Raw genomic sequence first — 57,671 nt, 5'->3', positions numbered from 1 at the left:
GCGCAATGAGGCGATGGTTTCAGCCTTGCTGGCAACACGGCCAAACTCATCGATCATCACCGCATCGTCGGTGACCGCCTTCTCCCAGATGGCCTTGTCGCCCGTGGGGAGCGCATCCATCAACAGCTGCGTGGTACGCACGAGTTCGTCGCGCAAGGCGGACGGCGCCTCGGCCGCATGACCCGGCAGTACCGCCACCAACGCCGCACCGGCAAGCATTCCAACGACGAGCGATCGCTTGAACATGGTGATCCTCCAGTAACCGCACCAAGCATGCGCCGGGCCAGCCACGGCACACCCGTGCTTGAAGTCACTGGGACACCACACCCTGCGTGAAACTCAGGAACCCGCCCCGGGCGAGTTTCGGCAGACGCGATGCAGCGCTTCGGCATCGAGCAGGCGCACGTTGCGCCCCGTCACATCGAGCCAGCCTCGGGCGCGGAATCGGCTGAACACGCGACTGACCGTTTCGGCGGCGAGGCGCAGGTAGTTGGCCATGTCGGTGCGCGACATGGTCAGGCGCAGCGGGCGGTCGTTGTTCCGATGATGTGAGCCGCGTCGTTGCAGGTCGAGCAGAAAGGAGGCCACACGCTCCTCGGCATTGAGGTCGCCGGCCAGCTGGCTCGCCCTGCCCAGCTCGCCACTCATCAGGCGCAGCAGTTGCTGCTGTACCCGCGGCTCGTGCGATGACACGTTCAGCACATCCTCGAAGGACAGCCCGCAGAACTGCGTCGACTCCAACGCCACCACGTCGCCGGGATGGCTGCCCAGATGGATCGCGGCAAGCCCCACCAGTTCGCCTGGCAGATGAAAGCCCAGCACCTGTTCGCGCCCATCGCTGGCCACCACGAACACCTTGACGCCGCCCGTGCGGACCACATGGACCTCGCGCAAGGCATCGCCGCGCCGGATCACCACATCGCCTGCCGCACAGGACCACGTCCGCCGCACCACCTCATGATGCGATCCGGCTTCAGCATCGTGGTGTCCAAGCGCAAGCAGGCACTGGCCGGCAAAGTCACAGCCCACGCAGGGCGGCAACTGATCAGGCGCCGCGGACCGCCGCTGGCTTCGAGGTCGTTCGCGCCTGGCCCGCCTTGATGCTGGCGCGTGTCCCGTTTCGCGAGGCATCGTGGCCGAGCCGTCGTCGACTTCAACGGTTTCGCCGGACGCCTTGGGATGTCCGTACTGGGAAAGCCTGCGCATGGTGGCCCCCTCGCCTCTGGGCCGACAGTAGCACAAGCGCCTGCAGCAAACGGACGTCCATAAGCCAAAGGCGTCCGCGCCTGTTCCAGGCGGAGGCCATCACCGGCATCCTTGCTACAAGACTGCAACATGCCGCCTCATTCGCGGTCCCCGCCAGGCGCTGGCAGATCCCACTTGCCCGGCGGCCCGCCACGGAAGCCAATGGATCGACGGAAACCCCATTTCTGACCCAGATCAGAGCGCCCTGAGCCTGCCTGTCGCGACACTGGAGCCCCTGCGCATCGCGCGAATCCCCAGCATGCCCTCCGACACCCGCTCCGCTCCCTCTGATCGCATCACCCTGCCAACCCTGCTGGCCGCGCCCCATCGCGCCATGTTCTTCGTCGGCGCCAGCCTGCTCGCCGCCGGCATGCTGTGGTGGTTATGGGTCTTGCTGGCGGCTTGGCGGGGCTGGCAGCTGCCGGCGCAACCGCTGCCGGTGGGATGGACGCACGGCGTGCTGATGCAATACGCCACCCTGGCGCCCTTCGTGATGGGCTTCCTGCTCACCGTGTTTCCGCGATGGATGAACGTCCAAGTCATCGCGCGCCGGGTCTACGCCATGGTGTTCGGCCTGATGCTGGGAGGGGCCGTGCTCGTACTCGCTGCAGCCCTCGGCGTGCCGCGGGCGCTGCCATGGGGCCTGGGTGCGATGCTGCTGGGCTGGCTCATCGCGTTATGGAACCTGGGCGACCGCTTGCGCCGACATGGCTATCGCGACGTGTGGGCACGCTCGGCCTGCTGTGCTTTGGCGTTTGGCGCGATCGGCCTGGGCCTCGTGCTTTGCGCGAGTCTGGGCGCACCACCGAGCTGGATACCGGCAGCCCATCGCATCGGCACGTTTGGCTTCCTGTTGCCGACTTACTTCACGGTGGCGCACCGCATGGTGCCGTTCTTCACCGGCAACGTGGTGCCGGACTATCGCGTGGTGCGTCCGACCTGGTCGCTGCTCGCCGTCTGGCTATTGGGCCTCACCCATGTGGGCTTCGATCTGTTCGATGCCTCCGGCTGGCGCTGGCTGGCGGATGCGCCGATGACCGCGCTGCTGTTGTGGCAGTGGCTGGCCTGGCAGCCGTGGAAGGCCAAGCGGCCAGGCTTGTTGCTGGTGCTTTATGTCGCACTGGCGTGGCTGCCGTTGTCATTCGGGCTGTACACCGCGGACAGCATCCATGTGTTGGTCACCGGTGTGAATTCCCGTGCACTGGCGCCGCTGCATGCACTGACCATCGGATTCTTCAGCTCCATGCTGGTGGCCATGGTGACGCGCGTCACCCACGGTCACTCCGGGCGTCCGCTGGCGATGGGCCCGATCCCGTGGATCGCCTTCGTCGGCATGCAGCTGGTGGCCTTGATACGCGTGATCGCCGAGGCCACCTTGCAGCCATGGCCCTGGTATATCGCGGCGGCCTCGCTCTGGCTGCTGGCGATGGCGCCCTGGGTGGCGCGGTCGCTATGGATCTATCTCACCCCTCGACGTGACGGCGCACCCGGCTGACACGCCTACCAAAGACAGCACGCTATGGCGCTTTTTCCTGCAGCAAACGAGATCGGCATTGCCACCCTGGTCGATCGCTTCTACGACAAGGTGCGCGCGGACGAGGAACTGGGCCCCGTGTTCAACGCGGCCATCCACGACTGGATCACCCACAAGCAAGTCCTGCGCGATTTCTGGTCGTCCATCGTGTTGCGCTCGGGCCGTTATCACGGCAATCCGATGGGCGTGCACCGCGCCCTGCCCGCCTTTGGGCAACAACTGTTCCATCGCTGGCTGGCCCTTTGGCGTGAAACGGCACGCGAGGTGTTCGACGCATCGGCGGCGGAGCTCTTCATCGGCACCGCCGAGCGCGTGGCGCAGGGCCTGAGCATGGGCATCGGCCACGGCCGCCTGAACATCGATCATCCCTCGCGCGTACTCGGTCCCCTGCATATCGCATCGTGACGATGCATCGAACGCTGCGTCCGCCTGCCCGGACGACGCAAGCCCGATGATGGGAGTACACTTCACAGATGAGAATCAATCGCATTTGTGAAGTGCTGCGCACCCTCCCCGCCCTGATCCTCGCGTTGGCACTGGCCAGCGCGCCGGTGCACGCGCAATCCGCGCCGGACGATCCCGCAGCGAGCGTGCCGCAGACCTGGCAGATGCTTGATTACCTCGCCGCCGACTATGCGGGCGCGGTCAAGCATGGCGAAGTGGTGAGCGCGTCCGAATACGACGAGATGCGCGAGTTTGCCCGCCATGCGCGCAATCGCGTGCAGGCTTTGCCGACATCGCCCGCCACGCCCGCGTTGCGCGAGCAGGCCGACACCCTGGTGGCGCTGATCGATGCGAAAGCATCGGAGGCCGACGTCGCGCGCGCGGCGCACGCGCTGACCGATGGCCTGCTGCAGGCCTATCCGATTCCCACCGCCCCGAGCAAGGCACCGGACCTCGCGCACGGCGCTGCCGTCTACCAGGCGCAATGCGCGCTTTGTCATGGCGCCACCGGACATGGTGATGGCCCCGCCGGCTTGCAGCTTTCGCCGCGCCCGATCGATTTCACCAACGCGGCGCGCGCCGATCAGCGCAGTGCATTGTCGCTCTACGAAGTGATCACCCAGGGCGTCGCCGGCACGCCGATGGCCAGCTATGCGCAGACGCTTTCCAGCGATGAGCGCTGGTCGCTGGCCTACTACGTGGGCACGCTGGCCTATCCCGAGGCGGCCAGCCAGGGCGAGCAGGCCTGGCATGGCGATGCGCGCGCCCGCGGCGCCATCGCATCGCCCAATGAACTGGCCCGTGCACGCGTTTCCAGTCTGGCTGACACCATCGGCGTCACCCAGGCGCGGCTCGTGGTCGGCTATCTGCGTGCGCATCCGCAGGCCGTGCACGAAGCGCTGGCCGGCCTGCCGCTGGCCCGCACGCGCGTGGCGGATAGCGTGGACGCCTACCGCAAGGGCAAGACCGAAGAAGCACGGCAGCTCGCGCTATCGGCCTATCTCGACGGTGTCGAACCGGTGGAGGCGCAGCTCGATGCACGCGATGCCGCCCTGCGCGCACGCATCGAAACGGCGATGGGCGCGTATCGCACCGCGCTCTCGCAGCCTGCGGCCGGCGATGCCGTCGCCACGCAGTCGCACGACGTCGATCAGTTGCTGGCCCAGGCGCAGCTGCTGCTTGCCGCTGGTGCTGCCAGTCCGACGACGACCTTCATCGGTGCACTCACCATTCTTGTGCGTGAAGGTTTGGAAGCTTTGCTCGTGGTGGTCGCCTTGCTCGCCTTCCTGCGCAAGGCGGACCGCCACGACGCGACGCGTTATGTACACGCTGGCTGGATCCTTGCGCTGCTGGCAGGTGCCGCCACGTGGGCGGTAGCGAGCTATGCGATTTCGATCAGTGGAGCCAGCCGCGAACTGACCGAAGGCTTGTCCTCACTGTTTGCCGCCGGCGTGTTGCTGGCGGTGGGACTGTGGATGCACCAGAAGAGCATCGGTGGCCGCTGGCAGTCGTACCTGAAGGCGAAGATGGCGACCGCGCTCGATCGAAAGTCGGCGTGGTTCGTGTTCGGCCTGACCTTCATCTCGGTCTATCGCGAGGTGTTCGAAACCATCCTGTTCTACACGGCGCTGTGGAACGAAGGCCAGGGCCAGTGGCTGTTGGCGGGCATCGTCGTCGGCTCGATCATCCTCGGCCTGATCGCCTGGATCCTGCTGCGCACCAGCCAGCGCCTGCCGCTGGGACTGTTCTTCTCGCTGAGTTCGCTGGTGATCGCACTACTCGCTATCGTGCTGACCGGCAATGGTGTAGCGGCGCTGCAGGAAGCAGGCTGGACCGCCGTCACCGTGGCGCCGGTGCCTTCCATCGACGTCCTCGGGGTCTATCCGACCTGGCAGTCGCTGCTGGCGCAGCTGGCGGTGGCGCTGATGCTTGCCCTCGGCTTTGCCTACAACCGCTGGCGGGCAAGCGCCAGCTGATCCGGGCGCTCAGCGAATAAGCAGGGGCAGCTTGTGCGGGCGGCCGTCCCAGGCTGCCGCTTCGGGCATCGCGGGAATCTTGGCGTCGATCACCGGCCATTGCCTGGCCAGCTCCGCATTCAGGGCCAGGAACAGTTCCTGACCTGCGGGCACGTCGTCCTGCGCATAGATGGCGCCGACCGGGCATTCCTCGACGCATAGCGTGCAGTCGATGCATTCGTCCGGATCGATCACCAGGAAGTTCGGACCCTCGTGGAAACAATCCACCGGGCACACCTCGACGCAGTCGGTGTGCTTGCAGTTGATGCAGTTCTCGGTGACGACGTGGGTCATGGCCGCACTCACAGGGCGAGCGCCAAGCTTGCATCAGCGCCGCCGGCGCCGGCATTGATGGGAGTCAAAATCGCGCGTGGCTCTGGGCACGCTTCCGACCGGACTGAGGCAATACGCCGCCGCACATGGCAGCCATGTCCTACAAATTTTGACTTAGGTCATCGATATGCGACGACCGTGCGGCGCAACATCCTGCCATCGACCAGGGCGGAATTCCCATGCCGAATACCGAGTATTACGACGACAAGGTAGTGCGTCTGTTCCTGCTGGCGGCCGCCGTCTGGGGCATCATCGGCATGTCGGTGGGCGTTTATGCCGCCGCCGAGCTGATGTGGCCCGCGCTGAACTTCGACCTGCCCTGGCTGACCTTCAGCCGCATCCGGCCGGACCACACCTTCGGCGTGATCTTCGCGTTCGGCGGCTCGGCCCTGATGGGTACCTGTTACTACGTGGTCCAGCGCACCGGCCACACCCGACTGGCCATGTCCAGACTGGCCGAACTCACCTTCTGGGGATGGCAGCTGGTCTGCGTGCTGGCCATGACCACCATGCCGCTGGGCATCACCCAGAGCAAGGAATACGCCGAGCCCGAATGGTTCGTGGACATCCTGATCGCGGTGGTCTGGGTGTCGTTCGGCGCGGTGTTCTTCGCCACGCTGGCGCGGCGGCGCATCCGCCACATCTACGTGGCGAACTGGTACTACGGCGCCTTCATCATCGCGGTGGGCCTGCTGCACATCGTCAACAACATCGCGCTGCCGATCAGCCTGACCAAGTCCTACCCGGTGTATTCGGGCGTGGTCGATGCGATGGTGCAGTGGTGGTACGGCCACAACGCGGTGGCGTTTTTCCTCACCGCAGGCTTCCTGGGCATGATGTATTACTTCGTGCCGCGCCAGGCGCAGCAGCCGCTGTGGAGCTACCGCTTCTCCATCGTCAATTTCTGGGCGCTCATCTCGGTGTACATGTGGGCGGGCTCGCACCATCTGATGTATACCGCCCTGCCCGACTGGGTGCAGTCGGTCGGCATGGCGTTTTCGCTGGTGTTGCTGATGCCCAGCTGGGGCTCGGCCGCCAATGGACTGCTCACCTTCAACGGCTCGTGGGCACGCCTCAAGACCGACGCCGCCGCCAAGTTCATGGTGATGTCGCTGGTGTTCTACGCCGCCGCCACCTTCGAAGGTTCGATGATGGCGATCAAGACGGTGAACTCGCTGTCGCACTACACCGACTGGACCATCGCCCACGTGCATTCGGGCTCGATCGGCTGGGTGGCCATGATCACCATCGGCTCGCTCTACGCGATGGCGCCGCGCGCGCTGGGCCGGCCGGCGATGTATTCGCAGAAGGCGATGGAAGTGCATTTCTGGCTGCACATCATGGGCCTGCTGATGTACATCGGCTCGATGTGGACGGCCGGCGTCACCGAGGGCGTGATGTGGCGCGCCACCAATGCGGACGGCTCGCTCACCTACTCCTTCCTCGACAGCCTGATCGCGATCAAGCCGATGTACCTGATCCGCTGGATGGGCGGCCTGCTGGTGCTGTCGGGCATGGTCGTGATGGCCTGGAACCTGTGGCATACGGCGGCCGACGCGCGTGCACGGATCATCAAGCCGATCCCCGTGCCGATTCCCGAACCGGAGCCGGACCAGATTCCGGCGCCGATTCCGGCGGTGGGTTGAGGAGCGCGCCCATGGCCTATCGACACTTCGAAGCCATCGAGAAGAATGCCGCACTGCTTGGCGTTCTGACCGCGATCATGGTTTCCATCGGCGGTCTTGCCGAGATCACGCCGCTCTTCATGCGGGCCCACGAGGTGAGCGCGCCGGCGGGAGTAAAGCCCTATGACCCGCTGCGTCTTGCCGGTCGCGATATCTACGTGCGTGAAGGTTGCTACCTGTGCCACTCGCAGATGATTCGCGCGTTGCGCGCCGAAACGCAGCGCTACGGCCACTATTCGATCGCGGAGGAATCCGTCTACGACCGCCCGTTCCAGTGGGGCTCCAAGCGCACGGGGCCGGATCTGGCACGCGTGGGCGGCAAGTATTCGGACCAGTGGCATGTGCTGCACATGATGAACCCGCGCCAGGTGGTCCCGCAGTCGAACATGCCCGGCTACCCGTGGCTGGCAAAAACGACCCTCGACGCGTCGGACATCCAGGCACGCATGCGCGGCCTGCGCAAGCTCGGCGACCCATATAGCGACGCAGACATCGCCGGTGCAGCCGACGCCGTCAAGGACAAGACCGAACTCGATGCCCTGGTGGCGTACCTGCAAGGGCTGGGCATCCGCAATGAGCCCACCGCCGCCGTGCCTTCGCATCCCGCCACCGATGGAGGCGCGCCATGAACGAACTGTGGGGACACCTGACCGGCGTCATCATCGTCTTCATGATGGTCACCTTCATCGGCATCTGGGCCTGGGCCTGGAGCGGCCATCATCGCCGCGCCTTCTCGCGCATGGCGCAGTTGCCGATGGAAGACGATGCCCCGCCGACAAGCGCCGCCTCGACCGCTGCCAAGGACGCTGACGCATGAGCCTGTTCTGGTCGCTATGGATCATGTTCCTGGTGGTGCTCAATCTGGGCATCACGTTCTTTCTGTTCCTGTGGGCACCGCGCGCCAAGATTCCCGTGCGCGAAGACGGCACCAGTGGACATGTCTGGGCCCACGGCGTACTGCGCGAAGGCGTACGCCGGTTGCCGATGTGGTGGATCATCATGTCCGCCGCCATGTTCGTCATCGGCATCGCCTATCTGGTGTTGTTCCCGGGCTTTGGCCGCTACAAGGGCGTGCTGAACTGGACTTCGCACGGCGAACTGGCCGCCAACACCGCCGCCAACGATGCCAAGCTCGACGATATGATGAAGCGCTTCTCGCTCTATCCCATCGAGCAGCTGGCGGGCGACCCCAATGCACAGCAGCTGGGCAAGCGCCTTTTTCAGGACAACTGCGCGGCCTGCCATGGTCGCGCGGCAACGGGCAACATCTTGCTGGGCGCGCCAGACCTCACCGACAAGGACTGGCTGTATGGCGGCAACGGCAAGGACATCTATACGTCCATCCATGATGGACGCAGCGGCGTGATGCCGCCATGGGCCAGCCTGGGCGAGGACAACGTGAAGAACCTCGCGCAATACGTGCTCGGCCTCTCCGGCCGCCCACATGACGAGAAGGCTGCCGCCGCGGCCAAGCCATTGTTTGTCACCTGCGCGGCCTGCCACGGCCCCGAAGGCAAGGGCAATCCCGCGCTGGGTGCACCCGATCTCACCGACCAGGTCTGGCTGCATGGTGGCACGCAGGCGGATATCGAGCACAGCATACGCGACGGGCGGCAGGGACATATGCCGGCGTGGAGCCCGCGGCTCACGGACGACCAGATCCGCGTGCTTGCCTCCTACGTGTATCACGTCTCCCATACGGATCATGCGGACTCACGATGACATCGCCGTCCATGACGGCGGACGCTGGTATCGGCAACCGGTGCTGTGGCTGGGCGCCGCCATCTTTGCGGCATCCATGGCGGGCTGCGTGTGGATGATCGTGCTGGGCGCACGCCATGCCGATGAACCCGTCGACGCACCGCCGCCCGTGATGGGCGTACCGGCCACCACCCACGACCACCGACCGCCATCGCGATGAACGCCTACGAAGTCTGGGCGCATCCGCAACTTGCCGCGCAGGTGCTGCGTTTGCGGCGCGACGGCAAGCGCGAAGCCAGCTTCCGCCTCGCTGCGTTGCACGACGCCCGCCACGTGATGCAGCTGGACCAGCTGCTGCACGGCTTGCCGGGCGTCCAGCGGGTACGCATCGACCTGGCCTCGCGCCGTGCCCATGTCATCTGGGATGACTCACGCACCAGCCTGCCCGCGCTGCTGCGTGCCTTCGCCAGCCTGCAATGCCCCGCGCAACCGCTCGGGCTCGACAGCGCCGACGACAGCGACCAACGGGAAGCACGCGACCTGCTCAAGCGGCTGCTGGTCGCCGGCATGTTCACCATGCAGGTGATGACGTATGCCCTGGTGATCTACCTCGGTGTGGTGGACTTCGTGGACTTCACCACGCGGGAACTGTTTCGCTGGCTGGGCCTGCTCTCGTCGCTGCCGGTCGTCGTGTACAGCGCACGCCCCTTCACCGACGGCGCGCTGCACGAGTTGCGCGCACGCACGCTGGGCATGAACCTGCCCATTGCCGTGGCCGTGTGGCTGGTGTTCCTGGCCAGTGCCGCCAACACGCTGCGCGGTCATGGCGAGATCTATTTTGACTCCATCACGATGTTTGTTTTTCTGCTGCTGGCCGCGCGCTACGTCGAACGCCGGGCGCAGCACCGCAACACCGCACTGGGCGACGCGGCGGTCGATGGCACACCCCTGCTCGCCCAGCGCTATCGCGCCGATGGCACGCTGGAAACCATGCCGGCGATGGAGCTCCTGCCCGGCGACCGCGTGCACATCGCCGAGGGCGCCACCGTGCCTGCCGATGGCGAACTCGAAAGCGATGCCGTCCAGCTGGACGAGTCGGCCATGACCGGTGAATCGCGGCCGGTCACGCGCTACCGCGGCGCGCCACTGGCGGCGGGCAGCATCGTGCTCGATGGCGTCGCCACCTTGCGCGTGCAACACAGCGGCAAGCACACCGCCGCCGCGCGTATCGGCGCGCTGAGCGCGCGCACACGCATGGCACGCGAAGCCGTCGCAAGCACCGATCACGCCGATCTACGCCCCTTCATCGCACGCGTCCTGCTGCTGACCCTGCTGACCGCGGCGGGATGGCTGCTGGTCGATCCCGCCAAGGCGTTCGAGTCGGCCATTGCCGTGCTGGTGATTGCCTGCCCCTGCGCGTTTGCGCTGACGGCGCCCAGCGCCATGACCCGTGCGCTGGGCGTGCTCGCCCAACGCGGCGTACTGGTGGTCGACAGCGCCGCGCTGGACACCATGGCACGCGTTGACGTGGCGGTGTTCGACAAGACCGGCACGCTCACCACGCCTTGTATCGACGTCTCCGCGTCGCATGCCTTCCGCCAGGACGTGGCGTGGATGAGCCTCGCCGGCGCGCTGGCGTCGCGCAGTTCGCACCCGCTGGCCAAAGCCGTGGCCCAGGTCACCAACACGACTCGCTCGGGCGAGGTCCAGCATATGGCGATACTGCCCGGTCACGGCATCGCCGGCGAGATCGATGGTCACGCCCTGCGCCTGGGTCGCCGCACGGATGGCCAGGACCGCGAGGATCTCTATCTCTGCGACGAACACGGCCCGCTTGCAGCACTGCACGTGGACGAAGCTGTGCGCAGCGATGCACTGGCTACGCTGGCTGAGCTTCGCGCCGAAGGCATCGACACCGTGATGGCCAGCGGCGACGCAGCCTCGCGCGTTGCCGCCGCCGCTGCTGCGCTGGGCGTGAGCGAAAGTCATGCGCGGCAGACGCCATTGGACAAGCTGGCGCTGCTCAAGCTCAAGAAGAAGCAAGGACACGTGACGCTCGCCGTGGGCGATGGCAACAACGACGCGCCCATCCTCGCCGCCGCCGACGTTTCCGCCGCACTCACCTCGGGCACCGAACTCTCCCAGGCCAACGCCGATCTGCTGCTGATGCACGGGCAGCTTCACGGCCTCGTCGAGGCCCGCCGCATCGCCAGGGAGGTGCGCCACCGGGTGACCCAGGGCCGTCGCTGGTCGCTGGCCTACAACCTGTGTGCCGTCCCATTTGCCGCACTCGGCTGGGTGCCGCCGTGGCTGGCCGCCGTGGGCATGTCCGCCAGCTCGCTGGTGGTGGTGCTCAACGCCATGCGCGTGGGCCGCCGCCCGATCCGCCAAGGCACCGACGCATGAACATCATCCTGGTGCTGATACCCGTCACCTTCCTGATCGTCGTCGCGGCGGTCGGCGTGTTCTTCTGGGCCGTCCATCACCAGCAATTCGACGACCTGGACAGTCCTGGCGTGCTGCCGCTGATGGAAGAGAACGACCATGCCACGCCCGCGCCGTCCCGTGACGAGACGAACGTCGACGATCCCAAGCTCACGCGGCTGCCGTGAGCTGGACCAGGGCGTAGCCCAACTCGCCCAGTGCGTCGACGTCGTGCAGCTGTACGCGACGCCCATGGATGCTCACCCAATGCTTGTCGCGGAACCGGCTGATCACCCGACTCACGGTTTCGGGCGCCAGCCGCAGATAGCTGGCGATATCGCTGCGCGACATGGCCAGCCGGAACACCGTCGAGGACTGCCCGCGCCGCGCGTAGCGCTCGCCCAGGTCCAGCAGGAAGGCGGCCACGCGTTCCTCGGCGGAATGCTCGCCCGCCAACAGGCTGGCCATGCCAAGCTCCTTGCTCAGCATGCGGAACAGATGCTGCTGCACCACCGGAAGCTCGGTCGCCAAGGACCTCATGGCAGGGAATGCCAGATGGCAGAACGACGAACGCTCCAATGCCAGCGCATCGCAGGGGTAGCTCTCCGGATAGATGCCGTTGAGACCCACCACCTCGCCCGGTAGATAGAAACCCAGCACCTGTTCGCGCCCATCGCGCGTAAAGATCGACGTCTTCACGCTGCCTGAGCTCACCGCGTACAGGGCACGAAACGGCTCGCCACGACGAAACAGATGCTCCCCGCTCGCCACCGACGGCACCGGCTCGACCACGCACTGCAAGGCCGCCAGCTCGCGCTTGCCGTAGCCCTCGCCCTGGCAGGCATGCGCATACGCACAACTGTGGCAGCACGGCACGGCATCGTCGTCCGGCATGTCGGCCGGCGCGGAGGCCCCGCGGATGCTGAGCAGTTCGGTAGGCATGACGAACTCGTAGTCGGATTCAGGTAGACGCTGCCGCTCCGTCGACCGGGCCTGGCTTTCCTCCCGCAACGGTCCAACATAATATGTATTGTAAATACATCTTATTCCAGACCATGCGACTAAATGTCTTTACCGACTACTGCCTGCGCACCCTCATGTACGTGGGCGTCAACCAGGGAACGCTGGTCACGCGCGGCGATATCGCGACGGCTTATGGCATTTCCGGCAACCACCTGATGAAGGTGGTGAACTGGCTGGCACGCGAGGGCTACGTCGAAACCGTGCGCGGCAAAGGGGGCGGCATGCAGCTGGCGCGCGACCCCTCGGCCATCTCCATTGGCGCGATAGTCCGGGCCTGCGAAGCCGCGGACGCCCTGGTCGAGTGCTTCGACCCCGCCACGTCCCGCTGCCGCATTACGCCGGCCTGCCGCCTCAAGGGCATCCTCGGCCAGGCCATGGGAGCGATGTACCGGGAGCTGGACCAGCACACCCTGGCCGACCTGCTGGTCCGGCCGCGCCCCCTGGCTGCCCTGCTGCATCTGGCCTGAGCCGCCCTGGCACTTGAATTCTGTATCGGTCGATACATATTATTGTATCGAAAGTTACAGAATATGGGTGCGCCATGGCTCGTCCACGCCAATTCGATGAACAAAAGACTCTCGAAGCGGTCGCCGAGGCTTTCTGGGCGCACGGCTACGAGGGTACGTCCACGCGCGACCTGGCGCAGCGCACCGGCCTGACCGTCACCAGCCTGTACAACGCGTTCGGCGACAAACAGTCCCTGTTCCAGCTGGCCTTGCAGCACTATCTGGACACGACCCTGAAGGAGCGCATCCATCGACTGGAGGAATCGCTCGCGCCCACCGAGGCCATCGTGGCGTTCTTCAACGAAGTCATCGAACGATCCCTCTCGGACGTGCAGCAACGCGGCTGCTTCCTGGTGAACTCTGCCCTGGACGCCACGCCTGATGCACCCGAACTGCGCGCCGCCATAGCCAGCGAAATCGACGCCATCCGCGCGTTTTTCCGCCGCTGCCTGCTGGCCGGCCGCCGCACGGGGGACGTGCCTTCGACCGTTTCCGCCGCGGAAGCATCCGCACATCTGCTGGCCGTGTTGCTCGGCCTGCGCGTGATGGCGCGCGTCAACCCTGACCGGGCCACCATGACCGCCGCTGTGTCCGCGGCACTGAAAGCCTCCGGCATCTCGAAACACCGCTGAACAGTTCCCCCATCCCCCTCTGGAGTCCTTCCATGTCACCCCGCACTTTCCTCATCACCGGCGCCACCAAGGGCATCGGCCGCGCCATTTCCGATCGGCTCGCCAAGGCAGGGCATCACGTCGTCGGCCTCGCGCGCAATATCGACGAGCCGGATTTTCCCGGCACCCTGGTGTCCGTCGATCTCGGCAATCGCGAGGCCACCGACAAAGCGCTGAAGGCGCTGGTCGAGCAGTATGATTTCGACGGCGTGGTCAACAACGTCGGTTATGTGCGCGTGGCGCCGATCGACGAGGTGGACCTCAACGATCTGGACGACATCCTGCGCATCAACCTCGTGCCCACCATCCAGACCGTGCAGGCGCTGCTGCCGCAGATGCGCGCCAAGGGCTGGGGCCGCGTAGTGAACATCACCAGCCTGGTCGCGCTGGGCTATGCCAATCGCACGTCGTATGCCGCCGCCAAGGCGGCAGTGAATAGCTTCACGCGCACCTGGGGCCTGGAGCTGGCTGAAAGCGGCATCACCGTGAATGCGGTGGCGCCGGGCCCGACGGAGACCGAACTGTTTCGCGCCAACACGCCCGAAGGCAGCGAGGCCGAGCAACGCTTTCTCGCCGTGGTGCCGATGAAGCGCCTGGGCAAGCCGGACGAATTGGCGGCGACGGTGGAATTCCTGCTGTCCGATGGCGCCAGCTACATCACCGGGCAGACGCTGTATGTCGACGGCGGTGCATCGATCGGTCGCGCCGCTGCCTGATCGTGCGGCGGCTCAGTGGAAATCGCGCGAACGGCTGTCTAGCGTACCCAGCAGCTCGCTCAGGTCGATCAGTCGATCGGCGATGAGATGGCTCACACCGTCCGCGTGCTCCCACCGCCCATCCACGCCCAGCAGGCGCGATTCGAGAAAAATGCGGCGATGGCGCTCGGCCACATGGCTCCACACCACCACGTTGATGGGTCCGAACTCGTCTTCCATGGTGATGAAGGTGACGCCGCTGGCCGTCTGCGGCCGCTGGCGCTGCGTCACCAAGCCTGCCGCGCGCACCTTGCTCGCATGCGGACGCGTGTGCAGACTCCTTGAATCCAGGCAGCGCGCCGCGCGCAGGCGCGCACGGATCTGCTGCAAGGGATGCGGACCCAGGCTCAGCCCCATGCGCGCGTAATCGGCCAGCGTGCTTTCGCCCTGTGATGGCGGCGGCAGCACGACGTCTTCCTCCACCGGACTGGTATTGCCGAACAAGGGCAGCTGCGCCTCGATGCCGGCCATGGCCCAGCGCGCACGGTGACGATGGCCGGCCAGGCCACGCAAGGCATCTGCCTCGGCCAATGCATCCTGCTGTTGCTTATTGAGACCGGCGCGCGCGCACAGGTCGGCCACGTCTTCGAACGGCCTGCGCGCACGCGCCGCCATCAATTGCGTCATCACGTCCTCGCGGCAACCGCGCACCTGCCGCAGGCCTAGCCGCAAGGCATAGCCGCCGCGCGAGGCGTCATCGGCTTCGAGCGTGTTGTCCCAGTCGCTGTGGCGCACATCCACCGGCCGCACCTTGATGCCATGGCGCTGGGTGTCCTGCACGATCTGGCTGGGGCCGTAGAAACCCATCGGCTGCGCATTGAGCAAGGCGCACATGAAGGCCGCGCGGTAATGGCATTTGAGCCAGCAGCTGGCGTACACCAGCAAGGCAAAGCTCGCCGCATGGCTTTCGGGGAAACCATAGGAACCAAAGCCCTTGATCTGCTCGAACAGGCGTGCGGCAAAGTCCGGGGTGAAGCCGTTCTTCAACATGCCGGCCATCAGCTTCTGGCGATGGATCTCCATATCGCCGTTGCGTCGCCATGCCGCCATCGAACGGCGCAACTGGTCCGCTTCGCCGGGCGTGTATTCCGCCGCGACGATCGCCAGCTTCATCACCTGCTCCTGGAACAAGGGCACGCCAAGCGTGCGCTCGAACACGTCCTTCAAGGCCTCCGATGGATAGGTGATCGGTTCCTCGCCACGCTTGCGGCGCAGGTACGGATGCACCATGTCGCCCTGGATCGGGCCTGGCCGCACGATCGCCACTTGGATCACCAGGTCGTAGAAATTCTCCGGCCGATGCCGCGGCAGCATCGCCATCTGCGCTCGCGATTCGATCTGGAAAACGCCGATGGTGTCGGCGCGCTGGATCAGCTCATAAGTGGGCGGATCATCCGGCGGAATCGACGCCAGCGTTTCCACGCGGCCGTGATGGCGCTGCAACAGATCCAGGCATTTGCGGATACAGGTGAGCATGCCCAGCGCCAGGCAATCGACCTTGAGCAGGCGCATGGTGTCCAGATCATCCTTGTCCCACTGGATGATGGTGCGGTCGGGCATTGAGGCATTTTCCACCGGCACCAGATGCGACAGCGGCTGGTCGGAAATGACAAAGCCGCCCACGTGCTGGGACAGATGCCGCGGGAAATCCATCAACTCCTCGGTGAGCGCCATCACCCGCCGCAGCACGGGACTATCCGGATCGAAGCCGCGTTCGCGCAGGCGGCCGTCCAGCGGATCGTCGCCATCCTGCCAGGCGAAGGTGCGCGACAGCAGGTCGATCTGGTCCGACGGCAGGCCCAGCACGCGCGCCACGTCGCGCACCGCGCTGCGGCCGCGGTAGCAGATCACGGTGGCGGCCAGCGCGGCGCGCTCGCGGCCGTATTTCTCGTAGATATGCTGGATGACTTCCTCGCGCCGCTCGTGCTCGAAGTCGATGTCGATATCCGGCGGCTCGTTGCGCTCGGCGGAAATAAAGCGCTCGACCAGCAGCGTGGTCGTGGCCGGATCCACCGCCGTCACGCCGAGCGCATAGCAGACCGCCGAATTGGCCGCCGAACCGCGCCCCTGGCACAGGATGTCCCTGCTGCGCGCGAAGCTCACGATTTCCTGCACGGTCAGGAAGTACGACTCGTACTTGAGCTGGGCGACCAGCTTCAGCTCGTACTCGATCTGCTCCCGCACCTTGGGCGGCTCGCCTTGCGGCCAGCGCCAGCGCACGCCCTCTTCGGTGAGCTGACGCAGCCACGTGGTCGGCGTATGTCCTGCCGGCACCAGTTCGGCAGGATAGCGATAGCTGAGGTCGGTCATCACGAACTGGCAGCGTTCGGCGATACGCACGCTTTCGGCCATCAGTTCATCGGGATAGATCGCCGACAAGGCCACGCGCGTGCGCAGGTGGCGCTCGCCATTGGGAAACAGCAGGTCGCCGGCATCGGCCACGGTGCGGTGATGGCGGATTGCCGTCATCACGTCCTGCAGGGCACGGCGGCGGCGTATATGCATGTGTACGTCGCCCGCGGCCACCATCGGCAGCTGCAATGCATCGGCCAGCATCTGCAGCTGCGCGAAACGGCGCGCATCGTCGGCACCGTGATGCAGCTCGACCGCCAGCCACAGTCGCCCCTCGAACAACGAGCGCAACCACGCACCATGCGCCTGCTGCAGCTCGGCCTGCGGCAACCACAAGGCCAGCGTGCCGGGCAGGCCATCGGCAAAGTCTTCGCGCGTCACGCGGTACGTGCCTTTCTCCGCCACGCGCCGGCCACGCGTGATCAGCGCGCACAGCGAGGTATAACCCTGCAGGTTCTCGCACAACAGCACCAGCTTGGGGCCGTGCTCGATCTGGAATTCCGCGCCGACGATCAATGCAAGCCCGGTATCACGCGAGGCCTCATAGGCGCGCACGATGCCGGCCAGCGAACATTCGTCGGTGATCGCCAGCGCGCGGTAACCGCAGGCCTTGGCCCGCTCGAACAACTCGCGCGCACTCGACGCGCCGCGCTGGAACGAGAAGTTGGACAGGCAATGCAGTTCGGCGTAGTCGTTCATGCGAACCACCCATGCAGCATCCAGTTGCCCTGCTCGCCTGGCGCGCAATACACCCATGCGCACTGCCCCTGCGCGGTGCGCACCACGTAGTAGTCGCGCCGGATGTCGCCGCCATCCCACCAGCCGGTTTCGATGCGCTCGGGGCCGGCCAGCACTTCCGGTGCCGGTCCGCGCAGCGGGCAAGGCGCGGCCAGCAACCAGGTCGGACGCGGCAAGGTCTCAGGCGAGGTGGCCGCTTTCACATGCGCGGCATCGGACTGCGCGCGCTCCGGGCGCGGATCCACCGTGCGATGCAGATGCTGGATGGCCTGCTCGCCCAGGCGCGCACGCAGGCGTTCGCGCAGCTGATCCAGCGGCACGGCATGCGTGGGCCGCGTATCGAACAGGTCGCGGCCGGCGGGAACGAACGGCGGCAAGTCGCTGGCCACCAGCCGCATCGCCAGCACCGGCTGGTGCAACTCCAGGCGCTCGAGCCGCCCGCGCGCGCAGTCGAACAACAGCGTGGCATCGCGCGCGGCGGCCAGCATGCCCACCGTCACGCAGGTGGGCAGGCCGCTGCGATGTTCCAGTTCCAGTTCGAATCGCTGCACGCCGCCATCGCGACCGGCAAGATACGCCGCCAGGTCACTGGTGAGACGACGCAGCGGAAATACCAGCGCCTCGACGTGCTCGATTTCATGCGTCCACTCCATGCGCTGCTCGAATGCATCGGGCGGGCGGTAGCTGTCCATCGGCGTGGGCTCGTCGCCGGTGAGGCGATCGAGTTGCGCCACCAGTTCGGTGCCGAAGCGGCGCTGCAGGCCCGCTCGTGGCAGCTTCAAGACCTGCCCCAAAGTGCGTATGCCCATCGACGGCAAACCCTGCGTGGCATCGGCCGGCAGTCGCGCACGGGTGATCGGCACGGGCGACAGCGTCTCGCGCAGGATCTCCGGCGACATCACGGCCAGCCCGTCGTGCACACCTGCCAGCACATAGGCCGCGTGCGGCGTCGGCGCGAGCGCGATGCGATGACGAAAAGCGAGCTCCTGCAGATCGTCCCGCAGCAGCGATTCAAAACGCGGCCAGGGTCCGAACAGGTTGAGGCTGCGACTGACCTCCAGCACCACGGCATGCGCGTACAACCCCACCTCGGCGCTATAGCGATACGCCCAGGCGGCGAGCAGGCGATGCCAGCGCGCTTCGTCTTCCGGATCGTGCTCGACCATCACGAACTGCTGCAACAAGGCCTGCGCCGCGGTGAGTCGCTGTCCGCGATAAATGCCCGCCGCACGCGCGCTCGCATTGGCCGCGTGCACGATGCGCGCCTGCGCGGGACCACTCACCAGCACCAGCGGTTCGTTCGACGGCGGCCGTCGCCGGAGGACACCGTCCAGCGCCAGTTGCGGCAGCAAGATGCAAGCCCAGAGCATGACGCGTCACGACCAGCCGGAGGCGAGCGGCACCGCACTTACCGGCGGATTGCCGCCACGGCATTTGCGCACGCGTATCTGCCAGCTTGGCGTGCTTTCCAGCTCCAATCGCAACGCCGCCGGCGACGCCTGCACGGCATGGCGGCGATCGCGGAACAGAAAGGCCAGCGCCTTGCCGGTATCGGCCGCCACCTGCAATCGACGCAGGGCGCGGTCATCGGCGTGCAGCGGCCACGCCAGCACGGCGGCGCAACTGGCCGAGCGCAGGCATTGCTCGGCTGCCCACAGCACGTCGCGCTCGTCGGCATGCACGATGTCCACGTTCGACATCACCACGCCGCGCGCTTCCCAGCCCGCCACATAAGGCACATAGGGCGGCGAGATCACCATCACCGGGCGTCCCTCGCGGGTCAGCCGCGCCAGCGTGGGCAACAACAGTTGCAGCTCACCCACGCCATCGGCGGGCAGCAGGATTTCGGTCATCGCATGCTCGGGCCAGCCGCCGCTCGGCAAGGCGGCATCGAGCGTCGCCCAGCCGGTCGGCTGACTGCCCGATGGCTGCGGCGCAGCGCGGCCCTGCCAGACCTGGCGGCTGTGCAAAAGCGTATCAAGCGCAAGGACCTGACCCACGACACCCGCCCCTCAGCGCAGCGTGCGCAGGCAACGGGTGACGACGCCCCATACGCTGAGCGTCTCGCCTTCGCGGAACACGATGGGCTTGAAGTGCGCGTTCTCCGGCAGCAGCGCGATATGCCCATCCACCTTGCCCAGCCGCTTGATGGTCAGCTCGTTGTTGACCATCGCCACCACGATATCGCCCTGGCGCGGCGCAAGCGCGCGATCCACCAGCACTTCGTCGCCATCGAAAATGCCGGCGCCGATCATCGACCAGCCCGACACGCGGATGATGAAGGTGCTCGGCTCGTGGCCCGGCAGCACGAGGTGCTCGTTGAGGTCGACCACTTCGTCGACCTCGTCGTCCGCCATCGACGGCAGGCCGGCCGGCACGCGACTGAGGAAAGCCGTCAGCGCGACCGTCGATGGCTCCAGCGACAACGGCCGCGGCGCCTCCAGCGTGGCCGGGCTGCGGTAGGCCTCCAGATAGGCCAGCACGCCCGGTACCTGGCTTTCAGGTACGCGTATGCGCTGACTGGGTTCACCGGCGGGCCGACCGGCTCCCGGGCGGCGTCCACCGTGGTCGGAAGGAGGCATGGGGCGACTTGATTAGTGGGACGGCAATCAAGATAGCACGATGGCATTCTCATTGACTGAGATTCAGCGCCCCGCCACGAATAAATTTCAAACGACTGATTAAAAAGAAAATTCAGGCGTCCGCCCGGTATACCCGCCCCTTCCACTGGGAGCGCACGCCGCGCCAATAGCGCAGCGCCGAACTCCAGGTCATGCCGAGGTACAGGCCCGCCCCCAGCGGCAGCAGCAGCGCCCACCACAGGGGCATGCGGTAGTACCTGAGCATGGGCAGGTAGCCCAGCATCATGGCGCCCAGCGCGAGCCAGGCCCATGGCCATAGCTGCGGGGCGCCGAGCAAGACCAGCGGTACGCCATAAGCCCACAGGAACAACACCGTCACCAGCAGCAATACAGTCGTCGAGTAGCCGAGCTGGGTGAAAGCCGAACGCGCCACCATGCCGTGGATCGACGCGAAGCTGCCGTACGGCCGCAGGCTCACCACATCGCGACTCAGGCCAATCCAGGTGCGACCGCCGGCGCGCTTCACCTGCCGCGCCAACGCGCAATCGTCGATCAATGCATCGCGCAGCCTGCCGAAGCCGCCGATGCGATCGAGCATCGCGGTATCCACCAGGATGCAACCGCCCGCGCCGGCCGCGACCCAGCGCGAAGGCGAGTTGGACAGCGCAAACGGATAGAGCAACTTGAAGTAGTAGACGAAGGCCGGCAGCAACAGGCGATCCCAAAAACTGGTGCGGCGCAGGTCCGCCATGATCGAGACGAACTGCCGCTGCTCGCGCTGCTTATGCAACAGCAGCGTGGCCAGCATGCCCGGGCGCAGTTCGATATCCGCATCCAGCAGCAAGGTCAGCGGCGTGCGCACCTGCAGCCTGCCCTGCTCCAGCGCCCACAGCTTGCCCGCCCAGCCTTCCGGCAGCGGCGCACCTGAAATCACGCGCACACCGGGATAGGAACTCGCGACGCTGGCCGTGCTGTCGGCCGACTGGTCGTCGATCACGATGACCTGAAGTCCGTTGCCTTGCGCCTGCAAGGCGCGCAACGTCGTGCCGATCACGTCGGCTTCGTTGCGTGCAGGGATCAGCACGGTGACGTCGTCCAGACCCACGCAGGCCGGCGGATCAGCCTCGAGATGCTCGCGTGTGCTCCAGGGGTGCCAGGGCACGAGCAACAGTCCCAGCCACATCACCACTGGGACGATGGCGCCAACGAGCAGCCACATGGGTCAGTGCCCGGCGTCGGCCCCAGGCGATGAACCCCTGCGCTGGATGGCACTGATCGGAATATGGATCGCCGTCGCATCGGCGCGGTCGCCGTACATCACCGGCAGGTCCGGCGCCATCGAGCCGTCGATACGCGGTCCGAACGTCGCCACGCGCGCCGCCTTGAGCGGATGCGCAAAGGTGTCGTCCACGGCAGTGCCTTCGAAGCCGCAATGCGCCATGCAGTTGTCGCACTTGGGGTTGATGCCGACGCCGTATTTTTCCCAGGCGGTGTCTTCCATCAGCTCCTTGTACGAGCTGGCGTAGCCCTCGTCGACCAGCAGATAACACGGACGCTGCCAGCCAAAAATGTTGTAGGTGGGATTGGACCACGGCGTGCACTGGTAGCTCTGGTTGCCCGCGATGAAGTCCAGGAACATCGAGGATTGGTTGAACACCCACTTGCTCTTGCGTTCTTTGCCGATGCGGAAAATATCGCGGAACAGCTGCTTGCTCTCGGTGCGCCCGAGAAACACATCCTGGCGCGGCGCATGCTGGTAGCTATAGCCGGGCGACACCGTGATGCCCTCGATGCCCAGCGACATGGCGAAGTCGAAGAACTCGGCGATTTCTTCCGGCTTCTCGTTGTTGAACAGCGTGCAGTTGATGGTGACGCGAAAACCGCGCGACAACGCCAGCTTGATCGCCGCCACGGCCTTGTCGAACACGCCCTCCATGCACACCGATTGATCGTGCCGCTCCTGCAGGCCGTCCAGATGGACCGACCAGGTGAAATACGGCGACGGCGTGTACTCGTCGATGTGCTTGGTCAACAGCAGCGCGTTGGTGCACAGGTAGATGAATTTCTCGCGCGCGATCAGGCCCTGCACGATCTGCGGCATCTCCTTGTGGATCAGCGGCTCGCCGCCGGGAATGGACACCACCGGTGCGCCGCACTCGTCCACTGCGCGCAGCGCGTCTTCCACGCTCATGCGCTTTTGCAGGATCTCCTTGGGATGATCGATCTTGCCGCAACCGGCGCAGGCGAGATTGCACTGGAACAAGGGCTCCAACATCATCGCCAGCGGATAACGCTTCTGCCCGCTGACCTTCTTGCCGATGATGTAACGCGCGATCTTGGTTTGCTGAATAAGAGGAATGCCCAACGGAATCTCCTCATCATTGACGGATGGATGTCGCTGCGCAGCGCTCAACGCCAGGCGGCTTCATCACGGGTTCGAGTATAGCCACGTCGCGCCATCGCGGCGTTCAGGACGCCAGGCTGGCCGGCGGCGCAAATACGTGCGCATGCTCGCGACGCAAGCGTTCCCATTCGATCTTGAACCATGGCGTGAAATGCTCCGGATGCGCGGCGATCTCGCGATCCAGCGCATCGGGCGCGATATAGCGCAGCGCCGCGATCTCAAGCATGTTGGCGACGGGAGCCGTATCCGTACGACCGGCGTAGACCCAGCAAAGTTCGTGTTCCGCGCCTTCGTCATCAAATTGCGCGTGATACTGGAACTTGAACTGGAACTGGAATTCGCACTGCAGGCCGAGTTCCTCAGTCAGGCGACGATGAATCGCCGTCTCCATCGTCTCGCCGCGCCGGGGATGGCTGCAGCAGGTATTGGACCAGTAACCTGGCCATAGGCGCTTGCCTTCGGCGCGTTGCTGCAGCAGCAGCTCGCCATCCGTGTTGAACACGAACAGCGAAAATGCGCGGTGAAGCATGCCTTGTCCGTGGTGCGCGCTCGCCTTGTCGAGAAAGCCGGTTTCACGGTCGTGTTCGTCGACCAGCACCAGGGGTTCGTCCTGAAAGGACACCACACGCTTCGACCAGCTTGCTTCGTTGTAATCCAGCTCGCGGTTAGCCAAGGCTCAAACCTCTCTCTTCCGGCGGACAGTGGCAGTACACGCCCGGTCATCACATCTTCGTCACATCTGGCGCGACGCACGTTCGACCGTGCATCGAATGCGCACTCAGGCTAGCAAGGATGAGCAGAGGCGAGTAGCCCCTCGCACGCAAAGCTCATACCAAAGGATGATTACGGCGTTGGATGAACGCTGCTTGCAGACGCCGGAAAAGGTTCATGCGTGCGCGTCCAGGTGGTGTTCCCGCCCAGCAGCGTGATGCCGATGAAACCGCGCAGCACCAGCTGATCCGGCGAGCGCAGGTGAATCTCGCAGTGGTATTCCTTGCCGTTGTCAGCGTTGTAGACACGGCCATCCACCCAGGCGTGCGCAGCGGCGTCGTAACGCAATCCCCACAGCAGGCGCAGGCCCGTCAGCGGGCGCGCGCGCAGCGCAGGATCGGGATTGTGGCGATCGGTGACGGTTTTTCCGTTGAGCTCGGCACCATCCTCGGGCCCATAAGTGTCGTGCAGCTGCCATACGATGCTGCCGACCAACGTATCGCCGTCGCGCTCGATGCGGATAATGGCGTCGCGGCTTTCCACCAGCCAATCGCCCTCGATGGCGCTGGCCGGCGAAACATCGGCAGTCGGCGTCTGTGCGAGCGCCACGCCCTGCAACGGGCACAGCAGCAAGACCCATGCAGCGTGCCGAAGCAACCGCAAGAAGTACGCTTTCACGAAGTGCATGCATTAACTTTGGAAGGAATGACGGACCGCGTCCCGACCGAGCTCATGTCCCCTCCCGCCGCCACATCGCTGCTGTCATGGTTTGGCCTGGTGCTGGCCCTGTGCGCCACGGCCTATGCGTGCCTGAGCCTGTGGGCCTGGTACCGCTGCGAGCGCCGCAGGCAGCATCCGCGAGCGGATGTGAACGATCAGGCAAGCCGGCCGGTGAGCGTACTCAAGCCGCTGCACGGCGCCGAGTTCGGCCTTTACGAGAACCTGAAAGGATTCTGCAAGCAAACTCACACGCATTACGAAATCCTGTTCGGCGTGCGCGACCCCGAGGATCCGGCCATTGCCATCGTGCAGCGCTTGCAGCGCGAATTTCCCGGACGCGCCATCACGCTGGTGATCGACCCTGCCGTCCACGGCGCCAATCTGAAGGTCAGCAACCTGATCAACCTGCTGGCACAAGCCCGTTACGACTGGCTGGTGCTGGCCGATGCCGACATCAGCGTCGCGCCGGACCATCTCGCACGCGTCACCTCACCGCTGAACGATCCTGGCGTGGGCATCGTGACCTGCCTGTATCACGGCGTGGTGCGCGATGGCTGGACCGCCCGCCTGGGGCGATTATTCATCGACGACTGGTTTGCACCTTCGGTACGTCTGGCGCACGCGTTTGGTTCTACCCGCTTCGCCTTCGGCTCCACCATTGCCTTGCGACGCGGCACGCTGGACGCGATCGGCGGCCTGGCGGCATTGAAGGACACCCTGGCCGACGATTTCTGGCTGGGCGAACGATCACGCCAGATCGGCTTGCGCACCGTGTTGAGCGACGTGGTGGTCGGCACGCAGGTGAACGAAAACCAACTCTCCCAGCTGTGGTCGCATGAAATGCGCTGGTTGCGCACGATTCGCGCGATTTCACCGGCCGGATTCACTTTCAGCTTCATCTGCTGCAGCTGGCCGCTGCTGGCGCTGGCCATGCTGCTCTCGCCCACGCTGTCCTGCCTGACCGTGGCTGCGCTGGGAGGCGCGGCGCGCCTGTGGCGCTACGCCGTGTCCTGGCCCAGCACCGCACGATCCCGCCGTTGGCAGGACCTGTGGCTCACCCCTATTCGCGACACACTGTTGCTGCTGGAATGGGCCGGCGCGCTGGTGCACTGGCGAGTGGCCTGGCGCGGCCAGATATTGCATGCGCGCGACCATGCGCCATCGCGCTATCCTTGAGCATGACGTGACTAGTGTGTTGAACAACTCATTGCGGACGCTACTGCAGGAGCTTGGCAATCCATGAAGACGCTTTTTCTACAAGCCCCTTCGTTTGACGGTTTCGATGGCGGCGCGGGTTCGCGCTACCAGGCCAAACGCGAAATCAAGAGTTTCTGGTACCCCACCTGGCTGGCACAGCCGGCCGCACTCGTACCCGGCTCGCGCGTACTGGACGCCCCGGTGGAAGAACTGTCGGTGGAAGAAACGCTCGACATCGCCGCCGACTACGAGCTGGTGATCATCCACACCAGCACGCCCTCCTTCCCCACCGATGCGAAATTCGCCGAGCTGATCAAGCAGCGCCGCGGCGACATCCTGATCGGCATGGTCGGCGCGAAAGTGGCGGTGGAACCGGATGCCTCCCTGCTCGCTTCGCCCGCGATCGATTTCGTGGCGCGCGAAGAGTTCGATTACACCTGCAAGGAAGTGGCCGAGGGCCGCGCCTTCAAGGACATCGCCGGCATCAGTTACAAACTGCTCGACGGCAGCGTGCAGCACAACCCCTCGCGCGCCACCATCGAGCAGATGGACGACCTGCCCTTCGTGGCTCCGATCTACAAGCGCGACCTGAAGATCGAGCGCTACTTCATCGGCTACCTGCTGCATCCCTACGTATCGATCTACACCGGACGCGGCTGTCGTTCCAAATGCACGTTCTGCCTGTGGCCGCAGACCGTGGGCGGACATCGCTATCGCGTGCGCTCGGCGGCCAACGTGCTGGCCGAGGCGAAGTGGATCAAGGAGAACATGCCCGAAGTGCGCGAGCTGATGTTCGACGACGACACCTTCACCGACAGCTCCAACATGGAACGCGTGCACGACATCGCGCGCGGCCTGCACGCCATGGGCTGGACCTGGAGCTGCAACGCGAAGGCGAACGTGCCGTACGAGTCGCTGAAGATCATGAAAGAGAACGGCCTGCGCCTGCTGCTGGTGGGCTATGAGTCGGGCGACGACCAGATCCTGCACAACATCAAGAAGGGCTTGCGCACGGATATCGCGCGCACCTTCACCGAGAACTGCCGCAAGCTGGGCATCACCGTGCACGGCACCTTCATCCTGGGCCTGCCGGGCGAAACCAAGGAAACCATTGCGCGCACCATCGCCTACGCCAAGGAAATCAACCCGCACACCATCCAGGTCTCGCTGGCGGCGCCTTACCCGGGCACGACGCTGTACAAGCAGGCCATCGAAAACGGCTGGCTGGAGCACAACACCGCGGCCAATACCGTCAACGACAAGGGCGTGCAGCTGGCCATGATCAGCTACCCGCATTTGTCCAAGGAAGAGATCTTCCACGGCGTGGAAACCTTCTACCGCAGCTTCTATTTCCGCCCCTCGAAGATCTGGGAGATCGTCAAGGAAATGGCCGGCAGCTGGGAGATGACCAAGCGGCGCTTGCGCGAAGGCGTGGAATTCTTCCGCTTCCTGCACGCGCACGAGGCATGACGGCGCAGCCTGTGCGTTACCGATGACCGCAGCACCCGCCTCCGCGCGCCCGCGACTGATCGTGACGGCCGACGATTTCGGCCTGCACCCGGCGGTCAATCACGCCGTGGAACGCGGCTTCCGCGAAGGCGTGCTGCGCGCCGCCAGCCTGATGGTGACCGCGCCCGCCGTCGCCGATGCGGTGGCCCGCGCCAAGCGTCTGCCCGGCCTCGCGGTGGGACTGCACCTGGTCCTTGCCGACGGGCTGTCGGCCCTGCCGCCATCGCAGATTCCGCAACTGGTCGACGCACGCGGCCGCTTCGGCGACGATATGGTCCGCGACGGAATTCGTTTTTTCTTTCTGCCCTATGTGCGACGGCAGCTGGAAGCGGAGATCCGCGCCCAGTTCGAGGCGTTTGCTGCGACGGGATTGCCGCTTGATCACGTCAATGCACACAAACATTTCCATCTTCATCCGACGGTACTCTCCTTGATCCTTTCCATTGGGCGCGATTACGGCCTGCGCGCCGTGCGCTGGCCTGCCGAACCCGGCTCCGGTCCGTGGCTCAAGCCCTGGCTTGCGCTGATGCGCCATCGTTTGCGCCGTGCGGGCATGCGCACGAACGATCACGTCTTTGGCATCCGCGACAGCGGCGCCATGGACGAACAAGCACTGCTGGACGTGTTGCAGCGGCTGCCAGATGGCCTGAGCGAGCTCTATCTTCATCCGGCCACGCACGGCGAACTCACCCCCACCATGGCGCACTATCGCCATACGGACGAACTGGCGGCGCTGCTGTCGCCGCGCGTGCGGCGTGCGGTGGCCGAGCACTGCCAGCTTTGCAATGGCTTCAGCGATCCGGCGGCGGCATGAAATATTTCGTTTATCTCGCCGGCCTGCTCGGTCTGGTGGCAGCCGTCATCCTGGTAACCCACCAGAACTGGTCAGCGATCGAGAACGCCTTCGACCATGCCGGCTGGGCCCTGCTGTGGCTGCTGCCATTCCATGCGCTGCCCTTGCTGCTGGACGTGTTCGGCTGGCGTGCCCTGATAGCACCCAGCGATCCGCACGGACGCGCCCGCGTGCCGTTCCTGTTCTGGGCGGCCACGGTGCGCGAGGCCTGCAATCGACTGCTGCCCGTGGCCAACGTCGGCGGCGAAATCGTGGGCATCCGGCTGGTCAAATGGCGTGGACTGGAAGGCGCACCGGTGGCGGCGAGCGTGATCATCGAGGTGTTGCTGACCCTGGTCAGCCAGTACATCTTCGTGGCGCTGGGCCTGTTGCTGCTGATCGGCATGGCTGGCCATATCGGCACGCTCAATTCGGTGATCTGGGCGGTAATCGCCACGCTGCCGTTGCCGATCGGGCTGGCCTGGTTGTTCCGTCACGGGCAGGTGTTTTCCAGGCTTGAGGCCTTTGCGGAAAAGCTGCTCGGCGGTCCCTCGCGCTTTACCGAACTGCTCGACGGCGCCCGCCTGGACGATGAAGTGCGCAAGCTCTACGGCAAGCCCGCGCGCCTCACGGTGGCTTGCGCGTGGCAGGTTGCGGGCTTCGTGGTGGGCAGCTTCGAAAGCTGGCTGGCGCTGTATCTGCTGGGCTATCCCATTTCCGTATGGGACGCGATTGCCATCGAGGCGACCACGCAGGCGGTGCGCCACATCATTTTCTTCGTGCCCGCCGGACTGGGCGTGCAGGAAGGCGGCCTGGTGCTGTTCGGCACTATCATCGGCCTGCCCGCGGACGCCGCGATCGCCTTGTCGCTGGTCAAACGTGCACGTGAGGTAGGCTTTGGCGTGCCTGCGCTGTTGTCCTGGCAGTGGGCTGAAGCACACCGCCTGCACCGCCGCTGGCTGTCGCGCCGCAAGCCAGCGCTGGCCGATGCTCCGGACCGGAAGTTGTCGTAACGCCACGAGGTGACCTTGTGTCCCATGACGCCGTAGCCGCCGCCGACCACAGCATGCGCCACTGGGCCGGCAACGAACCGGGACGCATCCGCATCGGTTCGGATGCCCACAAGCGGCTGTTCTGCCGGATGCTGCTGGACACCCACAACCCGTACAAGCCGGCCGTGATCGAATGGCCGGCGCTGGATGCGGACACCTTGCATCGCATCACCTCGCTGCCGATCTGGGACATCGCGGTGCAGACCGAGGGCAAGGCCAAACTGCGCGTGGCGACCTATACCAACACCATCGCCGATCCGCTGCTGCATGAAGCGCTGACCATGGACGGCGACGAGGAAGCGCGCCACAAGGTGGTGCTGAGCAAGATGGTGGCGGCCTATGGCATCGCGTTGGCGCCCGAGCCCGAATACGAGGTGCCGAAAGATCCCGAATGGGGCTGGCTGGTGACCGGCTACAGCGAATGCATCGACAGCTTTTTCGCCTTCGGCCTGTTCGAGTCGGCCAAGCGCACAGGTTACTTTCCCGCCGAACTGGTGGATACGTTCGAACCGGTGATGCAGGAAGAGGCGCGCCATATTCTGTTTTTCGCCAACTGGGTGGCGTGGTATCGCAAGCAGCTGCCGTGGTGGCGTCGACCGGCGTTCGAGCTGAAGGTGCTCAAGGTGTGGCTGTTCCTGATCTGGGAACGCATCGGCATCGCCAAAGGCCTGGACAACAACGGCGAAATGCAGGACGCCAACTTCACCATCACCGGCCATCAGCAGATCGGCCTGGACCTGAAGATCGGCGAACTGCTGGACATCTGCCTGGCGCAGGACAGTTTCCGCATGGGCGGCTACGACGAACGCCTGCTGCGTCCCACCTTCGTGCCGCGCATGGCGCGCCTGGCACGCCGCTTCATGCGCTGAGCATCCATCCCTTGTAGGAGCGCACCCTGTGCGCGACCGCATCGCGCTAGCGATGCAAGCTGAACCAGGCAACCGCATCTTCCAGCGCCAGTCGCACGGGACCCGCCGCATAACCCAGCTCCCGCTCCGCCTTCGCGCTGCTGAAGTACATCCGCTTGCGCGACATGCGCACCTCTTCCACGGTGGCGATCGGCGGCTTGCCTGTCACGCGCGCCCATGCCTCGGCCACATACGCCACCGGCATCACCGCGCCATGCGGCAGGCGCCAACGCGGCGGCGTGCCACCCACGATGTCGGCAATTTCAAACAACAATTCACGCAAGCTCAGGTCGGCCCCGCCCAGAATGTAGCGCTCGCCCGCCACGCCGTGCTTAAAGGCCAGCCAGTGCCCGTCGGCGACATCGTCCACATGCACGACATTGAGCCCGGTATCCACATAAGCCGGCATGCGGCCGGCCATGGCGTCGCGCACCACGCGTCCCGTCGGCGTGGGCTTGATGTCGCGCGGTCCGATCGGCGTGGACGGATTGACGATCACCACCGGCAAGCCTTGCGCCGCGAAACCGGCAACGACTTGCTCGGCAAGAAACTTCGAGCGCTTGTAGTGACCGAGCATGTCGGCCAGCGACACCGGCGTAGTTTCGCTGCCGGGCGTACCGTCCTTGGGAATCCCCAGCGTCGCCACGCTGCTGGTATAGACCACGCGCGGCACACCCGCCTGCCGCGCAGCTTCGAGCAAGGCGCGGGTACCTTCGACATTGGTCTGGTACAGCTCCTGCGGATGCGGCGCCCACAGGCGGTAATCGGCGGCCACGTGGAACAAGGCATCGCAGTTGTCGCAAATCCTTGCCAGCGACGTCGCGTCGGTGAGATCGCCTTCGACGATCTCCACCTCCAGGCCCTGCAGGTTGCGTCGGTCGGACCCGGAGCGCGCCAGCACGCGAACGTGGTGATCCTCGCGCAGCAATCGCCGCACGACAGCGGATCCCACAAACCCTGTCGCGCCCGTGACCAGCGACCTCACGGCGGCAATACCAAGGTATACCCGACCATCGCCAGCCTGGACCCTGGACACATAAGGCAGTCGTTCCCTGAACTCGGGGAGGAGTGGGAGGTCATTATGTACGAACGACGCAGACAGCGGCGCGTGCGGCCACGGTAGTCGCTGCGACGCCACCGGCACCAGTGCCTGTCCCGGCGACGTCCGCTTTCCCCAGCCTTTCGAAGCGTGCAAGCGTCTCTACGAATCGATGACATTCGCTTTGATCAGATGGGCGGCGTCTCTCACGGACAGGGTGATACCATGCCGATGTCGCTGGTTTCTCTGTATGTGAATACTAAGAAGGCCGAGGCATGCCCATGTTCGAAGCGAAACACGCCGCTGCGATCGCCCCCAGCAACGCCGGCGCTTACCAGGAAGCCATTCTTCCCAAGGTGTCGCGAACCTTTGCCCTGACGATCCCGCAATTGCCGCCGGCATTGCGCGATGTCGTCGCCAATGCGTACCTGCTCTGCCGCATCGCCGACACCATCGAGGACGAACCCGCGTTCAGCGCGGAAGAAAAAGGTCGCTACGAAAAAGCCTTCGTCGACGCCGTGACCGGCCGCATCGACGCACGCGAATTCGCCGCGCATATCGCACCGCGACTTTCCGACGCCACCTCGGAAAGCGAACGCGACCTGATGTTCCGCCTGCCGCTGGTGCTGGAGATCACCGAGACGTTCAACCCGATCCAGCACGAGGCGATCGTCGAATGCCTGCGCGTGATGTCGCAAGGCATGCATGATTTCCAGCGCGTGGTGGGCCTGCAGGGTCTGGACTCGCAGCGCGACATGGATCGTTACTGCTATCACGTCGCCGGCGTGGTGGGCGAAATGCTGACCAAGCTGCTGATCGATTTCGAACCGGAACTGGTGCCGCAGACGCGCACCCTGATGCGCCTGGCCATTTCGTTTGGCCAGGGCCTGCAGATGACCAATATCCTCAAGGACCAGTGGGAAGACCGCAGCCACGGCGTGTGCTGGTTGCCGCACGATGTCTTTGCACGCCACGGCGTGGAGTTGCAGGACCTCGCCGCCGGCCAGCAGGATGCGCACTATGCCGATGCGATGATCGAGCTGATCGGCATTGCGCACGCGCATCTGTGCCGCGCCGTGGAATACACGCTGATCGTGCCGGCGCGCCACGCCGGCTTCCGTCGCTTCTGCCTGTGGAGCATCGGCCTGGCCGTGCTCACGCTGCGCAATCTGCAGGACCGGCTGGACTTTTCTTCCGGCACCCAGGTGAAGGTCTCGCGTGCCGCCGTCGCGCAAACCATCGGCCTGACGCGACTGAGCGACAAGTACGATCCGGCCGTGCGCTTTCTGTTCGGCGCGGCGGCACGCAAGCTGCCGCTCACGCCCCTGGCAGCCGAATGGGAAGTGCCGCAGGCCAACCACGCCGCGTGGCCGTGGCGGCGCACATCGCACTATAAAAACGCGCGATCGCTATGACGGATTCACCAGCCACCGTCGCCGATCCCGCCCCGCCCACCACGCGCCCAACGCCCCACGCCCCCGCTTTTGTCGACGCCGATCGCCTCGACCTGGCCATCGATCGCGCGCGGCAGGCCCTGATGGCGCGCCAGCGTGCCGACGGCCACTGGTGTTTCGAATTTGAAACGGACTGCACGATTTCGTCCGAGTACATCCTGATGATGCATTTCATCGACGAGATCGATGAGGTGCTGCAGGAGAAACTGGCGCGCTACATCCGCCTCAAGCAACGCCTGGATACGCACGGCGGCTGGCCGCTGTACCACGACGGCGCACTCGACCTGTCGTGTACGGTGAAATCGTATTACGCGTTGAAGGCGGCGGGCGATGCGCCGGACGCGCCGCATATGCGCCGCGCGCGTGAGGCGATCCTCGCCAAGGGCGGTGCGGCGAAGAGCAATGTGTTCACGCGCATCCTGCTCGCCATGTTCGAGCAGGTGCCGTGGCGCGCCGCGCCGTACGTGCCGGTGGAGATCATGCTGTTTCCCCGCTGGGCGCCGTTCCATCTGGACAAGGTGTCGTACTGGGCGCGCAGCACCATGGTGCCGCTGTTCATCCTTTGCACGATGAAGGCGAAGGCCAAGAATCCACGCCAGGTCGGCATCGCGGAACTCTTCGTGACGCCACCGGAGCAGGAGCGTGACTACTTCGCCACCGGCGGAGGCTTCATCAGCAAGCTGTTTCTGGTGCTGGACAAGCTGGGGCGCGCCTGCGATCCGCTGATGCCCAAGCGTCTGCGCCATCGCGCCGTGCAGCGGGCCGAGCAATGGTTTCTGGCCCGGCTCAATGGCGAAGATGGCCTTGGCGCCATCTTTCCGCCGATGGTCAATGCGCTCGAAGCGATGGATCTGCTCGGCTATGCAAAAGACCATCCTGCTCGCGCGACTTGCCTTCGTTCGCTGCAGAAGCTGATCGTGCATCGCGACGACGGCACCGCGTATTGCCAGCCTTGCGTGTCGCCGGTGTGGGACACCGGCTGGTCAGCCATGGCCTTGCTGCGCGCCTCGCCCGATGAGGCCACGCAGGACGCCGTCACCCGCGCGATGGAATGGCTGACGCCGCTGCAGGAGCTGCAACTCAAGGGCGACTGGGCTGTGCAGGCGCCGGATCTGGCGCCCGGCGGCTGGGCGTTCCAATACGCCAATGCGTACTTCCCTGACCTCGACGACACGGCCGTGATCGCCGCGCTGCTGCACGTAGCGGTTCGTGGCACGCCAGATGAAGGCAAGTACCGCGAGCGCATCGAGCGCGCGGCGGACTGGCTGGTCGGCATGCAATCGGACAACGGCGGCTTTGCCTCGTTCGACCGCAACAACACCCACTATCACATCAACGAGATTCCCTTCGCCGATCATGGCGCCATGCTCGATCCGCCCACCGAAGATGTGTCGGGCCGCGTGCTGGCCCTCCTCGGCATCCTCAAGCGCCCGCAGGACAAGGCCGCCATCGAACGCTGCATCACCTATCTGCGTGCTGCGCGTCTGCCCGATGGCTCCTATTGGGGCCGCTGGGGCACCAATTACATCTACGGCACCTGGTCGGTGCTGGCCGGGCTCGCGCTGGCAGGCCAGGACATGCAGCAGCCCTGGATACGGCAATCGGTCGACTGGCTGCTGTCCAGGCAGCATGCCGACGGCGGCTGGGGCGAAACCAACGACAGCTACTTCGACCCCGCACTGCGCGGCAGCAACGGTGGCGTGAGTACGGCACACAGCACGGCCTGGGCTGTGCTCGGGCTGTTGGCCGCTGGCGAACAGGCGTCCGAGGCCGTGCATCGCGGCATACGCTGGCTGCTGGACCATCAACAGGCAACGGGCGAACCCGAGGCCGATCTCTGGTATCACCCGAGTTTCAATGCACCGGGATTTCCACGCGTCTTCTTCCTCAAATACCACGGGTACACCGCGTATTTTCCGCTATGGGCACTCAGCCGTTATCGCCAGCTGCTTGCGAACTCCCCACCGACGCAGTGATGCCGGGTTCGGTGGGTATCGTGACAGCGCTTGCTTCGGAGGCGCGCACGCTGACGCGTCGGCGGCTGCGCGTGCGCACCGCGCTGGCGCTCGAGCATGGCGGCGCCTTGTGGCTCTCCGGCATGGGCCAGGAAGCCGCGCGGCAGGCGGCGCTGGGCTTGATCGAGTCGGGCGCGACCGCCCTGGTGTCGTTCGGCGTGGCTGGTGGACTTGCCCCTGGCCTGCGCAGCGGCACGCTGATCTGTCCGTCCTGCGTGCTCGACGAGCGCAGCCATGACTATCAGCCCGATCCCGTGTGGCGCGCATCGATCATCCGTCGGCTCGCCACCACGCAGTTGCCGCGCGCGGACGAAGGCACGCTGTTGAGTCTGCCCATGCCCTTGCTGAGCGTTGCGGAAAAAGGCGCGATGCGCGAACGCCACCAGGCCCTGGCCGTCGACATGGAAAGCGCCGCGATTGCCGCGGTGGCCGGCGAGTACCGCATACCCTTCGTGGTGTTGCGCGCCATCGTCGATGAGCGTGACGACAACCTGCCGCTCGAACTGCAGGCGGGCATCGACGCCTGGGGACGACCGCGCCTGGCACGCCTGCTCGTCATCCTGCTGCGCCACCCGCACCTGCTTGCCGAACTGCCCGGGCTGGTCGCGCGCATGGGCAAGGCCACCCGCAGCCTGCGCCTGGCAGCCGATGCGGCCGGCCTCGAACTGGGACGTAACGTGCCCCAGCCCTGCTAATCTGGAAACTTGTATTCGGATGTCAGGCCTGGCCTCGACGTGCGGCCGGCGGCATCAAAGCCTGGAGGTCCGACGGCGTGTTCAGAGCGATCCACAAAGGCCTGGTATGGATGGTCGACCGCAGCGGTCGATACCATCTCATCGTGTTGCTGTTGGCAGTGCTGCTGGCGGTGCTGAGCCTGTGGGGCGCATCCCGCTACCTGAGCATCGACACCGATGCAGACCATCTGTTTTCGGAAAAGCTGGCGTGGCGCCAGCAGAGCCGCGCCTTCGCACGCCAGTTTCCGCAATTCAGCGACACCCTCACCGCCGTGGTGCGTGCACCCACGCCGGAAGAAGCACGCATCGTCGCGCAGGCTCTCAACGTCAAGCTGCAGGCCGACAAGCAGCACTTCCACTCGTCCTCGACGCCGGGCATCAGCCCGTTCTTCAATCGCGAAGGACTCCTGCTGCTGCCACAGGACGAACTGGAAAGCACGCTGGACAGCATGCTGCAGGCCCAGCCGCTGCTCGGCCCCTTGGCCAAGGACACCTCGGCGCGCGGCCTGTTCAACGGCATCGACCTGATGGTGGAAGGCGTGCGTCGCGGCCTGGCCAACGATCTGTCCTCGTATGACGCTGCGCTCGGCAACGTGGCGCAAACCATGGAGGACGCGCTGGCCGGCAAGAACGCGCCGCTCTCCTGGCAGGCGCTGCTGACGCCTGACCTAGTGAGCAGCAGCGGCGGACAGGAGTTCATCCTGATCCATCCCGTGCTCGATCACACCGCTCTGGAACCGGGCAGCGCCGCGACGCAGGCGATGCTGCGCCTGGCCGACGAATTGCCCGAAGTGAAATCCGGTCGCGTGCACATCAACTACACCGGCTCGGTGCCGCTGGCCGACGAAGAATTTGCCTCACTGACCGATCGCGCCGGCCCCATCGCCATCGGCAGCAGCCTGTTGCTGGTGTTCTGGCTGGTGCTGGCGCTGGGCACCTGGCGATTGATCGTGCCGGTCATCATCACCTTGATCGTCGGCCTGATCTATACACTGGGATTTGCCGCGTTCGCCGTGGGTCGCCTCAACCTGGTGTCGGTGGCATTCGCGGTGCTGTTTGTCGGCCTGGCCGTGGATTTCGGCATCCAGTTCGGCGTGCGCCTGCACGCGCGCCAGTACAGCGATCGAACCTTCGACGATTCGCTGCATGAAACCGCCCATCGCGTGGTCAGCCAGGTGGGCCTTGCGGCGCTCGCCACGGCCTGCGGTTTTCTGGCGTTTGCGCCCACCGATTTCACCGGCGTCGCCGAGCTCGGCATCATCGCCGGCGTGGGCATGCTGCTGGCCCTGCTGTGCACGCTCACCGTACTACCCGCGCTGCTGAGGCTGTTGTCCAAGGGCTCGCCGCATGCGGAAGTGGCGCTGCCCGGCGGCGTCGCTGCCGATGGCTGGCTGCAGCGCAACCGCAAAGCGGTGCTCGTGACATTCGGCGTGCTCGGCGCGATCGGCGTCTGGTGCGCGATCACCATCCCGTTCGACGCCAACCCGCTGCACACGAAAAATGCCCGCAGCGAGGCCATGCGCACGCTCACTTCCTTGATGGAAGATCCCAACACCAACCCGTTCACCATGGACATCCTGGTCAAGGACCTGGCCACCGCCAAGGCGCTGAGCGAACGGCTGGGCAAGCTGCCGGAAGTGGCGCAAGTGGTGTCCGGCGTGGACTTCGTGCCCACGGGACAGCAGGACAAGCTCGATCAACTGCAGCAGGCCTCCGACCTGATGTACGCCGTGCTCAATCCCGGCGAAAAAACCGCGCCGCCCAGTTATGACGAGATGCGCCAGGCGGCCAAGGACACCAGCGAAGGCATCGCCAGCGTGGCCGACAAATTGGCGGCGAATTCGCCGTTGCGACGCATCGGCCAGGCCCTGGCCGGCCTGGCCCATGGCACCGACCAGCAGATGGCCACGGCCAATCAGGCGCTGACTCAATTCCTGCCGTACACGCTCAACCAGCTGGCCGACTCGCTGTCGGCCACGCCCATCACCATGCAGAGCCTGCCGGATGAACTCAAGCGCGACTGGTTCGCTCCCGATGGACGCGTGCGCGTGCAGGTGACGCCCACGGTGAAGGCGCAGAGCACCATGGGCCTGCGTCGTTTCGTGCAGGCAGTGCAGCAGATCGCGCCGGATGCGGCAGGCTCCGCGGTGGATACGATCAAGGCGGCCGACACCATCCTGATCGCCTTCCGCGAAGCTGCGATCTACGCCACCCTGGCCATCGCCATCGTGCTGATCCTGGTGCTGCATCGCGTGCGTGACGCCGGCATGGTGCTCGCCACCCTGCTGATGTCGGCCCTGCTCACCGCGTTGCTGGCGCGTCTGTGCGGCATCTCCATCAACTTCGCCAACATCATTGCCCTGCCCTTGCTGCTGGGCGTGGGCGTCTCGTTCAACGTGTACTTCGTGATGAACTGGCGCCAGGGCATGCAGCTGTTCCTGGGCTCGCCCACCGCGCGCGCCATCCTGTTCTCTGCGCTCACCACAGGCACAGCCTTCGGCAGCCTCGCCATCGCGCGCCATCCGGGCACGGCCAGCATGGGCACGGTGCTGCTGCTGAGCCTGCTCGCCGTGCTGCTGTCCACCTTCGCCTTCCTGCCCGCGATGCTCTACTCCGTGGGGCAGTGCAAGCAGCCCTTCAGCCAATCATGACCTGAGTCTTCATCGCCGGAGTCGATGCATGTTGCCTAGCCGTCGCATTCTCATTGCTGGACTTGCCCTGCTGTTGAGCATCAACGCACACGCCCATGCCATCCTGGTCGACAGCACGCCCAAGGCGCACGGCCACGTGCCCGTCGGCCACCTGGCGCTGAGCTTGAGCTACAACAGCAAGATCGATCAGACGCGCTCGCGCCTGGTGCTGATCGGCCCGGACAAAAGTGAAACGCCGCTCGCCATCGCGGCCAACGACAGCAAGCCCAATGAACTGGACGCCGTGGCTGAGGTGAAAGCCGGTGCGTATGTCGTGCGCTGGCAGGCACTGGCGCTGGATGGACATATCACGCGCGGCGAACTGCCGTTTTCCGTGACGGCAACACCCTGAGGACATTCCCGTTCAACGCTGACCAACGGCATTTCCGTGGCTCTCCTTGTCGATATCTTCGGCTACCTGAGCATCATCCTGCATGGCCTGGTGATCGTCGCCCAGTCCATGATGCTGGGCGGCCTGCTGTTCCTGGTTTTCCTGCTGCATCCGCTGGCTGCGCAACTCGCGCAAGGCGAGCAGCTCGAACAGCGTGTCGCGCACATGGCGCGCTGGAGCGCGTGGGCGCTGCTGCTATGTGAACTGGCGACGACGACGCTGCAGGTTTCCGTGCTGATGGCCACGGTCGAGCTCCCCTTCGGCAACGTCATGCAGGCGTCGTTCGCGGTGGCCGCCAGCGTCAAGATGCTGTGCGCGCTGGTCATCGCCCTGGGCCTCAGGCCATCCATCCTGGCGCAGCCCTACGGGCGATGGCTGCTCATGCTGGTTGGCCTGATCGAACTGGGCGCCGCCACCATGACCACCCATGCCTATGCGCGCCTGCAGAACAACGCACTGCTGTTGCTGGTGGAAGGCTTGCATCAATTCGGTGCCGCCATCTGGATCGGCGCGATACCCAGCTTCGTGCTGGTGCTGAAGCAGTTGGCCGACGCGGAGGGACTGCGGCGTGTCGGCTCCGGCTTCTCGCGCATGGCCATGCTGGGCGTGGCCTGCATCCTGGTGTCGGGCATCACCATGTGGGTGTACTACGTGGGCGACATGCAGGGCTTTTACGGCACCGCTTACGGTGTGATGGTGGGCGCCAAGATCGCCATGTTCGTCGGCCTGCTCGGTCTGGGGCTTGGCAATCTGCTGGTTACCGAGCGCTTGCGCAAGCGGCAGGATGCATCGGTGATCCGGCTGCGTCGCTTTGCCGAGGTGGAGATCGGCATCGGCTTCACGATCTTCTTTGCCGCGGCGTCGCTCACTTCCGTCCCGCCTGCCGTGGACCTGACCACCGACCGCGTGAGCCTGCATGAAATCGCCGAGCGCAACGCACCGGCGTGGCCACTGCTCGACTCGCCCGATCACGCCACGCTGGCCATTTCGCAATTGCAGGCGACGCTCGATCGCGACGCAAAACGCGACAACCACGAGGCGGAAGCGGCGACCCTGCCCGGCTCGGGCATCCTGCCGCCGCGCAATGCCCAGGACATCGCCTGGTCGGAATACAACCATCACTGGGCAGGCATCTTCGTGTGCCTGATCGGTTTGCTGGCCTTGCTCGCCAGCGCCGGCGTGCGCTGGGCGCGACATTGGCCGCTGCTGTTCCTGGCCATGGCCGGCTTTCTGCTGGTGCGTTCCGATCCGGAAGTGTGGCCACTGGGACAGACCGGCTGGTGGGCCGCATGGCGCGACGTGGAAGTGGCCCAGCACCGCTTCTTCGTGGTGTTGATCCTGCTGTTCGGCGCGTTCGAATGGGCAGTGCGCACGGGGCGTTGGAAGAGCGAGCGCGCCGCCCTGGTCTTTCCGCTGCTGGTCGCGGTGGGCGGCGCGATGCTGCTGACCCACAGCCATCAGATTTCCAACGTGAAGGACCAGCTGCTGATCGAATTGACCCACACGCCGCTCGCGCTCGCCGGCGTCACCGCCGGCTGGGCACGCTGGCTCGAAATACGCCTGCCTGGACGCGGCGGACGCATCGCCGGCTACGTGTGGCCTGCGTGCTTCATCCTGATCGGCGTGATCTTGCTGTGGTATCGCGAGGCCTGATCACCTCGCGCGTCATCAACGGATGCGATGCACCACCGCGTCGGCCAGCCCCAGCAGGTGCGCCGCACGCTCACCCAGCGGCAGCAAGGCGATGCGCGCACGCTCGCCAAGTTCCTCGGCCAGCGCCCGCGAGGCATCGAGGCCCAATAGCGATACATAGGTGGGTTTGTTGTCCTGCGCGTCCTTGCCGGGTGTCTTGCCCAAGGTCGCCGCATCGGTGGTCACATCGAGTATGTCGTCGACCACCTGGAAGGCGAGCCCTACCGCGCGCTGATACTGGTCCAGCGCGGCATGCAGCTCCGGCGACATCGTCGATGGCCCGGCGTGCGCGCCCATGAAGATCGACGCGCGCAGCACGGCGCCGGTCTTGAGTCGATGCATCCGCTCCAGCTGCTCGCGCGCCAGCACCAGGCCCACGCTGGCCAGATCGATCGCCTGCCCGCCGACCATGCCCTGCGAACTGCTCGCGCTCGCCAACTCCTTCAGCAGAGCGACCTTCTGGGCAGCCGTCGCCGGCAGCTCGCCAATCACCGCAAACGCCTGCGCCTGCAGACCATCGCCGACGAGAATCGCCATCGCCTCGCCGTAGCGCACATGCACGGTGGGCAGGCCGCGGCGCAGGAGGTCGTTGTCCATCGCAGGCAGGTCGTCGTGCACCAGCGAATACGCGTGAATCATCTCGATCGCGCTCGCTGCGCCATCGAGCGTGTCCAGCTCGGCGCCCACCAGCTCGCCGGCGGCATGGCACAACAGCGCACGCAAGCGCTTGCCGCCGCCCAGCGTGGCGTAACGCATGGCCTCATGCAGTGTCGCGGGCTCGATATCGGCCGCAGGCAGGTACCGCTCCAGCGCCTGCTCGGTGCGCTGCACGATCCGCGGCATCCACGAATCCAACGGCTCCACATCAGTGGCAGGGCTGGGCGCAACAGTCCTTAGTTGAACGGCTTCACTCACGGATACTTCTCCACATCACATCAATGAATCGCCACGACCGCGGGCGGCGTGGCCGGCAGCTTTGACACGAGCTGTCGCGCCGTGGCGCGGGCAAGCTCGTCACCGGCGAGTATGTCTTCCAACGTCGCGGAGACCCCCAACGCCGGCAGCTGAGCCAGCGTCCGTTCGATCACGCGGGGAATATCGGTAAAGCGAATCTGCCCATGCAGGAACGCATCGACGGCGATCTCGTTGGCGGCGTTCAAGGTGACGCTGGCCGTGCAACCGTCGCGCAGCACCTGCAACCCAAGACGCAGGCACGGGAACCGATCCAGATCAGGTGCATGAAAACTCAAGTTGGCCATGCGCGTGAGGTCGAGCGCGGCCACGCCCGAATCGATGCGCTCGGGATAGGCCATGGCATGGGCAATCGGCGTGCGCATATCCGGATTGCCCAGCTGCGCGAGCACCGACTGGTCCGCATACGCCACCATGGAATGAATCACGCTCTGCGGATGGATCAGCACTTCGATCCGCTCGGGCGGCAGATCGAACAGCCAGCGGGCTTCGATGACTTCCAGGCCCTTGTTCATCATCGTGGCTGAGTCGACCGAAATCTTGCGCCCCATCACCCAGTTCGGATGCTTGCATGCCTGGTCAGGCGTGACCTCGTCCAGCGTGTTCAGTTCGCGCTGCAGGAAGGGCCCGCCCGACGCGGTGAGAATGATGCGTTCCGCGCCGCCGCCCTTGCACGCGTTGGTGCTCAGGCACTGGAAGATCGCGTTGTGCTCGCTGTCCAGCGGCAACAGCGTGGCACCGTGCTGCGCCACGGTGCGCATGAACAGCGCGCCGGACATCACCAGGGCTTCCTTGTTGGCCAGCAGTATCTTTTTTCCAGCGCGCGCTGCCGCCAGCGAGGAGGCCAGGCCGGCGCCGCCGACGATGGCCGCCACCACCGTGTCGCAAGCCGACGCGCTGGCGACATCGACCAAGGCCTGCGGCCCGTACGCAACGGTGGTCGATAGCCGCGCCGCACGCAGTTTCTGTTCAAGCTCGGCAGCACCGTCGGCATCACCGACCACCGCCACCTCGGGTAGAAACGCCAGGCATTGCTCGAACAGACGATCCACGCGCTGATGGGCGGTCAGCGCAAACACGCGGAAGCGATCCGGATGACGCGCCGCCACGTCCAGCGTGCTGGTACCGATGGAACCGGTGGAACCGAGGATGGCCAGGCGCTGCCTACTCATCACATGGTCTCCGGTACAGCCGCTGGCTGGGCGCGTGCGACTTCATCAGGAACGCGCCTCTCGCGCCACGCTGCAACTGGGCTTGACCGACAACACCTTGTCGGTGAAACGCTGGATGGACGCACGAATGCCGTCCGCATCCAGGCCGTAATGGTTGAGCAATCCCGCCGGGTCGCCGTGCTCGATGAATTCATCGGGCAAGCCCAGGCGCAGCATCGGCACGCTGAAGCCGGCATCGGACAGATATTCCAGGCAGGCCGAGCCGGCCCCGCCCAGCACGCATCCCTCTTCCACCGTGACCAGCGCATCGTGCGTCTGCGCCAGCTGGCGTATCAGCGCCTCGTCCAGCGGCTTGACGAAACGCATATTGGCGACCGTGGCGTCCAGCGCTTCGGCCGCGGCGAGGCTGGGCGGCAGCATGGAGCCAAAGGCCAGGATCGCCACACGCGAACCGGCGGTGCGTGCCGTATGGCGGCGCACTTCGCCCTTGCCGATCGGCAACACCGTCATCTCGGCTTCGATGACCGCGCCCGGACCCGTGCCGCGCGGATAGCGGACCGCGGCCGGCCCGTCGTGCTGGACCGCCGTATGCAGCATCTGCCGGCATTCGTTTTCATCGGACGCCGCCATCACCACCATATTCGGCACACAGCGCAGATAAGCCAGGTCGAACGCGCCCATATGGGTGGCGCCATCGGCGCCGACGATGCCTGCGCGGTCGATGGCAAAGGTCACCGGCAGATTCTGCAGCGCCACGTCATGGATCAACTGGTCGTAACCGCGTTGCAGGAAAGTGGAATAGATCGCCACCACCGGTCGCAGGCCCTCGGTGGCCAGGCCCGCCGCAAAGGTCACCGCATGCTGCTCGGCAATGGCCACGTCGAAATAGCGCTCGGGAAAGCGTTTCTCAAACTCCACCAGGCCGGAGCCTTCGCGCATGGCCGGCGTGATGCCGACGATGCGCGGATCCTGCGCCGCCTCGTCGCACAGCCATTCGGAAAACACCTGCGTATAGCTCTTGCGCGCAGCCTTGGCCGCCGACACCAGGCCTACCTTGGGATCAAACTTGCCCGGACCGTGGTACTGGATCGGATCGGCCTCGGCCAACTTGTAGCCATGGCCCTTCTGCGTGATCACGTGCAGGAACTGCGGACCGCGCAGCTTCTTTAGGTTCTGCAGCGCGGGGATCAGCACGTCCAGATCGTGGCCATCGATGGGGCCGGTGTAGTTGAAACCGAATTCCTCAAACAACGGAGCGGGCACCACCATGCCCTTCATCTGCGATTCCAGCCGCGAGGCCAGATGGCTGATCGGAGGAATCGGCCGCAGCGCGTAATGCACACCCTGGCGCGCCTGCTGGTAGAAGCGGCTGGAAATCAGCCGACCGAAGCAATAGCGCAAGGCGCCGACCGGCGGCGAGATCGACATGTCGTTGTCGTTGAGCACCACCAGCAGCGGCGAGTCCTCCGACACGCCCGCATTGTTCATGGCCTCGAACGCCATGCCCGCGCTGAGCGCGCCATCGCCGATCACCGCGATGCTGTGGCGCTGCTCGCCCAGGATGCGCGCGGCGTGCGCCATGCCCAGCGCAGCGGAGATGGAGGTGCTCGAATGCGCCGTGCCAAACGTGTCGTAGCTGGACTCGGTACGCCGCGGAAAGCCGGAGATGCCGCCCCACTGCCGGATGCCGCCCATCGCTTCGCGACGGCCGGTAAGAATCTTGTGCGGATAGGACTGGTGCCCGACATCCCACACCAGGCGATCGCTGGGCGTGTCGAACACGTAGTGCAGCGCAATGGTGAGTTCCACGCTGCCAAGATTGGAGGACAGATGTCCGCCGGTGCGCGACACGCTTTCCAGAATGAAGGACCGCAACTCGCCGGCCAGCCGGTGTAGCGCCGGCATGTCCAGCTCGCGCAGTTGCGCCGGTGAATCGATAGTGCGTAGCAAATCGTACACGACGGACTCTCCTCGGGGCTGCCGGAGTCTCTATCTGGACGTTTCAGTACTTATGCCTACCGTGGCCAACCCGACAACATCACCGCATCAACACATTCACGGAGCGACGCCGCCATCCCGAACGCGATGCGCCAGGCAACGACCTCGCCATCATGCATCCTGCCCGCCTGCATTCACCTTTCGACGAAGGCACGCTCGATCACGTAATCGCCCGGCTCGCGCGTACGCGGCGAAGCCTGGAAACCGCGACCATCCAACAACGCGCTGGTGTCATCCAGCATCGCCTGGCTGCCGCACAGCATCACCCGGTCGGTGACCGGATTAAGCGGCGGCAGGCCCGCGAAATCGCTCATGCGTTCATCCACGATCGCATCGGTGAGACGCCCGCGATGGCGAAACGGTTCGCGCGTGACGCTGGGGTAATAAACCAGCTTCTCGCGAACCAGATCGCCCAGATACGTGTGCGAGGGCAGCTCCTGCTCCAGGTACTGGGCGAACACCAGGTCGCTGATGCGGCGCACGCCATGCGCCAGCACGACCCGGTCAAAGCGCTCGTAGGTTTCCGGATCGCGCACGATGCTCAGAAAGGGCGCCAGGCCGGTGCCCGTACCCAGCAGGTACAGATGCTTGCCCGGCTTCAGATCGTTCAGCACCAGCGTGCCGGTGGGTTTGCGGCTCACCATGATGGGATCGCCCGGCTTGAGGTGCTGCAGCCGCGAAGTGAGCGGCCCGTCGGACACCTTGATGCTGACGAACTCCAGATGTTCCTCGTAGTTGGCGCTGGCGATGGAATACGCCCGCAGCAGCGGCTTGCCTTCCACTTCCAGCCCAAGCATCACGAAATGACCACTATCGAATCGAAAACCCGGGTCTCGCGTCGTACGGAAACTGAAAAGGCTGTCGTTCCAGTGATGAACTTCCAGCACATACTCCGTCGCCAATGCCACCATCACAGCCACCGTTGCCAAGTGAAGAGATGCCTGCACGCGACCAGACGATTCGACACGCGAGACGGATCTGGCTGTCGAATCGCTGGACCGTCAGTGTCTTGGTACAAGTTTCCGGCAGTGGAAGTCAATCCTGCTTAGTGATGCTTTTTCGCAGTGGCGCGTTTCATGAAAAACATCGGAACGTATCGGCGAATAATCACAAGACAATCACAAGACGCCTGCTAACGGCCGCGCGCTTTTCGCGATCGCCAACGCTAGTTCACGTGTCCGACTTCGAACCTCGCCGTACACTCGCCGCAGCGTGAAGTGAGTCGCCCATCGCGACATCGGCGACGCATCGCCGCGCTGCCCTTGCAACGGACACGCCTGCCACCACTTCCCACCGGGGTCCAGGGGTCATGGGCTGGCTAGAATGAGCGCCCAGGCCACGTGTTCATAGCCAAGCTCAATGACTATGATGCCAACAATCAATTAGACCTATGGTGTCAAACCCCGTAGTCTTGCTACTCATCCACCACAACCAACGGAAAACAACCGATGTCGTTGATCAATACCGAAATCAAGCCGTTCAAGGCACAGGCCTACAAGAATGGCCAGTTCATTGAAGTGACCGATGCCACGCTGAAGGGCAAGTGGTCCGTGGTGGTGTTCTATCCCGCCGACTTCACCTTCGTCTGCCCGACGGAGCTGGAAGATCTGGCCGATCACAATGATCAGTTCCAGAAGCTGGGCGTCGACATCTATGCGGTCTCGACCGATACCCACTTCGCCCACAAGGCATGGCACGACACCTCCGACGCGATCGGCAAGGTGCAGTACACCATGATCGGCGATCCGACCGGCGCGATCACCCGCAACTTCGACGTGATGATCGAAGAAGAAGGCCTGGCGCTTCGCGGCACCTTCCTGATCAACCCGGAAGGCCAGATCAAGCTGTGCGAAATCCACGACAACGGCATCGGCCGCTCGGCTTCCGAGCTGCTGCGCAAGGTCAAGGCCGCGCAGTACGTCGCCGCCCACCCGGGTGAAGTGTGCCCGGCCAAGTGGCAGGAAGGCGACAAGACGCTGAAGCCGTCGCTGAGCCTGGTCGGCAAGATCTAAGTACGACAACAACGTCCTATCTTGCGGCCTGCTGCATCGGGCCGCCTTGGACCCGGCACCCCGCCGGGTCCTTTTTCCCCAAGTTCCAAGACGCACGCAACGCCCGGCAAAAGCCGCGGTGCCAGCAGCGCTCACCCCGAATAAAGGATGGAATCACCATGTTGGATGCCGATCTGAAGTCCCAGCTGCAGGCCTACCTCGAGAACGTCGTTCATCCGATCGAGCTGGTTGCATCGCTTGATCAAGGTGAGTCCTCGCAGGAGCTCAAGGCACTGCTGGAAGACATCGCGCCGCTGTCGGGCAAGATTACGCTGCGCCTGGACGGCACCGATGCGCGCAAGCCGTCGTTCGCGATCAACCGCACCGGCACCGACGTGGGCGTGCGCTTCGCCGGCATCCCGATGGGCCACGAGTTCACCTCCCTGGTGCTCGCCCTGCTGCAGGTCGGCGGCCATCCGTCCAAGGCCTCGCAGGAAGTCATCGAGCAGGTACGCAACCTCGACGGTCAGTACCGCTTCGAGACCTTCATGTCGCTCTCGTGCCACAGCTGCCCGGACACGGTGCAGGCTTTGAACCTGATGAGCGTGCTCAATCCCAACATCTCGCATGTGGCGATTGACGGCGCGCTGTTCCAGGACGAAGTGAACGAGCGCCAAGTGATGGCCGTCCCCACCGTTTATCTCAACGGTGAATTCTTCGACACCGGCCGCATGGAGATCGAACAGATCGCCGCGCGCCTGGATACCAATGCGCATGCACGCACCGCCGAACGCCTGAGCAACAAGGCGCCGTTCGACGTGCTGGTGGTCGGCGGCGGCCCGGCCGGCGCTGCCGCGGCCATCTACGCTGCCCGCAAGGGCATCCGCACCGGCGTCGCCGCCGAGCGCTTCGGCGGCCAGGTGCTGGACACCATGGCGATCGAAAACTTCATCTCGGTGCCGTATACCGAAGGCCCGAAACTGGCGGCCTCGCTGGAGCAGCACGTGCACGAATACGACGTGGACGTGATGAACCTGCAGCGCGCCGAGCAGTTGATCCCGGCCACCACCGAGGGTGGGCTGCATCAGGTGCGCCTCGCCAACGGCGCCTTGCTCAAGGCCAAGACGGTGATCCTTTCCACCGGCGCCCGCTGGCGCAACATGAACGTGCCGGGCGAGCAGGATTACCGCAACAAGGGCGTCACCTATTGCCCGCACTGCGATGGCCCGTTGTTCAAGGGCAAGCGCGTGGCGGTGATCGGCGGCGGCAATTCCGGCGTGGAAGCGGCGATTGACCTGGCCGGCATCGTCGGTCACGTCACCCTGCTCGAATTCGACAGCAAGCTGCGCGCGGACGAAGTCCTGCAGCGCAAGCTGCGCAGCCTGCCCAACGTCGACATCATCGTCAGCGCGCAGACCACCGAAGTGACCGGTGATGGCCAGAAGGTGACCGGCCTCAACTACACCGACCGCACCAGCGGCCAGCCTCACTCGGTGGCGCTCGAAGGCGTGTTCGTGCAGATCGGCTTGCTGCCCAACACCGACTGGCTCAAGGGCACCATCGCGCTGTCGCCGCGCAACGAAATCGAAGTCGACGCCCGCGGCGAGACCTCGGTGCCCGGCGTGTTTGCCGCCGGCGACGTCACCACGGTGCCGTACAAGCAGATCGTCATCGCCATGGGCGAAGGCTCCAAGGCCTCGCTGAGTGCCTTTGATTACCTGATCCGCCTGCCGGTGGAAGTGACGGAAAAAGAAACCGTCGCCGCCTGACGAAGCAGTTCCAAAGCCCGGTTCTGTGTTGCCGATCCCCCTCCCGGCGCACAGGGCCGGGCTTTTTTTGGCCGTCCGTTTGTGCTGACCACGGCCGCAGCCCAGTCATGGCGCGGCTTATAACCATGCGTGATGCCGACATGAGAAATGCTCATCTGTCGGACTCTTTCAATCGTTCAAAACTCGGGTTTTCATAGCCCCACACCCATCGTCATCGGCGCCACAAGGCAGCGATGACGACGAGGCGCCAGGCTTCCCCATGCCTGGCCAAGGGGCCCTACTCCGAATGCTGATGCCGAGCGGGACGCGTTCCCGTTGCGCCAAGGATGCGCGCGGCATCGGCACCCGTTTCCCGGAACACTCGAGAACCGACTTTGAACAAGCACGTCCCCGTTTCACGACGCCCGCTCGCGGCGGCATTGCTCACCGTGTTGACGCTGGCCAGCGCGCCGGCGTTCGCCCAGTCCACCACCGGCAGTATCGTTGGCCAGGTGCCTGCCAGTCGCGGCGAAGCGGTGCTGATCAAGAGCAGCACCGGTATCACCCGCACGGTGAATATCGACAGCCGTGGCCGCTACAGCGCCACAGAGTTGCCGTTGGGTACCTACACCGTGTCGCTGCTGCACGATGGCAAGGTGGTGGACACGCGCAACGACATCACGCTACGCGTGGGTGCCGGCATCGAAGTGTCGTTCGAACCAGTGGCGGCAAAAGAACTGGGTACCGTCAGCGTATCGGCCAACGCCGCGCCGTCGATCGACGTGACCACCATCGATTCGCGCACCGTCATCACGGCCGATGAGCTTGCGCGCCTGCCGCTGGGTCGCTCGGCGGAATCGATTGCCCTGCTCGCACCCGGCGTCACCGGCAACAGCGGTGGCTACACCGGCCCCACCGGCCAGTCGCTGGTGACCTTCGGCGGCTCGGCGGCCAGCGAGAACGCGTATTACATCAACGGATTCAACACCACCGAACCGCAACGCGGGCTCGGCGGACTCACGCTGCCATACGGCGCCATCGAGCAGCAGGAAATCTACACCGGCGGCTACAGCGCGCAGTACGGACGCTCCGACGGCGGCGTGATCAACATGGTGGGCAAGCGCGGCAGCAACGAATGGCACTTCGGTGGCGCGGTGTTGTGGCAACCCGCCTTCGCACAGGCCGATGGCACCAACACGTATTACACCAACGGCCTGCCGGCATCGCCGGTGGCGGGCGGCTTGTACGATCCGAACAGCCGCAATCGCCAGTGGACCACCACCTACGATGCCTACCTCGGCGGCCCGCTGATCAAGGACAAGCTGTTCCTGTTCCTGGCTGCCGAAGCCTCGCGGCAGGAAGGCACCACGGTGAATGACGTCACCAACGCCAAGCCGTACGTCAACTACAAGTACGACTCGCCGAAGTGGTACGCCAAGCTCGACTGGAACATCACCGACAGCAATATCCTGGAGATCACCGGCGCCTCCAACAAATACGAGACCTCCGGTTCGATCTACGACTACAACTACAGCACGCTGTCGCGCGGCGACTTCATCAACCTCGACGACCGCATCAAGACCGGCGGCGACCTCTACACCGCCAAGTTCACCAGCTATATCACCGACGCCCTCACCTTCTCCGCCATGTACGGCCGGATGAAGACGATGAATTACGACGTGCCCGGCAACTACGACAGCAGCCTCACCTACGTAACGGACATCCAGAACCAGAACCCGTCGTACATCGGTGGCAATCCCGTCGGCAACAGCCAGGTAACGCAGTCGCTGTACAGCCCCAACCGCCACAACACCAGCAACAACCTGCGCATCGACCTGAGCTACCAGCTCGGCTCGCATACGCTTTCGGCGGGCATCGACAACCAGAACTCGCGCGCGATCGACCAGGGCAGCCAGACCTCGGGGCCGGGCTACTACTGGGGCTATGCGTATACCACCACGCCGAACGCGGCCTTGATTCCCAGCCTGGGCGTGGGCGCGCCTGCAAGCTATCCGAACGGCGCATCGGGCTACTACGCGATCCAGTACGTCAACAGCTCGATCGCCAGCGTGCGCTCGGCGCAGCGCGCGCAATACATCGAAGACAAGTGGCAGCTGACCGATCGCTGGCTGCTGTCGCTGGGTCTGCGCAACGACCAGTTCACCGACTACAACGCGGATGGCGATGCCTATATCCGTCAGCGCAGTGCGCAGTGGGCGCCGCGACTGGGCTTCAGCTGGGACGTGAACGGCGACGCGAGCTTCAAGGTGTACGGCAATGCGGGGCGCTATTACCTGGGCCTGCCGCTCAACCCGGCGCTCAATGCCGCCGGCGCGTACGTGGCCACGCAGCAGTACTTCACCTATAGCGGCATTGCGGCCGACGGCACGCCGACTGGCCTGGTGCCGTTCTCCAATCCGGTCTCATCGAACAATACCTATGGCGTGCTGCCCGATCCCAAGACGGTGACGGCGCAGAACATCAAGCCCGAATACCAGGACGAATTCATCCTCGGCTTCACCAAGACGCTGGGCACGCAATGGGTGTATGGCGCCAAGCTGACCCAGCGCATCCTACGCAACGGCATCGACGACTACTGCGACGTGCCGACCATCGAGAACAAAGCCGCGCAACTGGGCTATACGGTCAGCGCCACCAACAGCTGCTACCTGATCAATCCGGGCCGCGCCAACACCTTCACGGTGATCGACGACACCGGCGCGTACCGCAGCGTGTCGCTGACCAACGACGAGATGGGCTTCCCACCGCTCAAGCGCAAGTACTACGCGCTGGAAACCTTCCTAGAGCATCCGTTCGATGGCCACTGGTACGGCAAGATCGACTATGTGTTCTCGCGCAGCTACGGCGATACCGAAGGTCAGCTGCGCTCGGACATCAAGCAGACGGCGGCGTCCACCAGCATCGACTGGGATTTCCCTTCGCTGATGTCCTACAGCAACGGCGCGCAGAGCAACGACCACACGCACCAGCTCAAGCTGTTCGGCTACTACCAGATCAGTCCCGAGTGGCAGGTGTCGGGCAATCTGTCGCTGGTTTCCGGCAATCCGCGCAACTGCCTGGGCTATTACGGTCCCGCGCAGACCGATCCGAACGGTTATGGCAGCTACTACCACTGGTGCGGCGGCCAGCCTTCGCCGCCAGGCACGCATCGCCTGCCCTGGAACAAGCAGCTGGACGTGGGCGCCACTTATCGCCCGGCGTTTGCCGCGCAAAAGCTGGGTTTCTCGCTCAACGTGTTCAACCTGTTCAATTCGCAGGCCATCCTCAACGCCTATCCGTACTACCAGATTTCGCCAGGCACGCCTGATCCACTGTACGGCTCGGCCGTGGTTCGCCAGCAACCGCGTTATGTGCGCCTGAGCGCCACCTACGACTACTGACGATGCCGACTTGATGCAGGCAACCCCTCGTGCCTGCGTCGGGAGGAGCGGTACGCAAGGCCGCCTCCTCCCACCCTCTTCACTCATCCGCGAACCCGGGACACGCCACCATGCCCAACGCACTCCGCCGTTCGAAGATCTCGCTGCTCGCCGCCGCGCTGCTGGTCGCCCTGCCTGCCGTTGACCTGCACGCCGCGGAAGCCAGGACGCCACCGACCATCGACGAAGCGCTCAAGGCCTCGGCCCAACAGCATCGTCCGGTGCTGGTCGATTTCCAGGCCGTGTGGTGCTACTCCTGCTACTACATGGCGAGCCATGTGTTGAACGGACCGGAATGGGATGCCGTACAGCGCAAGGCGATCGTGATTGAGGCCGATGCCGATTCGCCGGACGGCCAGACATGGATGAAGAAACTCCATGCATCCTTCCTGCCCAGTTATGTGGTACTCGACGAGCACGGCAACGAGCTGGGGCGCATCTCGGCGGAACAACCGCGCGCATCGTTCTACCCGAAGATCAACGCCATCCTCGCTACCGGCAACACGCTGGAAGGGCTCAAGCAAAAGGCGGCCAAGGGCGCGCCCGGCGATGTCGCCAACGTGCTGGAGGCTTATCAGGCCCGCGCCGAAGGCAGCGACGGTTTGAGCTGGTTCGCCAGCCTGCCTGCGAGCCAGCAGCAGAGCGCACGCGCGAACCAGCGCGTCGGCCTGGCGCTCGACCAGCTCGCGCTTGCCAAGGCCCTGGTCGCCGACGACAACGCTGCCGTCATCGCAAACGCCCAGAAGGTGCTCGCTCAAGATATCGGCTGCCAGCGTCCTTACGTGCTGGAGAACCTGTTCGAGGCCACCGACAAACTCCCAGCCACCGAACGCAAGTCGCTGCTGGCTGCGCAACGCAAGCCGCTCGACCAGTACGTCAACACGCAGGTGCTCATCGCCAAGCCGGCCTGTGCGGACCAACGCAGTGCCGTGCTCACCAGCGTCCAGCTCGACGAAGCACTCGGCGAGCACGACGCAGCGGCGGCCATCCTCGATCGTGCCATCACGCAGACACGCCAACGCCTGGGCACCAACCTCGCCAGCGACCGCAACCTGGCCGACAACCTGCGCATCTACCTGCTGCGCGCCAAGCGCAGCGCCGAACTGGACGACTACCAGCACCAGCTGATTGCCGCCTATCCCGACGATTACGTCTACGCCTATCGCTATGGCCGCAACCTGGTGGAAACCGGCAAGCCGGCGCAGGCGCTGCCGTATCTCGCGCAAGCCGCCGACAAGGCGTACGGCGCCAACCGCCTCGCCGTCGCCTTGCAGCGCGTGAAGGCGCTGAAGGCCCTGCATCGCGATGACGAGGCCAACAAGGTGGCCGCTGAAGTATTGGAAACGAACGGCCCGTGGTTTCCGCAGCAAGCCGACGCGCTGAAGGCTGCGCTCAAGGCGTAGACGCGCAAGCACACCGCGTCCCGGCGATGGACGCGGTGTGCTGATCAGCGCGTAACGAACGCGCTGCTATTCGCGCAGCTGTTGCAGCAAGTGCTCCAGCTCGGCGCGCAACTGACGGACCTGTGACAAAGCAAGGTCACGCTCTCGCACCACCTCGTGATGCACGACGAGTGATACCGCGTGCATCGACAAGGTTTTCTTTCTCGCTCGATAACGCCGCGCACGCTCCGCCGCCGTCAGCGCATTGGGCTTGCGCGGACGGCCGCGTGGCCGCTTGAACGCCAAGGGCAACGCAAGCGTGCCCGGATCTCGGGGGTCAACCATGGCACCTCCTCCTTTTTGCGCCTATTTTACGTGACGTCACATAAAATACAAGAAAAATCCTACGAAAAAACAGCAAGAAAGGAGGCTTAGTTCATCTGCAATCGCCGCTTGTGGCTGTCGGCGCGAGCCCGCCTCGTGCGTTCACATGACAAGGAGATTCCTGTCGCTACCGTGCAAGCGCAGGCCGCCGGAGGACGCGGCCTGGCGGTGCCGGGGGTGAGTGAACCCACCGAGTAGAAGAAGAAGGAAAAGCCGAAGATGGATTCGCTCTATGAGCTGTCATCGCGGGCCATCCGCCGTCTCTATGACGCTCGCATCAACACCCCGCCGGTGCTGGATATCGGCACCTACTTTCCCGATGGACATCGCTTTCGCGACCACTGGGAAGGGCTCCGTCGCGAGGCGCTGGCGATACTCGACAGCGCCCAGCCGATTCCGCGCTTCCACGAGATCATGCCCACCCAGGCGGACATCTCGGCGAACGACGGGCGCGACTGGCGCATGTTCCTGCTCAAGGTGTACGGGCAGGACATCGCGTCCAACCAGGCGCACTGCCCCTTGCTGACACAGTTGTTGGCCGCCTGCCCGGACGTGCTGTCGGCCACCCTGTCCTTCCTGGCGCCGCACAAGCACATACCGCGGCATTCCGGGCCGTTCCGCGGCATCCTGCGTTATCAGTTGAACCTGGAGGCGCCGCTCGCCGACGACGGCCGCCCCAGCGCCGTGCTGTGGCTGGCCGGGGATGAGCATCGCCTGGGCAATGGCGAACACCTGCTATGGGACGACACCTATCCGCACGAGGTGTGGAACCGCAGCGAGCACACGCGGGTGGCGCTGCTGCTGGATGTGCGCCGGCCGGCCATGCCGCTGGATCTGCGCCTGCTGTCCAGCGCCGTGACCAAGAGTGTGGGCATGGTGGTGCGTTGGCGCGGGGTTGCCTGAAGTTCCATCAGACGGCGTCGGAGGATGCCCTCACCTTCGCCCGCGTCCGGCCCAATGCACGATCGCAGCATTGCGGCCGGGCTGTTCGCCCCCATGGAAGCTTGCGCCATGCGCACATGGAACAAGACCTTACCCAGGAGTGCGAACGTATGCTCGGCAAAGTGGACGAAATTCGCGAACTCGACTTCAGCACGATGGGCACGCTCGTCCTGGCGGGCGGCGGCAATCGATGCTGGTGGCAGTCGGGCGCGCTGAGGCATTTGATGGAGCGCGGCCTGCGCCTGCCGGCGCAACTGGTCGGCACCAGTGCGGGTGCTGCGGTAGCCGCCTCGTTTCTTGCCGAAGGTGCCGATACGGCACTGCATACCTGCCTGAAGCTCTACGCGAGCAATCCTAGGATCTTCGACTGGTCTGCCCTGCCGAAACTCAAGCTGAAATTTGCCCACCAGCACGTGTATCCCGCCTGGGTCGATGCCTTCTTGAACGAAGCGACGTTCGACACCTTGCGTCATTCGTCCTCGCGCCTGGTCGTGGCCCTTACTCGGCCGGCGCGATTCCTGGGCATGCGGGGATCCGTCGCGGCGGGCACACTGGCCTATCTCGTCGACAAATACCTGTGGAACAGCATCCATCCGCGACTCCCCCGCGTCTTGGGGCTGCGCCAGGATTTCATGGTGCTGAACGATTGCTCCGACATCGACACAGCCCAGGCCCTGCTGATTGCGGCGGCCTCGGCGCCGCCCATCATGTCCGCCCGTCCGGTCGGGGGCGCGATGGCGATAGACGGCGGCTATACGGATAACGCCCCGATTCCTCACCAGACCGAAGCGGAGCGATCGAACACGCTGGTGATGCTCACGCGCCACTATCCGAAACTGCCGCCGATGTTCCGCTGGCAGGGACGGAGCTATTGGCAGCCCAGTCAACGCATTCCCGTTTCAACCTGGGATTGCACGCCCAAAACGACCGTGCGCCAGGCCTACGATCTGGGAGCAATGGATTCGGCGCGGGCATTGACCAGCGGGCTGCTTCGATAGCTGCGCCGCCCGAGGCCGCATGCTCTTCAGTGATGTTTGTGTGGCCGGGCCGGGATAAACGGCGACACCGGATCGCTGGCGGGAAACGTCTCCTCCAGCGCCTCATCCTGCAGGTCCTGACTGTGCGATTCGGCTTCGCTGCGGGCGAGGCCTTTGGCGTGGCTATCCGATCGACGATCGCCAGCTTGATCGCTTGAAGTTTTTTCTCGACGCGGCATGGCGCACTCCTCCACGGCACAGGGCAACCGGATGCATAGGCAACCTGGCCGGCACCGAACGTCGACCCCGCGGGGCAAGCCTGTGCGATGCCCGTGACCGGCGATGCCTCGCCAGCCACGGGCCTCCGGGTAATCAGGCGTGCCGACTGGTTTCGAACAGGAACCACACGCGGCGCTCGGCCTCGTCGATCCAGTTCTCCAGCAGGCTGGCCGTGGCCACGTCCTTGTACTCGTCGCACAACTCATGCGTGGCGCGCATATAGCCGGCGAGGCGCTGGTTGTCCTCGCGCAGTTCGGCCAGCATGTCGTCCGGCGTCACGAAGTCCGCGTCGTTGTCGGACAGGCGGGCCAGCCGCTTGGCATGGCCCAGCGAACGCAGCGTGGTACCGCCCAGTTTGCGCACGCGTTCGGCGATGGGATCCACGGTGGCGTAGATCTGGTCCGACTGTTCGTCCAGCAGCAGGTGGTAGTCGCGGAAGTACGGGCCGGACATGTGCCAGTGGAAGTTCTTGGTCTTCAGGTACAGGGCCAGGACGTCGGCCAGCAGTGCATTGAGTTCGCCGGAGATGTCGCGGGTCGCCTTGTCGCCCAGTGCCGAAGGCGTATTGAGCGCTGCCTTCTGACGGGTCTTGACGGCCGCGGTGTCGCCCTTGGCCTTGCTAGTCTTGCTCATCGAGATTACTCCGCTGTTGGCTCTTGGGAGGCCCCTATCCATGCCTATGGCAAGGATCAGGGCATCTCTTAGAGTATGGACCGGCAAATGTCATTTCGATGTCGCCGCCGGCACTAAAGCACGACCGGCCGCCAAAGGCCGGCGCGGCCATGGCGCCCGCGGCGTTCGGCTGATCACTTCAATGACTGGCGGCGTGGATCTCGGCCACATAGCCGCCAGGAAATTGCACGATTGACGACGCGCGACCTTCGCTGGTGAACGGCTCGACCAGGACTTTCGCGCCGTGCGCCCTGGCCTTGGCCAGCGTGTCGGACAAGCTGCTCACTTCGTAACCCGTCGTCTCGTGCCCGTAGGGATACGGCAAGTGGCCGTCGCTCACCAACACCACCAACTTGCCAAAGGTGGATTCGATGCGGACGCGGCGGTACGTGTCGCCCGCACGACCGATCTCCGCACCGGGCGCCTTCGCTTCATCGGAAACGACCTTGCCGTGCGAGAACGTCACGAAGCTTTTGACAAAGGCGTCGACGCGATCCGGCGACACGTACACGCGATTTTCCGGAACCGTCTGGAGCGGCGCGTAGTTCGGCGGCGTGGTATGCCAGTACAGCTGCATGTTCACGCCACCTGGCCACTGGATCACCGCGTCGCGGCCGATGGGATCGGGAAAGATCTGCACGATCACGTCGGCACCCGCCGCCCGCGCGGCCTTGACCGCCACGTCCAGGTCGGTCACCAGATAGCCGGTACGCTCAGCGCCGAACGGATGCGGGATCGGTGTGCGGAAGCCGAACAACGACACCGTGCCCACCGGCGTCTGCAGCAGCTGGGTACTGGTGCTGCTGGGCGTCGGTGTCACGGTGGCCACACCTTGTCTCGTGCTCTGGCCGCCGAAGGTGGCGAGAAAACTGTCGGCAAACGCACCCACATCGGCCGGCGCCACGTAGACATGGGTGGTGTCGTATTGCGAACCCACCGCCACCATCGGCGCAGCTTCCCTGGCGGCCAGGGGTTGCGAAAACACGCCGCCGAAGCCAATAGCCAGGGCAAAGATGCTTGAACCGATACGCATGGGTAACGTCCTTGGGAATTCAGGGCCGGGAGTGGTCGGGCCAGCATCGCCCGCTCGCGCAAGCCATACCACGCGACCAGCAGAACACCACGGGAAAGCATTCAACGCGCCAGCTTGCTCCGCATCAGAGCTGCCCCAAAAACGATGGGCGGTGAAATCGAGCACGGCATCAAGCGGCCGGTCACGCCGTGAGCGAAGTACGCTGCACGGCGTGACGGGCGAGCCGCTTACTTCGACTCTTTTTCCATCAAGGTGTCCACCAGGTTGGCGGGCACTTCCTCGTAGTGGTCGAACTCCATGGTGAAGGTGCCGCGGCCACGCGTGGCCGAGCGCAGGAAGTTGATATAGCCAAACATCTCCGCCAGCGGCACAAAGCCCTGCACGAAAGCCTGCGTGCCCTTCTGCCCCTGGTCGCTCACGGTGCCGCGACGACGGTTGATGTCGCCGATGACGTCGCCCAGGTAGTCGGCCTCGGTCACCACTTCAAGCCGCATCACCGGCTCCAGCAGCTTGGGCTTGCTCAGCCGCTGCGCTTCGCGGAAGCACTGCCGCGTGGCGATTTCGAACGCCAGCGCGGACGAATCGACATCATGGAACTTGCCGTCGATCAGGCGCGCCTTGAAGTCCACCACCTCGTAGCCGGCGATCTGTCCCTCGCGCGACTCCACGTTGACGGCATGTTCCACCGCGGGAATGTACTCGCGCGGCACGCGGCCACCGACGATTTCATCGGAGAACACCACACCGGTGCCCGACTCCTGCGGCTCGAAGATCATGGTGACTTCGGCGAACTGACCCGAACCACCGGACTGCTTCTTGTGCGTATAGGTGTGTTCCAGCGTGCGGCCGAACGCCTCGCGGAAGCTCACCTTGGGCTTGCCCATGATCGCGTCAACGCCCAGCTCGGTACGCATGCGGTCGATGGTCACTTCCAGGTGCAGCTCGCCCATGCCCTTGAGCACGGTCTGGCCGGTTTCCTTGTCCATCTCCAGGCGCAGCGACGGGTCGGCCTTCACCATCTTGTAGAGCGCCGCGGACATCTTGTCGATGTCGTTACGGGTCTTGGGCTCCACCGACACGCTGATCACCGGATCGGGGAAGCGCATGCGCTCGAGCAAGGCCGGATGCGCCGGATCGGACAAGGAGTCGCCCGTCTCGGTTTCCTTCAATGACACGAACGCGCAGATGTCGCCGGCGCGCACCTCATCGATTTCCTTGGTCGCGTTGGCCTGCACCTCGACGATGCGGCCGATGCGTTCCTTCTTGCCCCGGGTGACGTTCTGCAAGGTGTCGCCCTTCTTGATCACGCCGGAATAGATGCGGCA

General features: G+C 64.9%; 52 protein-coding genes (2 of these 52 only partly in view). 30 read left to right on the top strand and 22 right to left on the bottom strand.

Translation table 11 applies throughout. The annotated features are described in order from the left end of the window. On the bottom strand, positions 1-246 hold the beginning of the coding sequence (locus Y882_RS05385; protein WP_046970858.1) for a nuclear transport factor 2 family protein. The gene continues 498 nt to the left of window position 1, outside the view; the window shows 246 of its 744 coding nt (coding positions 1-246); the start codon lies at positions 244-246; its stop codon lies beyond the left edge, outside the window. A gap of 93 nt (positions 247-339) precedes the next feature. Continuing rightward, complete coding sequence (locus Y882_RS05380) at positions 340-1,131, bottom strand: helix-turn-helix domain-containing protein (RefSeq protein ID WP_280136516.1); 792 nt, start codon at positions 1,129-1,131, stop codon at positions 340-342. Positions 1,132-1,504: 373 nt separating this feature from the next. On the opposite strand from Y882_RS05380, the gene Y882_RS05375 reads away from it, so the two are divergent. The 3 genes from Y882_RS05375 (at position 1,505) to Y882_RS05365 (ending at position 5,199) form a co-directional block, all read left to right on the top strand. Then, a complete protein-coding gene (locus Y882_RS05375; RefSeq protein ID WP_046970856.1) occupies positions 1,505-2,740 on the top strand; it encodes an NnrS family protein in 1,236 nt (411 codons plus the stop codon). 24 nt (positions 2,741-2,764) lie between these two features. Continuing rightward, positions 2,765-3,184 carry a group III truncated hemoglobin gene (locus Y882_RS05370; protein WP_046970855.1) on the top strand — a complete coding sequence of 140 codons (420 nt, stop codon included), beginning with the start codon at positions 2,765-2,767 and terminating at the stop codon, positions 3,182-3,184. A gap of 92 nt (positions 3,185-3,276) precedes the next feature. After that, positions 3,277-5,199, top strand: a complete 1,923-nt coding sequence (locus tag Y882_RS05365; RefSeq protein WP_046970854.1) for an FTR1 family protein — start codon at positions 3,277-3,279, stop codon at positions 5,197-5,199. Between the two features lie 9 nt (positions 5,200-5,208). On the opposite strand, the gene fdxA is transcribed toward Y882_RS05365, so the two are convergent. Next, entirely contained in the window at positions 5,209-5,532 is a 324-nt protein-coding gene (fdxA, locus tag Y882_RS05360; RefSeq protein ID WP_046970853.1) for a ferredoxin FdxA, read from the bottom strand. A gap of 218 nt (positions 5,533-5,750) precedes the next feature. Between fdxA and ccoN the strand changes: the two genes are divergently transcribed. Genes ccoN through ccoS form a run of 7 tightly spaced genes read left to right on the top strand, consistent with a single transcriptional unit; the run spans position 5,751 to position 11,569 of the window. Beyond that, the gene (gene ccoN / locus Y882_RS05355) at positions 5,751-7,217 is read left to right on the top strand and encodes a cytochrome-c oxidase, cbb3-type subunit I (protein ID WP_046970852.1); all 1,467 of its coding nucleotides are present in this window, start codon (positions 5,751-5,753) and stop codon (positions 7,215-7,217) included. Between the two features lie 11 nt (positions 7,218-7,228). After that, positions 7,229-7,885: a cytochrome-c oxidase, cbb3-type subunit II gene (gene ccoO / locus Y882_RS05350; RefSeq protein ID WP_046970851.1), complete on the top strand. Its 657-nt coding sequence runs from the start codon at positions 7,229-7,231 to the stop codon at positions 7,883-7,885. Next, the gene (locus Y882_RS05345) at positions 7,882-8,073 is read left to right on the top strand and encodes a cbb3-type cytochrome oxidase subunit 3 (protein WP_046970850.1); all 192 of its coding nucleotides are present in this window, start codon (positions 7,882-7,884) and stop codon (positions 8,071-8,073) included. The genes ccoO and Y882_RS05345 overlap by 4 nt, the downstream gene beginning before the upstream one ends. Beyond that, the gene (ccoP, locus tag Y882_RS05340; RefSeq protein WP_046970849.1) at positions 8,070-8,978 is read left to right on the top strand and encodes a cytochrome-c oxidase, cbb3-type subunit III; all 909 of its coding nucleotides are present in this window, start codon (positions 8,070-8,072) and stop codon (positions 8,976-8,978) included. Before Y882_RS05345 ends, ccoP begins: the two co-directional genes overlap by 4 nt. Then, the gene (locus tag Y882_RS05335) at positions 8,962-9,177 is read left to right on the top strand and encodes a hypothetical protein (RefSeq protein ID WP_046970848.1); all 216 of its coding nucleotides are present in this window, start codon (positions 8,962-8,964) and stop codon (positions 9,175-9,177) included. Before ccoP ends, Y882_RS05335 begins: the two co-directional genes overlap by 17 nt. Continuing rightward, on the top strand, positions 9,174-11,363 hold the full coding sequence (locus Y882_RS05330; RefSeq protein WP_046970847.1) for a heavy metal translocating P-type ATPase: 2,190 nt from the start codon (positions 9,174-9,176) through the stop codon (positions 11,361-11,363). The genes Y882_RS05335 and Y882_RS05330 overlap by 4 nt, the downstream gene beginning before the upstream one ends. Then, the gene (ccoS, locus tag Y882_RS05325; RefSeq protein WP_046970846.1) at positions 11,360-11,569 is read left to right on the top strand and encodes a cbb3-type cytochrome oxidase assembly protein CcoS; all 210 of its coding nucleotides are present in this window, start codon (positions 11,360-11,362) and stop codon (positions 11,567-11,569) included. Before Y882_RS05330 ends, ccoS begins: the two co-directional genes overlap by 4 nt. Here ccoS and Y882_RS05320 read toward each other — a convergent pair. Further along, positions 11,553-12,323: a helix-turn-helix domain-containing protein gene (locus tag Y882_RS05320; RefSeq protein WP_046970845.1), complete on the bottom strand. Its 771-nt coding sequence runs from the start codon at positions 12,321-12,323 to the stop codon at positions 11,553-11,555. The two genes, ccoS and Y882_RS05320, sit on opposite strands and share 17 nt — an antisense overlap. Before the next feature lie 113 nt (positions 12,324-12,436). Here Y882_RS05320 and Y882_RS05315 point away from each other — a divergent pair, with 113 nt between their 5' ends. From Y882_RS05315 to Y882_RS05305, 3 genes are all read left to right on the top strand, one after another. Continuing rightward, positions 12,437-12,871 (top strand): Rrf2 family transcriptional regulator, encoded by a 435-nt coding sequence (locus Y882_RS05315; RefSeq protein ID WP_046970844.1) that lies wholly within the window; start codon positions 12,437-12,439, stop codon positions 12,869-12,871. Positions 12,872-12,945: 74 nt separating this feature from the next. Beyond that, positions 12,946-13,542, top strand: a complete 597-nt coding sequence (locus Y882_RS05310; RefSeq protein WP_046970843.1) for a TetR/AcrR family transcriptional regulator — start codon at positions 12,946-12,948, stop codon at positions 13,540-13,542. Positions 13,543-13,574: 32 nt separating this feature from the next. After that, a complete protein-coding gene (locus Y882_RS05305; protein ID WP_046970842.1) occupies positions 13,575-14,297 on the top strand; it encodes an SDR family oxidoreductase in 723 nt (240 codons plus the stop codon). A gap of 12 nt (positions 14,298-14,309) precedes the next feature. Here the strand turns inward: Y882_RS05305 and Y882_RS05300 are convergent, their stop codons facing one another. From Y882_RS05300 to Y882_RS05265, 8 genes are all read right to left on the bottom strand, one after another. Then, complete coding sequence (locus Y882_RS05300; RefSeq protein WP_046970841.1) at positions 14,310-17,387, bottom strand: error-prone DNA polymerase; 3,078 nt, start codon at positions 17,385-17,387, stop codon at positions 14,310-14,312. Continuing rightward, the gene (locus Y882_RS05295; protein ID WP_046970840.1) at positions 17,384-18,796 is read right to left on the bottom strand and encodes a Y-family DNA polymerase; all 1,413 of its coding nucleotides are present in this window, start codon (positions 18,794-18,796) and stop codon (positions 17,384-17,386) included. The genes Y882_RS05300 and Y882_RS05295 overlap by 4 nt, the downstream gene beginning before the upstream one ends. Positions 18,797-18,802: 6 nt before the next feature. Next, positions 18,803-19,426, bottom strand: a complete 624-nt coding sequence (imuA, locus tag Y882_RS05290) for a translesion DNA synthesis-associated protein ImuA (protein WP_046970839.1) — start codon at positions 19,424-19,426, stop codon at positions 18,803-18,805. Positions 19,427-19,438: 12 nt separating this feature from the next. Next, the gene (locus Y882_RS05285) at positions 19,439-20,008 is read right to left on the bottom strand and encodes a LexA family protein (RefSeq protein ID WP_169748737.1); all 570 of its coding nucleotides are present in this window, start codon (positions 20,006-20,008) and stop codon (positions 19,439-19,441) included. 112 nt (positions 20,009-20,120) lie between these two features. Further along, complete coding sequence (locus tag Y882_RS05280; RefSeq protein ID WP_046970838.1) at positions 20,121-21,227, bottom strand: glycosyltransferase; 1,107 nt, start codon at positions 21,225-21,227, stop codon at positions 20,121-20,123. Between the two features lie 3 nt (positions 21,228-21,230). Continuing rightward, complete coding sequence (hpnH, locus tag Y882_RS05275) at positions 21,231-22,373, bottom strand: adenosyl-hopene transferase HpnH (protein WP_046970837.1); 1,143 nt, start codon at positions 22,371-22,373, stop codon at positions 21,231-21,233. A 103-nt stretch (positions 22,374-22,476) separates the two neighbouring features. Beyond that, on the bottom strand, positions 22,477-23,085 hold the full coding sequence (gene idi / locus Y882_RS05270; protein ID WP_046970836.1) for an isopentenyl-diphosphate Delta-isomerase: 609 nt from the start codon (positions 23,083-23,085) through the stop codon (positions 22,477-22,479). A 170-nt stretch (positions 23,086-23,255) separates the two neighbouring features. Beyond that, a complete protein-coding gene (locus tag Y882_RS05265) occupies positions 23,256-23,810 on the bottom strand; it encodes a DUF2147 domain-containing protein (protein ID WP_082120937.1) in 555 nt (184 codons plus the stop codon). Between the two features lie 45 nt (positions 23,811-23,855). On the opposite strand from Y882_RS05265, the gene hpnI reads away from it, so the two are divergent. The 5 genes from hpnI (at position 23,856) to Y882_RS05240 (ending at position 29,302) form a co-directional block, all read left to right on the top strand. Then, positions 23,856-25,019 (top strand): bacteriohopanetetrol glucosamine biosynthesis glycosyltransferase HpnI, encoded by a 1,164-nt coding sequence (hpnI, locus tag Y882_RS05260; RefSeq protein ID WP_046970963.1) that lies wholly within the window; start codon positions 23,856-23,858, stop codon positions 25,017-25,019. Positions 25,020-25,082: 63 nt separating this feature from the next. Continuing rightward, positions 25,083-26,510, top strand: a complete 1,428-nt coding sequence (gene hpnJ, locus Y882_RS05255) for a hopanoid biosynthesis associated radical SAM protein HpnJ (RefSeq protein WP_046970835.1) — start codon at positions 25,083-25,085, stop codon at positions 26,508-26,510. Between the two features lie 22 nt (positions 26,511-26,532). Further along, positions 26,533-27,363 carry a hopanoid biosynthesis-associated protein HpnK gene (hpnK, locus tag Y882_RS05250; RefSeq protein WP_082120935.1) on the top strand — a complete coding sequence of 277 codons (831 nt, stop codon included), beginning with the start codon at positions 26,533-26,535 and terminating at the stop codon, positions 27,361-27,363. Next, on the top strand, positions 27,360-28,394 hold the full coding sequence (locus Y882_RS05245) for a lysylphosphatidylglycerol synthase domain-containing protein (RefSeq protein WP_046970834.1): 1,035 nt from the start codon (positions 27,360-27,362) through the stop codon (positions 28,392-28,394). Before hpnK ends, Y882_RS05245 begins: the two co-directional genes overlap by 4 nt. A gap of 17 nt (positions 28,395-28,411) precedes the next feature. Beyond that, positions 28,412-29,302, top strand: a complete 891-nt coding sequence (locus Y882_RS05240) for a hypothetical protein (RefSeq protein WP_046970833.1) — start codon at positions 28,412-28,414, stop codon at positions 29,300-29,302. Between the two features lie 46 nt (positions 29,303-29,348). Here Y882_RS05240 and hpnA read toward each other — a convergent pair whose 3' ends face one another. Continuing rightward, complete coding sequence (gene hpnA / locus Y882_RS05235) at positions 29,349-30,326, bottom strand: hopanoid-associated sugar epimerase (protein WP_156171324.1); 978 nt, start codon at positions 30,324-30,326, stop codon at positions 29,349-29,351. Positions 30,327-30,655: 329 nt separating this feature from the next. Here hpnA and Y882_RS05230 point away from each other — a divergent pair, with 329 nt between their 5' ends. The 6 genes from Y882_RS05230 (at position 30,656) to Y882_RS05205 (ending at position 39,317) form a co-directional block, all read left to right on the top strand. Beyond that, a complete protein-coding gene (locus Y882_RS05230; protein WP_244466237.1) occupies positions 30,656-31,795 on the top strand; it encodes a phytoene/squalene synthase family protein in 1,140 nt (379 codons plus the stop codon). Then, positions 31,792-33,810: a squalene--hopene cyclase gene (gene shc, locus Y882_RS05225; protein WP_082120934.1), complete on the top strand. Its 2,019-nt coding sequence runs from the start codon at positions 31,792-31,794 to the stop codon at positions 33,808-33,810. The genes Y882_RS05230 and shc overlap by 4 nt, the downstream gene beginning before the upstream one ends. Before the next feature lie 20 nt (positions 33,811-33,830). Then, entirely contained in the window at positions 33,831-34,544 is a 714-nt protein-coding gene (locus tag Y882_RS05220; RefSeq protein ID WP_244466235.1) for a phosphorylase family protein, read from the top strand. A gap of 77 nt (positions 34,545-34,621) precedes the next feature. Continuing rightward, on the top strand, positions 34,622-37,234 hold the full coding sequence (locus tag Y882_RS05215; RefSeq protein WP_211259120.1) for an MMPL family transporter: 2,613 nt from the start codon (positions 34,622-34,624) through the stop codon (positions 37,232-37,234). 28 nt (positions 37,235-37,262) lie between these two features. Next, positions 37,263-37,625: a copper resistance CopC family protein gene (locus tag Y882_RS05210; protein ID WP_046970830.1), complete on the top strand. Its 363-nt coding sequence runs from the start codon at positions 37,263-37,265 to the stop codon at positions 37,623-37,625. A 36-nt stretch (positions 37,626-37,661) separates the two neighbouring features. Further along, positions 37,662-39,317, top strand: a complete 1,656-nt coding sequence (locus tag Y882_RS05205; protein ID WP_046970829.1) for a copper resistance D family protein — start codon at positions 37,662-37,664, stop codon at positions 39,315-39,317. 15 nt (positions 39,318-39,332) lie between these two features. On the opposite strand, the gene Y882_RS05200 is transcribed toward Y882_RS05205, so the two are convergent. The 4 genes from Y882_RS05200 to Y882_RS05185 form a co-directional block, all read right to left on the bottom strand. Further along, positions 39,333-40,199 carry a polyprenyl synthetase family protein gene (locus Y882_RS05200; RefSeq protein ID WP_046970828.1) on the bottom strand — a complete coding sequence of 289 codons (867 nt, stop codon included), beginning with the start codon at positions 40,197-40,199 and terminating at the stop codon, positions 39,333-39,335. A 92-nt stretch (positions 40,200-40,291) separates the two neighbouring features. Further along, positions 40,292-41,500 (bottom strand): 1-deoxy-D-xylulose-5-phosphate reductoisomerase, encoded by a 1,209-nt coding sequence (locus Y882_RS05195; protein ID WP_046970827.1) that lies wholly within the window; start codon positions 41,498-41,500, stop codon positions 40,292-40,294. Positions 41,501-41,545: 45 nt separating this feature from the next. Continuing rightward, a complete protein-coding gene (dxs, locus tag Y882_RS05190; protein ID WP_046970826.1) occupies positions 41,546-43,459 on the bottom strand; it encodes a 1-deoxy-D-xylulose-5-phosphate synthase in 1,914 nt (637 codons plus the stop codon). Between the two features lie 173 nt (positions 43,460-43,632). Continuing rightward, the gene (locus tag Y882_RS05185; protein ID WP_425479411.1) at positions 43,633-44,412 is read right to left on the bottom strand and encodes a ferredoxin--NADP reductase; all 780 of its coding nucleotides are present in this window, start codon (positions 44,410-44,412) and stop codon (positions 43,633-43,635) included. A gap of 534 nt (positions 44,413-44,946) precedes the next feature. On the opposite strand from Y882_RS05185, the gene ahpC reads away from it, so the two are divergent. From ahpC to Y882_RS05165, 4 genes are all read left to right on the top strand, one after another. Beyond that, the gene (gene ahpC, locus Y882_RS05180) at positions 44,947-45,510 is read left to right on the top strand and encodes an alkyl hydroperoxide reductase subunit C (protein WP_046970824.1); all 564 of its coding nucleotides are present in this window, start codon (positions 44,947-44,949) and stop codon (positions 45,508-45,510) included. Positions 45,511-45,668: 158 nt separating this feature from the next. Then, on the top strand, positions 45,669-47,258 hold the full coding sequence (ahpF, locus tag Y882_RS05175; protein WP_046970823.1) for an alkyl hydroperoxide reductase subunit F: 1,590 nt from the start codon (positions 45,669-45,671) through the stop codon (positions 47,256-47,258). A 326-nt stretch (positions 47,259-47,584) separates the two neighbouring features. Beyond that, positions 47,585-50,638, top strand: coding sequence for an outer membrane beta-barrel protein (locus tag Y882_RS05170; protein ID WP_156171323.1), 3,054 nt, complete (start codon positions 47,585-47,587; stop codon positions 50,636-50,638). Between the two features lie 110 nt (positions 50,639-50,748). Beyond that, entirely contained in the window at positions 50,749-52,080 is a 1,332-nt protein-coding gene (locus tag Y882_RS05165) for a thioredoxin family protein (RefSeq protein ID WP_046970821.1), read from the top strand. A 66-nt stretch (positions 52,081-52,146) separates the two neighbouring features. Here the strand turns inward: Y882_RS05165 and Y882_RS05160 are convergent, their stop codons facing one another. Beyond that, a complete protein-coding gene (locus Y882_RS05160) occupies positions 52,147-52,404 on the bottom strand; it encodes a hypothetical protein (RefSeq protein ID WP_046970820.1) in 258 nt (85 codons plus the stop codon). A gap of 258 nt (positions 52,405-52,662) precedes the next feature. Between Y882_RS05160 and Y882_RS05155 the strand changes: the two genes are divergently transcribed. Then, the gene (locus Y882_RS05155) at positions 52,663-53,346 is read left to right on the top strand and encodes an aspartyl/asparaginyl beta-hydroxylase domain-containing protein (RefSeq protein ID WP_046970819.1); all 684 of its coding nucleotides are present in this window, start codon (positions 52,663-52,665) and stop codon (positions 53,344-53,346) included. A 149-nt stretch (positions 53,347-53,495) separates the two neighbouring features. Next, a complete protein-coding gene (locus tag Y882_RS05150; protein WP_046970818.1) occupies positions 53,496-54,383 on the top strand; it encodes a patatin-like phospholipase family protein in 888 nt (295 codons plus the stop codon). A 26-nt stretch (positions 54,384-54,409) separates the two neighbouring features. Here Y882_RS05150 and Y882_RS19145 read toward each other — a convergent pair whose 3' ends face one another. The 4 genes from Y882_RS19145 to fusA all read right to left on the bottom strand — a co-directional run. Continuing rightward, positions 54,410-54,601: a hypothetical protein gene (locus Y882_RS19145; protein ID WP_082120932.1), complete on the bottom strand. Its 192-nt coding sequence runs from the start codon at positions 54,599-54,601 to the stop codon at positions 54,410-54,412. Between the two features lie 133 nt (positions 54,602-54,734). Continuing rightward, positions 54,735-55,274, bottom strand: coding sequence for a Dps family protein (locus tag Y882_RS05145; protein WP_046970817.1), 540 nt, complete (start codon positions 55,272-55,274; stop codon positions 54,735-54,737). A gap of 178 nt (positions 55,275-55,452) precedes the next feature. After that, a complete protein-coding gene (locus Y882_RS05140) occupies positions 55,453-56,346 on the bottom strand; it encodes a hypothetical protein (RefSeq protein ID WP_046970816.1) in 894 nt (297 codons plus the stop codon). A 227-nt stretch (positions 56,347-56,573) separates the two neighbouring features. Beyond that, on the bottom strand, positions 56,574-57,671 hold the 3' portion of the coding sequence (gene fusA / locus Y882_RS05135) for an elongation factor G (protein WP_046970815.1). 1,032 nt of this gene lie beyond the right edge of the window; the window shows 1,098 of its 2,130 coding nt (coding positions 1,033-2,130); the start codon falls outside the window, past its right edge; its stop codon occupies positions 56,574-56,576.

The sequence above is a fragment of the Dyella japonica DSM 16301 genome, from assembly GCF_001010355.1.
In the GTDB taxonomy this organism is placed as follows: domain Bacteria; phylum Pseudomonadota; class Gammaproteobacteria; order Xanthomonadales; family Rhodanobacteraceae; genus Dyella; species Dyella japonica.
The sequence above is the reverse complement of the archived record's forward strand: the minus strand, read 5'-3'. Positions and strand labels throughout refer to the sequence as shown.

Bases quoted from the DNA above. Each gene is read 5' to 3' on its own strand.
- ccoO (WP_046970851.1), top strand. From the start codon at position 7,229: ATGGCCTATCGACACTTCGAAGCCATCGAGAAGAATGCCGCACTGCTT.
- shc (WP_082120934.1), top strand. From the start codon at position 31,792: ATGACGGATTCACCAGCCACCGTCGCCGATCCCGCCCCGCCCACCACG.
- Y882_RS05230 (WP_244466237.1), top strand. From the start codon at position 30,656: ATGCCCATGTTCGAAGCGAAACACGCCGCTGCGATCGCCCCCAGCAAC.
- Y882_RS05330 (WP_046970847.1), top strand. From the start codon at position 9,174: ATGAACGCCTACGAAGTCTGGGCGCATCCGCAACTTGCCGCGCAGGTG.
- Y882_RS05165 (WP_046970821.1), top strand. From the start codon at position 50,749: ATGCCCAACGCACTCCGCCGTTCGAAGATCTCGCTGCTCGCCGCCGCG.
- Y882_RS19145 (WP_082120932.1), bottom strand. From the start codon at position 54,601: ATGCCGCGTCGAGAAAAAACTTCAAGCGATCAAGCTGGCGATCGTCGA.
- hpnJ (WP_046970835.1), top strand. From the start codon at position 25,083: ATGAAGACGCTTTTTCTACAAGCCCCTTCGTTTGACGGTTTCGATGGC.
- ccoN (WP_046970852.1), top strand. From the start codon at position 5,751: ATGCCGAATACCGAGTATTACGACGACAAGGTAGTGCGTCTGTTCCTG.
- Y882_RS05370 (WP_046970855.1), top strand. From the start codon at position 2,765: ATGGCGCTTTTTCCTGCAGCAAACGAGATCGGCATTGCCACCCTGGTC.
- Y882_RS05380 (WP_280136516.1), bottom strand. From the start codon at position 1,131: ATGCCTCGCGAAACGGGACACGCGCCAGCATCAAGGCGGGCCAGGCGC.
- Y882_RS05155 (WP_046970819.1), top strand. From the start codon at position 52,663: ATGGATTCGCTCTATGAGCTGTCATCGCGGGCCATCCGCCGTCTCTAT.
- Y882_RS05285 (WP_169748737.1), bottom strand. From the start codon at position 20,008: ATGCCTCCTTCCGACCACGGTGGACGCCGCCCGGGAGCCGGTCGGCCC.
- hpnI (WP_046970963.1), top strand. From the start codon at position 23,856: ATGTCCCCTCCCGCCGCCACATCGCTGCTGTCATGGTTTGGCCTGGTG.
- Y882_RS05170 (WP_156171323.1), top strand. From the start codon at position 47,585: ATGCGCGCGGCATCGGCACCCGTTTCCCGGAACACTCGAGAACCGACT.
- Y882_RS05140 (WP_046970816.1), bottom strand. From the start codon at position 56,346: ATGCGTATCGGTTCAAGCATCTTTGCCCTGGCTATTGGCTTCGGCGGC.
- Y882_RS05375 (WP_046970856.1), top strand. From the start codon at position 1,505: ATGCCCTCCGACACCCGCTCCGCTCCCTCTGATCGCATCACCCTGCCA.
- Y882_RS05315 (WP_046970844.1), top strand. From the start codon at position 12,437: ATGCGACTAAATGTCTTTACCGACTACTGCCTGCGCACCCTCATGTAC.
- ahpC (WP_046970824.1), top strand. From the start codon at position 44,947: ATGTCGTTGATCAATACCGAAATCAAGCCGTTCAAGGCACAGGCCTAC.
- Y882_RS05150 (WP_046970818.1), top strand. From the start codon at position 53,496: ATGCTCGGCAAAGTGGACGAAATTCGCGAACTCGACTTCAGCACGATG.
- Y882_RS05300 (WP_046970841.1), bottom strand. From the start codon at position 17,387: ATGAACGACTACGCCGAACTGCATTGCCTGTCCAACTTCTCGTTCCAG.
- Y882_RS05295 (WP_046970840.1), bottom strand. From the start codon at position 18,796: ATGCTCTGGGCTTGCATCTTGCTGCCGCAACTGGCGCTGGACGGTGTC.
- Y882_RS05305 (WP_046970842.1), top strand. From the start codon at position 13,575: ATGTCACCCCGCACTTTCCTCATCACCGGCGCCACCAAGGGCATCGGC.
- ccoS (WP_046970846.1), top strand. From the start codon at position 11,360: ATGAACATCATCCTGGTGCTGATACCCGTCACCTTCCTGATCGTCGTC.
- Y882_RS05160 (WP_046970820.1), bottom strand. From the start codon at position 52,404: ATGGTTGACCCCCGAGATCCGGGCACGCTTGCGTTGCCCTTGGCGTTC.
- ccoP (WP_046970849.1), top strand. From the start codon at position 8,070: ATGAGCCTGTTCTGGTCGCTATGGATCATGTTCCTGGTGGTGCTCAAT.
- fdxA (WP_046970853.1), bottom strand. From the start codon at position 5,532: ATGACCCACGTCGTCACCGAGAACTGCATCAACTGCAAGCACACCGAC.
- ahpF (WP_046970823.1), top strand. From the start codon at position 45,669: ATGTTGGATGCCGATCTGAAGTCCCAGCTGCAGGCCTACCTCGAGAAC.
- Y882_RS05195 (WP_046970827.1), bottom strand. From the start codon at position 41,500: ATGAGTAGGCAGCGCCTGGCCATCCTCGGTTCCACCGGTTCCATCGGT.
- Y882_RS05245 (WP_046970834.1), top strand. From the start codon at position 27,360: ATGAAATATTTCGTTTATCTCGCCGGCCTGCTCGGTCTGGTGGCAGCC.
- Y882_RS05280 (WP_046970838.1), bottom strand. From the start codon at position 21,227: ATGTGGCTGCTCGTTGGCGCCATCGTCCCAGTGGTGATGTGGCTGGGA.
- Y882_RS05320 (WP_046970845.1), bottom strand. From the start codon at position 12,323: ATGCCTACCGAACTGCTCAGCATCCGCGGGGCCTCCGCGCCGGCCGAC.
- Y882_RS05210 (WP_046970830.1), top strand. From the start codon at position 37,263: ATGTTGCCTAGCCGTCGCATTCTCATTGCTGGACTTGCCCTGCTGTTG.
- Y882_RS05310 (WP_046970843.1), top strand. From the start codon at position 12,946: ATGGCTCGTCCACGCCAATTCGATGAACAAAAGACTCTCGAAGCGGTC.
- Y882_RS05335 (WP_046970848.1), top strand. From the start codon at position 8,962: ATGCGGACTCACGATGACATCGCCGTCCATGACGGCGGACGCTGGTAT.
- Y882_RS05345 (WP_046970850.1), top strand. From the start codon at position 7,882: ATGAACGAACTGTGGGGACACCTGACCGGCGTCATCATCGTCTTCATG.
- Y882_RS05145 (WP_046970817.1), bottom strand. From the start codon at position 55,274: ATGAGCAAGACTAGCAAGGCCAAGGGCGACACCGCGGCCGTCAAGACC.
- Y882_RS05265 (WP_082120937.1), bottom strand. From the start codon at position 23,810: ATGCACTTCGTGAAAGCGTACTTCTTGCGGTTGCTTCGGCACGCTGCA.
- hpnK (WP_082120935.1), top strand. From the start codon at position 26,533: ATGACCGCAGCACCCGCCTCCGCGCGCCCGCGACTGATCGTGACGGCC.
- Y882_RS05200 (WP_046970828.1), bottom strand. From the start codon at position 40,199: ATGCCGCGGATCGTGCAGCGCACCGAGCAGGCGCTGGAGCGGTACCTG.